The organism is Bacillus cereus group sp. BfR-BA-01524 (assembly GCF_022662595.1).
Classification (GTDB): domain Bacteria; phylum Bacillota; class Bacilli; order Bacillales; family Bacillaceae_G; genus Bacillus_A; species Bacillus_A thuringiensis_S.
Genome location: NZ_JAKUDW010000036.1, coordinates 1 through 56,143 on the forward strand (window position 1 = coordinate 1; position 56,143 = coordinate 56,143).

A 56,143-nucleotide genomic window follows, 5' to 3' on the forward strand; every position below is an offset into this window, starting at 1 on the left:
ACACTGGAAATTCAATAAACGTAAAAAGGGCGAGGAGTTATTCCTCTCCCTTTTTTAACATTTAAATAGAGATTGCATGTTCCATCTATGAAATGGAGATGCTTAATTTATATAGAAACCAGGGGTGACATACTATTTATGACAAAATGGTTTAACGTAGGGAAAATTGTAAATACTCATGGCGTAAGAGGAGAAATCCGTGTTATTTCTCGTACTGATTTTCCAGAAGAGCGATATAAAGTAGGAAACACGCTATACATATCGAATGAGAAAGACACAGACTACCTTCCGGTGAAGGTAACTTCTCATCGCCAACATAAGACATTCGATTTATTAACATTTGAAGGATATAACAATGTAGATGAAGTAGAGAAGTTTAAAGGTTCTTTAATAAAAGTACCAGAAGAGCAGTTAGGCGAACTTGCTGAAGGTGAATACTACTATCACGAAATTATTGGTTGCAGCGTTGTAACGGAAGAAGGAGAAGCGCTAGGGACAATTAAAGAAATTCTCTCTCCTGGTGCAAATGATGTTTGGGTGATTAAACGTCCGAAGGGTCAAGATCTCTTAATTCCTTATATTGATGACGTTGTACTTCAAGTTAATATTGAAAATAAATTAGTAACCATTCATGTAATGGAAGGGTTGCTATAATGAAAATTGATATTTTAACGTTGTTCCCAGACATGTTTACCGGTGTATTTGGATCTTCTATATTAAAGAAGGCACAAGAAAAAGAAGCGGTAAACCTTCGTGTTGTTAACTTTCGTGATTATACAACAAGTAAGCATAATAGCGTAGACGATTATCCTTACGGCGGAGGAGCTGGTATGGTGCTTACTCCTCAGCCTATTTTTGATGCTGTAGAAGATTTGACGAAAGAGACAGAGCGTAAGCCAAGAGTTGTCTTAATGTGTCCGCAGGGCGAAAGATTTACGCAGAAGAAAGCGGAAGAGCTTGCAGAGGAAGAACATTTGATCTTTGTATGTGGGCATTATGAAGGGTATGACGAACGAATTCGTGAGCATCTCGTAACGGATGAGATTTCTATTGGTGACTATGTATTAACGGGCGGAGAATTAGCTTCTATGGTTATTACTGATAGTGTTGTACGTCTCTTGCCAGGCGTGCTAGGAAATCATGCTTCACAAGTAGAGGATTCGTTTAGTACAGGTTTATTAGAGCATCCTCATTATACACGTCCGGCTGATTTTCGTGGTATGAAGGTACCGGATGTATTAATGTCAGGGAATCATAAAAATATTGACGAATGGCGACATAAGGAATCTTTGCGCCGTACGTATACGCGTAGACCTGATTTGTTAGATGAAAGAGATCTATCTAAACAAGAGAAAAAATGGCTTGAGGAAATAAAGCGAGAGCAGTAATAACTTCATATATTTGCTATTGCAACAGGCCTAGTAATATGCTATTATAACATTTGTGCTACTGAAATCAGTAGCCGTATTAACGATGTTCCGCTGTAATTTATTAAGACTTTATAAGAGCATCTGTTTAAAGGAGAGAATTTAATATGCAACAATTAATCGCAGAAATTACAAAAGGCCAATTAAAAACTGACCTTCCTTCATTCCGTCCTGGTGACACTTTACGTGTACACGTAAAAGTTGTTGAGGGAACTCGTGAAAGAATTCAGCTTTTCGAAGGTGTTGTAATTAAACGTCGTGGTGGCGGAATCAGTGAAACATTCACAGTTCGTAAGATTTCTTACGGTGTAGGTGTTGAGCGTACATTCCCAGTTCACACGCCAAGAATCGCGAAAATCGAAGTACTTCGCCGTGGTAAAGTACGTCGTGCTAAGTTATACTACTTACGTAACCTTCGCGGTAAAAAAGCACGTATTAAAGAAATTCGATAAGACATGTATGGGAGCTTGTAAATGCACAAGCTCCCTTTTTCCAATCTATATGAAATTTTGGTATAATACGAACAGCTTACATAACCGTGGAGGGGAAATGCATGAAAAAAGAGAAGAGTTCACTTTGGGAATGGATTAAAGCAATTTTGATTGCTGTTGTATTAGCTGGTGTTATTAGACAGTTTTTCTTTGCGCCAATTCTCGTAGACGGGGTATCGATGGCACCTACTTTACATGATCGTGATCGAATGATTGTGAATAAAATTGGTTATCACATTGGAGATCCAAAACGCTTTGATATTATCGTATTTCGAGCAACAGAAGATAAAGATTACATTAAGCGCATTATAGGCCTGCCAGGCGATGAAATAGAGTATCGTAATGATAAACTGTATGTTAACGGAAAGGCTTATGAGGAGCCGTATTTAGACAAGCAGAAAAAGCAAATTGCTGACGGACCGCTTACATATGATTTTAATCTTGAAGAAATGACAGGCAAGAAAACCGTTCCAAAAGATCAATTATTTGTTTTAGGTGATAATCGTCGTTTTAGTAAAGATAGCCGTTCAATCGGTACGATTTCAATGGATCAAGTAATTGGTAAAGCTAATATGTTATATTGGCCGTTAGAAGACGCACGTATTGTGAAATAAATGAAAAAGAAGGTGGCAACATGGTAATTCAATGGTTTCCAGGGCATATGGCGAAGGCTAGACGCCAAGTAACGGAGAAATTAAAATTAATTGATGTTGTAATTGAACTTGTAGATGCTCGATTACCATTATCATCTCGAAACCCAATGATTGATGAAATCATTACACATAAGCCGAGGCTTGTTGTTTTAAATAAAGCGGATATGGCAGATGACCGTTTAACAAAACAATGGATCGCATATTTTAAAGAAAAAGGCCATATGGCAATTTCGATTAACGCGCAAGCTGGACAAGGTATGAAGGAAATTGCAGCAGCTTGTAAGGTGCTTGTTAAAGAAAAATTTGATAAAATGGTTGCAAAAGGTATTAGACCGAGAGCGATTCGTGCATTAATTGTAGGAATACCAAATGTTGGTAAATCTACATTAATTAATAAATTGGCAAAGAAAAATATTGCTAAAACAGGAGATCGTCCAGGTGTGACAACAGCTCAACAATGGATTAAAGTTGGGAAGGAAATGGAATTGTTAGATACGCCAGGTATTCTGTGGCCTAAATTTGAAGATCAATTAGTGGGTCTTCGCTTAGCGACAACGGGTGCAATTAAAGATTCAATTTTAAATTTACAAGATGTAGCTGTTTACGCATTACGTTTTATGGAGAAACATTATCCAGAACGCTTGAAAGAACGCTATAATTTAAATGAGATTCCAGAAGATATTGTGGAATTATTCGATGCAATTGGAAAAAATAGAGGCTGCTTAATGGGTGGCGGAATGATTGATTATGATAAGACATCTGAGCTTGTACTTCGTGAGCTTCGTGGTGGCAAACTTGGAAAAATGACGTTTGAAACACCGGAAGAGTTTGCAGAGCAAGTAGAAGATGTGGAAAAAATAGAAGAAGTATAAGACGTGCGTTTGTGCGTCTTTTCTTTTTGGATACGTTTAAAAAGGAGCTTGTATATATGCAAAAAATGACGATAAAAGAAGCGGAAAATGTATTGCAAGAAATTATGAATGAAGAAGAAGATCGTTTTCAACTGCTAATGAAAGATGAGCGAAAAGGAGTTCAAAAACTTATTTTGAAGTGGTATAAACAAAAAGAGTTAGAACAGAAAGAAAAAGAGAAGTTTTTTGAAATGTCCAAGTATGAAAATGCTTTGCGTGAAAAAGGGATCACATATATCGCAGGTATTGATGAAGTAGGGCGCGGGCCATTGGCTGGGCCTGTTGTGACGGCGGCTGTCGTACTTCCTGAGGATTTTTATATTCCAGGGTTAAATGACTCGAAAAAGCTGAGTGAAGCGAAACGTGAGCGTTTTTATGATGAAATAAAAGTACAAGCAATTGCAATTGGAGTAGGGATTGTATCACCGCAAGTTATTGATGAAATTAATATTTACCAAGCAACGAAACAAGCGATGTTAGATGCTGTTGCGAATTTATCTTGTACACCCCAACATTTATTAATTGATGCGATGAAGCTTCCTACACCAATTCCGCAAACTTCAATTATTAAAGGTGATGCGAAAAGTGTTTCGATTTCAGCTGCATCCATTATTGCAAAAGTGACGAGAGATCGTATGATGAAAGAACTGGGAGAGAAGCATCCTGAATACGGATTTGAGCAACATATGGGATATGGCACAAAGCAACATTTAGAGGCAATTGAAGTGCATGGAGTATTAGATGAACACCGAAAGTCATTCGCGCCAATTAAAGATATGATTCAAAAATAAGCTGTAAATATACAGCTTATTTTTTATTTTGGCATATAAACATTACTATTTCCGAAAAAGAATAAAGCGATTTCAGTTTTCTGACACTTTATTGTAGACAGCGTGCCAATCATCTTATACAATGGCAATGTAATGTTTTTTAAACATTAAAAAACTTTTCGAGTAAAACAGGAAAACAGGGGAGGATGGGACCATGAATATCCATGAGTACCAAGGTAAGGCAGTCCTTAGAAGCTATGGGGTTAGCGTTCCGAACGGGAAGGTTGCATTTACAGTAGAAGAAGCTGTAGAAGCAGCGAAAGAATTAGGAACAGATGTATGTGTAGTGAAAGCACAAATTCACGCTGGTGGACGCGGCAAAGCTGGCGGAGTAAAAGTTGCAAAAAATTTAGATGAAGTTCGTACATATGCAGAAAGCATTTTAGGAACTACACTTGTGACACATCAAACAGGTCCTGAAGGTAAGGAAGTAAAACGCTTACTTATCGAAGAAGGTTGCGATATTAAAAAAGAATATTATGTAGGTCTAGTTTTAGATCGTGCAACTTCTCAAGTTGTTTTAATGGCTTCTGAAGAAGGCGGAACAGAAATTGAAGAAGTAGCAGAAAAAACACCTGAAAAAATCTTTAAAGAATATATTGATCCGGCAGTAGGTTTACAAGGTTTCCAAGCGCGCCGAATTGCATTTAACATCAATATTCCAAAAGAGCTTGTAGGACAAGCTGTGAAGTTTATGATGGGCTTATACCGTGCGTTTATCGAAAAAGATTGCTCTATCGCTGAGATTAACCCACTTGTTACAACAGGTGAAGGTAAAGTTATGGCATTAGATGCAAAATTAAACTTTGATTCTAATGCGTTATATCGCCATAAAGACATTTTAGAGCTTCGTGATCTTGATGAAGAAGATGCAAAAGAAATTGAAGCTTCAAAATACGACTTAAACTACATTCCTTTAGATGGAAATATCGGTTGTATGGTTAATGGTGCAGGTTTAGCGATGGCTACAATGGATATCATTAAACATTACCACGGTGACCCAGCTAACTTCTTAGATGTTGGTGGCGGTGCAACTGCTGAAAAAGTTACAGAAGCATTCAAAATTATCCTTTCTGACAAAAATGTAAAAGGTATCTTCGTTAACATTTTTGGTGGCATTATGAAGTGTGATGTTATTGCAGAAGGTGTTATTGAAGCAACGAAACAGGTAGGTCTTGAGTTACCTTTAGTTGTACGTCTTGAAGGTACAAACGTAGAACTAGGTAAGAAAATTTTAAATGAGTCTGGCTTAAATATTGTTGCAGCAGAATCTATGGCAGACGGTGCACAAAAAATTGTTTCACTAGTGGGCTAATAGAAAGCGGGGGAGAAAAATGAGCGTATTAGTTAATAAAGATACAAAAGTTATTGTTCAAGGTATTACAGGTTCTCAAGGTTTATTCCATACAAAACAAATGATTGAATACGGTACGAAAATTGTCGGTGGTGTAACGCCAGGTAAAGGTGGCACTGATATTGAAGGTGTACCAGTATTTGATACTGTAGAAGATGCAGTGAAAGCAACAGGCGCAAACGCTTCAGTTGTATACGTTCCACCCGCTTTTGCGGCTGATGCAATTATGGAAGCAGTTGATGCAGAAATTGATTTAGTAGTATGTATTACTGAAGGAATTCCTGTATTAGATATGGTAAACGTAAAGAGGTATATGGCTGGTAAACATACACGTTTACTTGGACCAAACTGCCCAGGTGTTATCACGCCTGATGAATGTAAAATCGGTATTATGCCAGGATACATTCATAAAAAAGGTCATGTAGGTATCGTATCGCGCTCTGGTACATTAACGTATGAAGCTGTACATCAGTTAACACAAGAAGGTATTGGCCAATCTACTGCTGTAGGTATCGGCGGGGACCCTGTTAACGGTACAGACTTTATTGATGCGTTAAAAGCATTTAATGAAGATGAAGAAACACATGCTGTAATTATGATTGGTGAAATCGGTGGTACAGCAGAAGAAGAGGCAGCTGAGTGGGTAAAAGCTAATATGACAAAACCTGTTGTAGGCTTCATTGGTGGTCAAACAGCGCCTGCTGGCAAACGTATGGGCCATGCTGGTGCAATCATTTCTGGCGGTAAAGGAACTGCTGCTGAAAAGATTAAAACAATGGAAGCTTGTGGCATTAAAGTAGCTGAAACTCCAGCAGTTATGGGAGAAACGCTAATCTCTGTTTTAAAAGAAAAAGGTCTATTTGAGACTTGCAAAAACTATTAATCTGTTGAAAGACACCTTCTTGCTTGAGGGTGTCTTTTTACACTTTTTCTGTTTACATAATAAAAATTATGGGTAAGGAGAATTGAGATGAAAAGAGAGCGATTATTACATCTTCATTACTTGCTAGCAGATTATTGGAAAGCGATGGAGAGGCTACTATATGTCGATCCAGAATTAAAGAACATATATACTTTTAACGAAAAACAAATGGAACAATACACTGGAATATCCTCGAAAAAATCTTCAGAATTAGTGAAATTCCTTCAAAGTTCAAATCTTCCGCAATATATATCTTATTTAGAGAAAAATCGTATCTTTTATATAACGATATGGGATGAAATTTATCCGCAATTATTACGTGAAATACAAGACCCTCCCTTCGTTTTATATGGAAAAGGAGAGAAAGATTTTCTGAATAAAGTAAATAAATTGGCAGTTGTTGGAACGAGGCAGCCATCATTATATGGTCATGAGAGTTTGAAATTTATTTTGCACCCTTTATTAGAAAGAAAGTGGGTTATTGTCAGCGGGTTTGTAAAAGGGATAGATACAATGTCCCATGAGGTTACAGTAAGGCAGTATTGCCCGACTATTGCGATATTAGGACATGGATTATCTTTTATGTATCCGAAAGAAAATAGGCATTTATATGAAACGTGGAAGGAATATATATTGTTATTGACAGAGTATCCACCGCACTATGCACCGAAAAAGTGGTATTTTCCAAAAAGGAACCGGATTATTAGTGGCATAAGTAAAGGTGTTTTAGTTGTAGAAGCGAAATCGAGAAGTGGAACCCTTATTACTGCAGACCTTGCGTTAGAGCAAAATAGAGAGGTGTTTGCGCTCCCTGGACCTATATTTATAGAGGGGGCATCGGGAACGAATCATCTTATTCAACAAGGGGCAAAACTAGTAAGAAATGCAGAAGATATCTTTGAAGAGATTTTAAATTAACCTTATATTTTTATGTTTTTATTAAACAATTATTGACAAATGGTAGATTGGCGCTGTATGGTATATTCATTCTTGATTGACAAAAACAAGAGAAATCAATAAGATTAATGAAGACTTGAATCCACCTCTTAAGGAGGCACTAGCATGTCAGATTACCTCGTAATCGTGGAGTCGCCTTCTAAGGCGAAGACCATTGAGAAATATTTAGGGAAAAAATACAAAGTTGTCGCGTCTATGGGACATGTTCGCGATTTGCCAAAAAGTCAAATGGGGATAGAAGTAAAGAACAACTTCACCCCGAAGTATATTACCATTCGTGGTAAAGGTCCCGTCTTAAAAGATTTAAAATCAGCGGCGAAAAAAGCAAAGAAAGTTTATCTCGCGGCCGATCCAGACCGCGAAGGGGAAGCGATTGCTTGGCATTTAGCGAATACGTTAAATGTGGACGTTGAATCAGATTGTCGGGTTGTGTTTAATGAGATTACGAAAGATGCAATCAAAGAATCATTTAAACATCCTCGCGCAATTAATATGGATTTAGTAGATGCACAACAAGCAAGACGCATACTTGATCGTCTTGTTGGTTACAATATTAGTCCTTTATTATGGAAGAAAGTAAAAAAAGGATTAAGTGCAGGGCGTGTACAATCTGTAGCAGTTCGTTTAATCATCGAACGTGAAAAGGAAATTCAAAGCTTTGAACCTGAAGAATTCTGGACAATTAAAACAGAATTTGTAAAAGGAAAAGACACATTTGAAGCAAGTTTTTACGGTGTAGATGGTGAAAAAGTTCAATTAACGAATGAAACGCAAGTGAATGAAATAATTGAACAGATGAAAGACAATGCGTTTTCAGTTGAAAATGTAACGCGCAAAGAGCGAAAACGTAATCCTGCATTACCGTTTACAACATCTTCCTTGCAACAAGAAGCAGCACGTAAGTTAAATATGCGAGCAAAGAAAACGATGATGCTTGCACAGCAATTGTATGAAGGGATAGATCTTGGAAAACAAGGAACTGTAGGTCTTATTACGTATATGAGAACTGATTCAACACGTATCTCAGAAACAGCTCAAACAGAGGCTCGTACTTACATCACTGAAGCGTATGGTACGGAATACATAGGAACAGAAAAGAAGAAAGAAACGAAAAAGTCAAATGCACAAGATGCGCATGAGGCAATTCGTCCTACTTCGGTAATGAGAAAGCCAGAGGAACTAAAAAGTTTCTTAAGTCGTGATCAACTTCGATTATATAAATTGATTTGGGAGCGATTTGTTGCAAGTCAAATGGCGTCTGCTATAATGGATACTGTGACAGCGAGACTCATTAATAATAATGTTCAGTTCCGTGCAAGTGGATCGGTTGTAAAGTTCCCAGGATTTATGAAAGTGTATGTAGAGTCAAAAGATGATGGTGCGGAAGAAAAGGATAAGATGTTGCCACCGTTAGAAGTGGGAGAAACGGTATTTTCAAAAGATATAGAGCCGAAACAACACTATACTCAACCACCGCCGCGTTATACAGAGGCTCGTTTAGTAAGAACGCTTGAAGAACTTGGAATTGGAAGACCGTCGACTTATGTACCTACACTTGAAACGATTCAAAAGCGTGGGTATGTAAGCTTAGATAATAAACGCTTCGTTCCGACTGAACTTGGTGAAATAGTAATTGAACTTATTTTAGAATTTTTCCCGGAAATTATTAACATTGAATTTACTGCCAATATGGAGCAAAGCCTTGATGAAGTGGAAGAAGGAAATGCCAATTGGGTGAAAATTGTTGATGATTTCTACGTAGGATTTGAACCGCGCTTAGAAAAAGCGGAAAAAGAAATGCGTGAAGTGGAAATTAAAGATGAGCCAGCTGGGGAAGACTGTGAATTATGCGGACATCCAATGGTCTTTAAAATGGGTAAATACGGGAAGTTTATGGCTTGTTCGAATTTCCCAGATTGTCGTAATACAAAACCGATTGTGAAAGAAATCGGTGTAACTTGTCCGAAATGTGAAGAAGGGCAAATTATTGAGCGTCGTAGTAACAAAAAGAAACGTCTTTTCTATGGATGTGGTACGTATCCAGAATGTGACTTTGTATCTTGGGATAAGCCGATTGGTCGTAAATGTCCGAAGTGTGAAGGCATGCTTGTAGAGAAGAAGTTGAAAAAAGGCGTGCAAGTACAATGTATTTCGTGCGATTATGAAGAAGAACAACAAATGTGAGCGTAACTGCTCACATTTTTTTCGGGAAGAAAAGGAAAGGTGATATATATGACAACACAAGTAGTAAACGTCATTGGCGCAGGTCTTGCAGGAAGTGAAGCAGCTTACCAAATTGCAAAACGTGGTGTCCAAGTAAAATTATATGAAATGAGACCAGTAAGGCAAACGCCAGCTCATCATACAGATAAATTTGCTGAATTAGTGTGCAGTAACTCATTACGTGCAAACACATTAACAAATGCTGTTGGAGTTATTAAAGAAGAAATGCGTTTGATGGATTCTGTCATTATTCGTGCAGCTGATGAGTGCTCTGTACCAGCTGGAGGAGCTTTAGCGGTTGACCGTCATGAATTCGCAGCTAAAGTGACTGAATACGTAAAGAATCATCCGAATGTAACTGTAGTGAATGAAGAGCTTACTGAAATTCCAGAAGGACCAACAATTATTGCAACAGGTCCACTTACATCTCCTGATCTTGCTGCGCAATTAAAAGAACTAACAGGTGAAGATTATTTCTATTTCTACGATGCAGCAGCGCCAATCGTTGAAAAAGACAGCATTGATATGAACAAAGTATATTTAAAGTCTCGCTATGATAAAGGGGAAGCGGCATATTTAAACTGTCCGATGACAGAAGAAGAATTTGATCGTTTTTATGAGGCTTTAATTGCCGCTGAGACAGTGCCTTTAAAAGAGTTTGAAAAAGAAATTTTCTTTGAGGGTTGTATGCCGGTAGAAGTTATGGCAAGTAGAGGGAGACAGACGCTAGTATTTGGACCTATGAAACCTGTTGGATTAGAAGATCCAAAAACAGGGAAAACGCCATATGCTGTTGTTCAGTTACGTCAAGATGATGCAGCGGGAACTTTATACAATATCGTAGGTTTCCAAACGCATTTAAAGTGGGGACCACAAAAAGAAGTGCTACAGTTAATTCCGGGATTGGAAAATGCAGAGATTGTACGTTATGGTGTAATGCATCGTAATACGTTTATTAATTCACCTAATTTGCTTCGTCCAACATATCAATATAAACAACGTGATGATTTATTCTTCGCTGGTCAAATGACTGGAGTAGAGGGATATGTTGAATCAGCAGCATCAGGATTATTAGCAGGAATTAATGCTGCACGTCTTGTGCAAGGTGAAGAGCCGATTGTGTTACCGCCAGTAACTGCAATGGGTAGCATGGCAAATTACATTACGGCAACGAATGCTAAAAACTTCCAACCGATGAATGCGAACTTCGGTCTATTTGCACCGTTAGAGAAGAAACTCAAAAAGAAAGCAGAACGAAATGAAGCATACGCAGCACGTGCTTTAGAAACGATTCAAAATTTTGTAAATATTTAGTTAAATTTCTTGCAAAGGCTACTAAGTTGTGATACGATTTAGTAGCCTTTATTGAGGTGAATTGTGTGAATGTGAAGAAATTGTTACAATTATTCGTTGGATATTTACAAATTGAAAGAAATTATTCAAAATATACAATTGCAAGTTATCAAAATGATTTAGAACATTTTGTGCAATTTATGGAGCGAGAAAGCATATCCTCTTTTTTAGACGTTACATACGCGGATGTTCGTTTGTACTTAACGACGTTGCACGATGAAAAGTTAGCCCGTAAATCTGTCGCAAGAAAAGTATCAAGCTTACGAAGTTTATATCGTTTTTTGATGCGTGAAGGTTATCGGAAGGATAATCCGTTTGCACTTGCGTCACTCCCCAAAAAAGAATTGTCAATCCCAAAGTTTTTATATGCTGAAGAGTTAGAAGAATTATTCGAAGTTTCTGACACGGGAACGCCACTCGGTCAAAGGAATCAAGCTTTATTAGAGTTGATGTATGCGACTGGGATCCGTGTGAGTGAATGTGTCAATTTACAACTTACCGATATTGACTTTGCGGTGGGAACAATTTTAGTAATGGGAAAAGGAAAAAAACAAAGATATATTCCGTTCGGAAGCTATGCACAAGATTCTTTAATTACCTATATAGAAAATGGGAGAAAACAGTTAGTTAATAAGACTGAAGAAGACTCTCATATGGTATTTTTAAATGCGAAAGGTACGCCGCTAACAAGTCGTGGAGTTCGTTATGTTTTAAACGAACTCATTAAAAAGGCTTCACTGACAATGCGGATAAGTCCCCATATGTTAAGGCATACATTTGCTACACATATGTTAGATGAAGGGGCGGATTTACGTACTGTACAGGAGCTATTAGGCCATGAGAATTTGTCGACGACACAAATTTATACGCATGTCTCTAAAGAAAGATTGCGTTCTGTTTACATGAAGCATCACCCGCGGGCATAAATTGCTTTAAAAGCTATAAAAACAAATAAAGGAGTTTTTTCTATGGGGAATTTCCACGCTACAACGATATTTGCAGTTCATCATAATGGAGAATGTGCAATGGCTGGAGATGGCCAGGTGACAATGGGAAATGCTGTTGTAATGAAACATACAGCTCGTAAAGTTCGCAGGCTTTTCCAAGGTAAAGTTTTAGCTGGTTTTGCAGGTTCAGTTGCTGATGCATTTACTCTTTTTGAAATGTTTGAAGGAAAATTAGAAGAGTATAATGGCAACTTGCAGCGTGCTGCTGTTGAAATGGCAAAACAATGGCGTGGCGATAAAATGTTACGTCAGCTAGAAGCGATGCTCATTGTCATGGATAAAACAACTATGCTCCTTGTTTCAGGTACAGGAGAAGTGATTGAACCGGATGATGGTATTTTAGCAATTGGATCTGGTGGGAATTATGCACTTTCTGCAGGTCGTGCTTTAAAGCAATATGCAAGTGAACACTTAACAGCGAAACAAATTGCGAAAGCGAGTTTAGAGATTGCTGGCGATATTTGTGTTTACACGAATCACAACATAATTGTTGAAGAATTGTAGAATCGTAAGGGAGGCATTTTATATGCATTTACATTTTACTCCGCGCCAAATTGTGGAAAAATTAGATCAATACATCATCGGCCAAAAAGACGCAAAGAAAGCGGTTGCTGTAGCGTTGAGAAATCGATACCGTCGCAGTAAATTGGCTGAAAATTTACGTGATGAAATAGCACCTAAGAACATTTTGATGATTGGACCGACAGGTGTTGGGAAAACAGAGGTAGCACGACGAATGGCGAAACTCGTTGGAGCACCTTTTATTAAGGTTGAGGCTACAAAATTCACAGAAGTTGGATATGTGGGTAGAGATGTAGAGTCGATGGTACGTGACCTCGTAGAAACATCTGTTCGCATCGTAAAAGAAGAAATGGTAGTGAAAGTTCAAGATAAAGCAGAAGAGCAAGCGAATCAACGTCTTGTTGAAATTTTAGTACCGAGTCCGGAGAAGCAATCTGGATTTAAAAATCCATTAGAGATGCTTTTTGGTGGTGCTCAAAATTCGAGTCAAACGTCTGATACACAAGAAGATGGTGAAATCGAAAAGAAACGTCAAGATGTGGAGAGAAAGCTTGCTGCAGGGCTTCTTGAAGACGAAATTGTATCGATTGAAGTGACCGAGCAACAGTCTTCTATGTTTGATATGTTACAAGGAACTGGCATGGAGCAAATGGGAATGAATTTCCAAGATGCATTAGGAAGTTTTATGCCGAAAAAAACGAAAAAACGTAAACTTTCTGTAAAAGAAGCAAGAAAACTCTTGACAAATGAAGAGGCACAGCGCTTAATTGATATGGATGAAGTTACACAAGAGGCTGTTTATCGTGCTGAACAGCTCGGGATTATTTTTATCGATGAAATTGACAAAATTGCTGGTAAGCAGTCGAATAGCGTAGATGTATCACGTGAAGGTGTGCAACGTGACATTTTGCCAATTGTAGAAGGGTCGAATGTTGCGACAAAATACGGATCAGTAAAAACGGATTATATTTTATTCGTTGCAGCTGGAGCGTTCCATATGTCTAAACCGTCGGATTTAATTCCGGAATTGCAAGGGAGATTTCCGATTCGAGTAGAGTTAACAAAATTATCAACAGATGATTTTGTTAAAATATTAATCGAGCCTGACAATGCGTTAATCAAACAATATATGGCATTATTAGCGACTGAAGGTATAGAAATTGAATTTTCAGACGAAGCTATTCGTAAGATTGCTGAGATTGCTTATCAAGTTAATCAGGATACAGATAATATTGGAGCAAGAAGACTTCATACGATTATGGAGAAGCTCCTTGAAGATTTATCGTTTGAAGCATCTGAAATTACGTTAGAAAAAATAACGATAACACCTCAATACGTTGAGGAGAAATTAGCAACAATTGCTAAAAATAAAGATGTGAGCCAGTTTATTTTGTAATAGTGTCATCAGGTGACTCGCCCTAGTTTCCAAGTGATGAAAAAATATGTAAGTAACATGTAGGAGGAACTTTTGAAATGGAATTATTAGCAAAAACGAGAAAATTAAATGCGTTATTACAGAGCGCTGCAGGGAAGCCTGTAAACTTTAGAGAAATGTCTGACACAATGTGTGAAGTAATTGAAGCAAACGTGTTCGTTGTAAGTCGTCGTGGTAAATTACTAGGTTATGCAATTCACCAACAAATCGAAAATGAGCGTATGAAACAAATGCTTGCAGAGCGTCAGTTCCCGGAAGAATATACACAAAGCTTATTCAACATTACAGAAACATCTTCAAATTTAGATGTGAACAGTGCTTATACAGCATTCCCGGTAGAAAACAGAGAATTATTTGGTCAAGGTTTAACTACAATCGTACCAATCGTTGGTGGCGGTGAGCGTCTAGGTACATTAGTATTAGCTCGTCTTGGTCAAGAGTTCTTAGATGATGATTTAATCCTTGCTGAGTACAGCTCAACTGTTGTAGGTATGGAAATCTTACGTGAAAAAGCAGAAGAAATCGAAGAGGAAGCACGTAGTAAAGCTGTTGTTCAAATGGCGATCAGCTCATTATCTTACAGTGAGTTAGAAGCAATTGAGCACATCTTCGAAGAATTAAATGGAACAGAAGGTTTACTTGTTGCAAGTAAAATCGCTGATCGTGTAGGAATTACTCGTTCTGTAATCGTAAATGCACTACGTAAATTAGAAAGTGCTGGTGTTATTGAGTCTCGCTCTTTAGGTATGAAAGGAACATACATTAAAGTGTTAAACGACAAGTTTCTACAGGAACTTGCTAAATTAAAAACAAACTAATTTATAAAAAACTCTCCTCGATCGAGGAGAGTTTTTTTTGTGCAATGGATTGATGGCGCTTGTGAAAAGTGCCATAAGCGTGGTTTCTGGGAAAACTATTAATTGTGTTTTACTTTTTTGCTTAAAAGAAATGAAGGTTGGTAATACTAGAATTCGAGTATGAACAAAGAAAGTTTTACATTGTTCGCATTTTCGACTTGATTGTAATATTTCAGTATGATATAGTAAGCAGTGGTGTCAGTACAAAGTACACACGTTTACTGATTTAAGTGTTGGTGCTACGTTTGTAGTTTCGCTTAGAGATGAAGTAAACGGAGGATATCAAAAACCATTTAGGAGGAACTATATTATGTCAGTAATTTCTATGAAGCAATTGCTTGAAGCTGGTGTTCATTTCGGACATCAAACTCGTCGTTGGAACCCAAAAATGAAGCGTTACATTTTCACAGAGCGTAACGGTATCTACATCATCGACTTACAAAAAACTGTGAAAAAAGTTGAGGAAGCTTACAGAACGATGCGTGACATCGCTGCTGAAGGTGGAGACATCTTATTCGTAGGTACTAAAAAACAAGCACAAGAAGCTATTAAAGAAGAAGCAACTCGTGCTGGTATGTACTTCGTTAACCAACGTTGGTTAGGTGGAACTTTAACAAACTTCCAAACAATCCAAAAGCGTATCAAGCGTCTTAAAGACATCGAAAGAATGCAAGAAGATGGTACTTTCGAAGTACTTCCTAAGAAAGAAGTTGTTCAACTTAAAAAAGAGTTAGAGCGTCTTGAGAAATTCTTAGGCGGTATTAAAGATATGAAAGGTCTTCCAAGTGCATTATTCGTAGTAGACCCTCGTAAAGAGCGTATTGCAGTTGCTGAAGCGCGCAAATTACACATTCCAATCATCGGTATCGTTGATACAAACTGTGATCCAGACGAAATCGATCACGTTATCCCAGCAAACGATGATGCAATTCGTGCTGTAAAACTTCTTACATCTAAAATGGCAGACGCGATCCTTGAAGCAAAACAAGGTGAAGAAACTGTTACTGCGTAACAAAGTTGGAAAGGTGATAAGGGGTTCGGCCTTTTATCACCTTTTTTAAGGTATAAACACCTTTATAAAAGGTATAAATACATATTTTAGGAGGATGAAAAATATGGCAATCACTGCTCAAATGGTAAAAGAATTACGTGAAAAAACTGGCGCAGGTATGATGGACTGCAAAAAAGCTTTAACAGAAACTAACGGCGACATGGAGAAGGCAATTGACTTCTTACGCGAAAAAGGTATTGCGAAAGCTGCTAAAAAAGCAGACCGCATTGCTGCTGAAGGTTTAACTTTCATCGAAACAAACGGTAACGACGCTTTAATCTTAGAATTAAACTCTGAAACTGATTTCGTTGCGAAAAACGAAGGTTTCCAAACACTAATTAAAGAATTAGCTGCTCACTTATTAACTAACAAACCAGCTAACGTTGAAGAAGCTATGGCTCAAACAATGGAAAACGGTAAAAACGTTGAAGAGCACATCAACGAAGCAATCGCTAAAATTGGTGAAAAACTTACACTTCGTCGTTTCGAAATCGTATCAAAAACTGATGCAGATGCATTCGGCGCTTACCTACACATGGGTGGACGCATTGGTGTATTAACAGTTCTTGAAGGTTCTACTGATGAAGCTGCTGCTAAAGATGTTGCAATGCACATCGCTGCAGTTAACCCTAAATACATCGACCGCGATGCTGTAACAGCTGAAGAAGTTGAGCATGAGCGTCAAGTATTAACACAACAAGCATTAAACGAAGGCAAGCCTGAAAAAATCGTTGCAAAAATGGTTGAAGGCCGTCTAGGCAAATTCTTCGAAGAGATTTGCTTACTTGACCAAGCATTCGTTAAAAACCCTGATATGAAAGTTCGTCAGTTCGTTGAGTCTAAAGGCGGAACATTAAAAGGATTCGTTCGCTACGCTGTTGGTGAAGGTATCGAAAAACGCGAAGACAACTTTGCTGAAGAAGTAATGAACCAAGTAAAAGGTAGTAACTAATACAGATTAGGGAACACATTGTGTTCCCTTTTTTAAAATAAAGATGTAAGCAATTGGAGGTTCATTATGAGTAAACCGAAATATAATCGTGTCGTTTTAAAGCTAAGTGGAGAAGCTTTAGCTGGAGAGCAAGGATTTGGAATTAATCCAACTGTTATTAAGTCAGTTGCAGAACAAGTGAAAGAAATTGCAGAACTTGATGTAGAGGTTGCTGTTGTTGTTGGTGGCGGTAACATTTGGCGTGGAAAAATTGGAAGTGAAATGGGCATGGATCGTGCAGGAGCAGATTACATGGGCATGTTAGCTACAGTTATGAATTCATTAGCTCTTCAAGATAGCTTGGAGAATATTGGAATCCAAACTCGTGTACAAACTTCAATTGAGATGCGTCAAGTGGCAGAGCCTTACATTCGCCGTAAAGCAGTTCGTCACTTAGAGAAAAAACGTGTTGTTATCTTTGCAGCAGGTACAGGTAATCCATACTTCTCAACAGATACAACAGCAGCATTACGTGCAGCGGAAATCGAAGCAGACGTTATTTTAATGGCGAAAAATAATGTGGATGGCGTATATAGCGCAGATCCATCTATTGACCCAACAGCTACGAAATACGAAACGCTTACTTACTTAGATGTATTAAAAGAAGGTTTAGGTGTAATGGATTCTACAGCTTCTTCTCTATGTATGGATAATGATATTCCATTAATTGTATTCTCAGTTATGGAAAAAGGTAATATTAAACGTGCCGTTTTAGGCGAAAATATTGGAACAGTTGTAAGGGGGAAATAAATATGGGACAACAAGTATTGAAATCTTCAAATGAAAAAATGGAAAAAGCAGTTGCTGCTTATTCTCGTGAACTAGCAACAGTTCGCGCTGGTCGTGCAAGCTCGTCTGTATTAGATAAGGTACAAGTTGATTACTATGGTGCACCAACACCAGTTGTGCAATTAGCGAACATTACAGTTCCAGAAGCACGTTTACTTGTAATTCAACCTTATGATAAAACTTCTATCGGTGATATCGAAAAAGCAATTTTAAAAGCAGATTTAGGCTTAAACCCTTCTAATGATGGAACTGTAATTCGTATTGCATTCCCTGCATTAACAGAAGAGCGTCGTCGTGATCTTGTTAAAGTTGTGAAAAAATATGCTGAAGAAGCAAAAGTAGCTGTTCGTAACGTACGTCGTGACGGAAATGATGATCTTAAGAAGCTTGAAAAAGCTGGCGAGATTACAGAAGATGATTTAAGAGGATATACTGAAGATATCCAAAAAGAAACAGATAAATATATTGCAAAAGTTGACGAAATCGCAAAAAACAAAGAAAAAGAAATCATGGAAGTGTAATAGCGATAACTTCGCAAATATGACCCTCTTCTTAAGGGGGTCTTTTTACACTTTTAGGCATACGTCTGCTTGTTGGAGGGTATGAATGATGTTTAAAAACTTTCCTTTTTTTAAAGGTAAAAAGGACACATCGTTTGATCATCTCGTTGAAGAAGTGAAAAAAGGATATATCCCAGAACATATTGCCATCATTATGGATGGGAATGGAAGATGGGCAAAGAGGAGAGCAATGCCTCGTATTGCGGGACATCATGAAGGTATGCAAGTTGTAAAGAAAATTACAAAATTTGCAAGTAAACTTAATGTGAAAGTGTTAACTCTTTATGCTTTTTCAACTGAGAACTGGAAAAGACCGAAAAAGGAAGTTGATTATTTAATGAAGCTTCCAGAAGAATTTCTAGGTACATTTTTACCAGAATTGATTGAAGAAAACGTACAAGTCCGAGTAATAGGGCAAAAAGATCGTCTTCCTACGCATACACGCAGAGCGATGGAGAAAGCCATGGAAGATACGAAAGAGAATACGGGATTAATTCTTAATTTCGCGTTAAACTATGGAAGTCGAGATGAAATCGTTTCTGCTGTGCAACATATGATGAAAGATAATGAGGAAGGAAAAATTCGTTCTGAAGAGGTAAGTGAAGAAATGCTTTCCTCCTACTTAATGACGAGTTCTTTACCCGATCCAGAGTTGTTAATCCGAACAAGCGGAGAGCTACGTATTAGTAATTTCATGTTATGGCAAATTGCATATTCGGAGTTTTGGTTTACAGATGTATATTGGCCAGACTTCAAAGAAGAACATTTGCTAAATGCGATTACTGACTTTCAACATAGAGGGCGCAGATTCGGAGGCGTGTAGAAAGAGAGGGTTTGGTAGTGAAACAGAGAATTATTACTGGAGTGGTTGCTGCCGCGCTATTCATTCCCATCGTAATATACGGTGGCGTGCCTTTTACGGTTTTAGTGTATGCACTTGCTTCTATAGGTTTATATGAATTAATTCGTATGAATAAGCTTACGCTTATTTCAGTACCGACAGTTTTAGCTGCAGTATTATTGTGGATTCTTTTAATTCCAAGTAGTGCATCAGAACTGTTTACATGGATTGGATTAGGTAAATTGGAAATCACATTTGTGATTGTTTTATTACTTTTATCATATACAGTCCTTTCTAAGAATACATTTACTTTTGATAATGCTTCATTTTTACTAATGGCAACGACATATGTGGCAATGGGATTCTTATATTTAAATGAAACGAGAATATTAGGAATTAAATATGTGTTTTGTGCATTATTTGTTATATGGGCTACTGATTCAGGCGCATATTTCGTAGGGAAAGCATTGGGCAAGAGAAAATTGTGGCCAGAAATTAGTCCAAATAAAACGATTGAAGGTTCATTAGGCGGCATCGTTTGTGGAATTATTGTGGCACTTGTTTACAACGTGTTCTTCCCAGTCGAATCGAATGTAGTAATTTTAATTGTGCTGACAATTATCATTTCTATTTTTGGACAAATTGGTGATTTAGTACAATCTGCTTTTAAACGTCATTATGGCGTAAAGGATTCAGGTACAATTTTACCTGGGCATGGTGGTATATTAGATCGAACAGATAGTTGGTTATTCGTTTTACCAATTCTCTACTTCTTATTACAATACAATTAATAAATGAACGAGGGGTTGGAGTCATGAAAAACATTAGTTTATTAGGTGCAAGCGGATCAATTGGTACACAAACTTTAGATGTATTACGCTCGCACCCAGACCAATTCCGTCTCGTTGCTTTTTCTGTAGGGAAAAATATTGACTACGCAGTAAAGGTAATTCAAGAATTTTCTCCGCAAATCGTCTCTGTGCAAAGAGAGGAAGATGTTTTAAAATTACAAGCTGTTTCTGGTAATACAAAAATTGTATATGGTAGTGAAGGACTTTTAGAAGTAGCATTACATCCAGATGCGGAGATTGTAGTAAATGCTGTTGTAGGTAGCGTAGGGTTGTTACCGACACTTCGTGCGATTGAGGCGAAAAAAACAATTGGAATTGCAAATAAAGAAACGTTAGTAACTGCAGGACATCTTGTAATGGAAGCAGCACGAAAACATAATGTTTCGTTACTTCCAGTAGATAGTGAACATTCGGCTATTTTTCAATGCTTGAATGGTGAAAATGAAAAAAGAATTTCTCGTCTTATTATAACGGCTTCTGGTGGAAGTTTCCGTGATAAAACGAGAGATGAATTGCATCATGTGACCGTAGAAGATGCGCTTCGACATCCAAACTGGTCAATGGGTTCGAAAATTACAATTGATTCTGCTACAATGATGAATAAGGGACTAGAAGTAATTGAAGCACATTGGCTTTTTGGTATCCCTTATGAGCAAATCGATGTTGTTTTACATAAAGAAAGTATTATCCATTCTATGGTTGAATTTGAAGATCGTAGTGTAATGGCGCAGCTTGGTTCACCTGATATGCGAGTACCAATTCAATACGCACTTACATATCCTGATAGATTGCCTCTTTCAGACACAAAACAGTTAAACTTATGGGAAATAGGGACGTTGCATTTTAAGAAAATGGACCAAGAACGATTCCGTTGTTTACGTTTTGCGTATGAAGCTGGAAAAGCAGGTGGAAGTATGCCAGCTGTAATGAACGCAGCAAATGAAGTAGCTGTTGAAGCTTTTTTACAAAAGAGAATTGGTTTCTTAACAGTGGAAGACCTCATTGAAAAAGCAATGAACCATCACAATGTCATTGCACGTCCGAGCTTAGAGGAAATTCTGGAAATTGATGCAGCCACAAGACGGTTTGTGATGGAACAAATTTAGCAAAGGTGGTTATGGAATTGAATACAGCGATTGCCTTTATATTAATTTTCGGTGCACTCGTATTTTTCCATGAGCTAGGGCATCTATATTTCGCGAAAAGAGCAGGCATTTTATGCCGCGAGTTTGCGATTGGTTTTGGTCCGAAAATATTCTCATTTGAAAAGAATGAAACGGTGTATACGATTCGATTACTGCCTCTTGGTGGCTATGTAAGAATGGCTGGCGAGGATGCAGATACAGTGGAGTTAAAGCCAGGGAAAAAGGTTGGCCTTGTGCTAAATGAAAAAGACGAAGCTGTGAAATTAGTTTTTGATGGATATGAAAAATATCCAAATGTTCGTGTTATTGAAGTCGAACAAGCTGATTTAGAGCATAATCTAACGATTTCAGGCTATGAAGAGTATGAGGAAGAGCTTCAAACATTCCGAGTGAATGAAAAGGCTCGTATCATTACTGCTGGAGAAGAAATCCAAATTGCTCCGTATAACAGGCAATTTGGTTCTAAAAAATTGGGTCAACGCGCTTTAACAATCTTTGCGGGTCCTGCAATGAACTTCATTTTAGCATTTGTTATTTTTGTGATTCTTGGATTTGTACAAGGGGTTCCTATTGACAAACCAATGGTCGGAAAAGTGATGGATAATAGTGCAGCACAGCAAGCTGGCCTGAAAGAGAATGATACAATTCAAGCGATTGATGGGAAAAACACAAGTACATGGAAAGATGTTGTTAATATTGTACGTGAAAACCCGAATAAAGAAATTACGTTACAAGTAAAGCGTGATAATGAACAGTTTAATGTGAAAGTAACGCCAACACTTGATAAAGAAGGAAAAGACGAAGTTGGTAGAATTGGTGTTTATTCTCCTGTAGAGAAAACAGTAATGGGTTCTATTAAATCAGGATTTGAACAAACGTACCAATGGACGAAACTAATTTTTGAATCTCTTGTGAAATTAGTAACTGGTCAATTTTCTATTAATGAGTTGTCAGGTCCAGTAGGAATTTATAATCTAACAGATCAAGTTGTAGATTATGGATTTACGCGTGTACTAAGTTTAGCGGCAGTTCTAAGCATTAATCTTGGTTTATTTAATTTATTACCAGTTCCTGCTTTAGATGGTGGCCGTTTATTCTTCTTCTTAATTGAAGCGTTACGAGGGAAACCAATTGACCGTCAAAAAGAAGGAATGGTTCATTTTATTGGTTTTGCATTATTAATGTTATTAATGTTAGTTGTAACATGGAATGACATTCGTAAGTTTTTCTTGTAAAATAGAATGAAACTAATAATGAAATAGAGCTCGTAGAATAAAATCCCTCACCTAATTCGAGGTGAGGGGTTTTACTGCGTGTAAGAGTAAAATGAAGAGGTGCAAATAAATGAAACAAAGTATGGTATTCAGTCCTACATTACGTGAAGTTCCAGCTGATGCTGAAATTAAGAGTCATCAATTATTACTTCGCGCAGGTTTTATGCGTCAAAATGCTTCTGGTATTTATAGTTTTCTACCATTTGGATTAAAAGTATTACACAAAGTAGAACGTATCGTTCGAGAAGAAATGGAGCGTGCAGGAGCTGTAGAATTATTAATGCCAGCTATGCAAGCTGCAGAATTATGGCAAGAATCAGGTCGTTGGTATTCATACGGATCTGAATTAATGCGTATGAAAGATCGTAACGCTCGTGAATTCGCATTAGGAGCGACACATGAGGAAGTAATTACGGATCTTGTGCGTGATGAAGTGAAATCATATAAAAAATTACCGTTAACATTATATCAAATTCAAACAAAATTCCGTGATGAGCAAAGACCTCGTTTCGGTTTATTACGTGGAAGAGAGTTTCTAATGAAAGATGCATACTCTTTCCATGCTACACAAGAGAGCTTAGATGAAGTATACGATCGCTTATATAAAGCATACTCTAACATTTTTGCTCGTTGTGGCTTGAATTTCCGTGCAGTTATTGCTGATTCTGGAGCAATGGGCGGAAAAGATACACATGAATTTATGGTATTATCTGATGTTGGTGAAGATACAATTGCATACTCTGACACATCTGATTATGCAGCAAACATCGAAATGGCTCCTGTTGTAGATACGTATACGAAGAGTGACGAAGCAGAAAAAGCTCTTGAAAAAGTAGCAACACCAGACCAAAAAGCAATCGAAGAAGTATCTGCATTCTTAAACATTGCAGCTGACAAGTGCATTAAGTCTATGGTATTTAAAGTAGATGAGAAATTAGTAGTTGTACTTGTTCGTGGTGATCACGAAGTAAACGATGTGAAAGTGAAAAATGTATACGGCGCTTCAGTTGTTGAGCTTGCTTCTCATGAAGAAGTAAAAGAATTATTAAATTGTGAAATTGGTTCATTAGGACCGATTGGTGTAACAGGTGATATTGAAATTATTGCTGATCACGCTGTAGCATCAATTGTTAACGGATGTTCAGGAGCGAACGAAGAAGGATTCCATTATGTAAATGTAAATCCAGAACGTGACTTTAAAGTAAGTCAATATACAGATTTACGCTTCATTCAAGAAGGAGACCAATCTCCAGATGGGAACGGAACAATTCTTTTCGCACGCGGAATTGAAGTTGGTCATGTATTCAAATTAGGAACTCGTTATAGTGAAGCAATGAACGCAACATTCCTAGATGAAAACGGAAAAACACAACCACTTATTATGGGTTGTTACGGTATCGGTGTATCTCGTACAGTGGCAGCAATTGCAGAGCAGTTTAACGATGAGAACGGCTTAGTTTGGCCAAAAGCTGTAGCACCGTTCCATGTGCATGTAATTCCAGTAAATATGAAATCTGATGCACAACGTGAAATGGGTAAAAATATCTACAACTCATTACAAGAACAAGGCTATGAAGTGTTATTAGACGATCGTGCAGAACGTGCAGGTGTTAAGTTTGCAGATGCAGATTTATTCGGTCTTCCAGTTCGCGTTACAGTTGGTAAAAAAGCAGACGAAGGTATTGTAGAAGTGAAAGTACGTGCTACAGGTGAGTCTGAAGAAGTAAAAGTAGAAGAACTTCAAACATATATTGCAAATATTTTAAAATAAGAAGAGGTACCTCGTAATGGGGTACCTTCTCTTTCTTTGTAAACGTATTTTGTAAAAGAAGAAGGAAGAAATCTTTCTTTGTAGTACGTTTCAATTTATAATAGCAAATGGAAGGAGAGTGCTTATGTCTTTAACAAATGAACAACAAGAGCGATTTCAAATTTTGCTCCAGCAGTTGCAAATACCAGACGACCTTATAAATCAATATTTACAAGGCGGTGGTATTGAAAGACTCGTTATTGATAAAGCGAATAAAAGTTGGCATTTTGATTTACAAGTGCCACGTATTTTGCCTACAGAATTATATGAATTGCTAGAAACAAAGCTTAAGCAATCATTTTCTCATATTGCAAGAACAACATTTGCATTAGAAACAGAGAATAAACAATTTACAGAAGAAGAAGTAAGGGCGTATTGGCCACTTTGTACGGAACGAATTACATTTTCACCCATGTTCGCGTACTTAAAGAAGCAACTTCCGCAGGTGAATGGAGTGAAGTTGCTAATAAATGTGAATAATGAGCTGGAGTCTACTGCTTTAAAGAAAAACGTTGCGAAACCAGTGGGGGATCAATACGAAGTTTTTGGATTCCCGCGTTTCCAGTTAGACACACATATACAGCAAAATGCAGAAGAAATGCAAAAGTTTCGTGAGCAAACTCAGCAAGAAGACCGCGAGCGTGTTATACAAGCTATGGAAGAAATGGCGAAGAAGCAAGCTGAAGAAAGTAGCGTTGTGTATGAAGGACCGATTACACTCGGGTATCTTATTAAGCCGGATGAAGAGATTACACCGATGCGAGAAATTCAAGATGAAGAACGAAGAAAAACGGTTCAAGGATATGTCTTCCATGTAGAGACAAAAGAGCTTCGTAGTGGCCGTACGTTATTAACTTTAAAAATAACAGATTATACGGATTCTATTATGATTAAAATGTTCTCACGTGACAAAGAAGATATTCCAATGCTGCAATCCTTGAAAAAAGGAATGTGGGTGAAAGCACGTGGTTCTGTTCAAAACGATACATTCGTTCGAGATTTAGTAATGATTGCAAATGATATTAATGAAATAACAGGGCCGTCTCGTAAAGATAAAGCGCCAGAAGGTGAAAAGCGTGTAGAACTTCATCTGCACACTCCGATGAGCCAAATGGATGCTGTTACTCCTGTTTCTAGGCTTGTTGCCCAAGCAGGTAAATGGGGACATGAAGCTATTGCGGTTACAGACCATGCTGTGGCTCAGTCGTTTCCAGAGGCATATTCTGCGGGAAAAAAAGCGGGAGTTAAAGTTATATACGGTGTAGAAGCGAATTTAGTTAATGATGGTGTACCGATAGCATATAACGAAGCGCATCGTTTACTTGCGGAGGAAACGTATGTTGTTTTCGACGTTGAGACGACAGGTTTATCAGCTGTATACGATACAGTCATTGAGTTGGCTGCCGTAAAAGTAAAGGGTGGCGAAATCATTGATCGCTTTGAATCTTTCGCAAATCCACATCAACCATTATCAGCGACGATTATTGAATTAACAGGTATTACAGATGATATGTTAACTGATGCGCCAGAAGTGGACGAAGTGTTTAAAAAGTTTGAAGAATGGATGGGTGACCATACACTTGTTGCCCATAACGCAAGCTTTGATATGGGCTTTATTAATGTAGGTTTTAAAAAGGCTGGGATAGAAAAAACGAATAACCCAGTTATTGATACGTTAGAACTTGCACGATTCTTATTCCCGGAAATGAAGAATCATCGATTAAATACGATGTGTAAAAAACTTGATATTGAATTAACGCAACATCACCGTGCGATTTATGATACAGAAGCGACGGGATATTTGCTTGTGAAAATGTTGAAAGATGTAATTGAAAAGGGATTTGAATATCACGATCAATTAAATGATAGCATGGGACAAGGGGATGCGTATAAGCGTGGCCGTCCAAGTCATATGACGTTACTTGCCACATCAGATGTTGGGTTGAAAAATTTATATAAACTTGTTTCATATTCTCACCTTAATTACTTTTACCGTGTACCACGAGTACCGAGGTCACTATTAAAAAAATACCGTGAAGGAATTTTAGTAGGAACGGCTTGTGATAAAGGTGAAGTATTTGAGGCGATGATGCAAAAAGCTCCTGAAGAGGTAGAAGAAATTGCACAGTTCTATGATTACATTGAAGTAATGCCTCCAGAGGTGTTGCGTCATTTAGTAGAGCGTGAACTCGTTCGAGATGAAGGACAATTAAAAACAATTATCTCTAACTTAGTAAAACTAGGTGAGACGTTAGATAAACCAGTTGTCGCTACAGGGAACGTGCATTACTTAGATCCAGAAGATGCAATGTATCGTAAAATTTTAGTTAGTTCACAGGGCGGGGCAAATCCGTTAAATCGACATTCATTACCGCCAGTACATTTCCGTACAACTGATGAAATGCTAGAGTGTTTTTCATTTTTAGGTGAGGACAAAGCGAAAGAAGTTGTTGTAACGAATACACAAAAGGTTGCGTCATTAATTGGTGATGTTCGTCCGGTAAAAGATGATCTATATACACCTAAAATTGAGGGTGCCGATGATGAAACACGTGATATGAGTTATAAAATGGCACGCAGTATATATGGTGAAGAACTACCAGAAATTGTAGAGGCTCGCTTAGAAAAAGAATTGAAAAGTATTATTGGACATGGATTTGCCGTTATTTATTTAATCTCACATAAGCTTGTGAAAAAATCGTTAGTTGACGGATATCTAGTAGGTTCGCGTGGTTCAGTAGGTTCATCGTTCGTTGCAACGATGATGGAAATTACAGAAGTAAACCCATTACCACCACACTATGTCTGTCCAAAATGCAAGCAATCTGAATTCTTTAATGATGGTTCGGTAGGCTCTGGTTTCGACTTACCAGATAAAGATTGTCCGACATGTAATGTGGCATATGTAAAAGATGGACATGATATCCCATTCGAAACGTTCCTTGGATTCAAAGGAGATAAGGTACCCGATATCGATTTGAACTTCTCCGGGGAATACCAACCACGTGCCCATAACTATACGAAAGTACTGTTCGGTGAAGATTATGTATACCGTGCTGGAACGATTGGTACAGTTGCGGAAAAAACAGCTTATGGATATGTAAAAGGTTATGCAAATGATCACAATTTAACAATTCGAAATGCAGAGATTGATCGCTTAGTAGCGGGATGTACAGGGGTAAAACGTACAACTGGACAGCATCCAGGTGGTATTATCGTTGTGCCAGATTACATGGATATCTTTGATTTCTCACCAATACAGTTTCCTGCTGATTCAATTGGTGCTGAGTGGAGAACAACGCATTTTGACTTCCACTCGATTCATGATAATTTATTGAAACTTGATATACTAGGACACGATGATCCGACCGTTATTCGTATGTTACAAGATTTAAGTGGTATTGATCCGAAAACAATCCCAACGGATGATCCAGAGGTAATGAAAATTTTCTCTGGTCCAGAAACGTTAGGGGTAACGGAAGAACAAATTAACTGTAAAACAGGTACACTTGGTATCCCAGAATTCGGTACGAAATTCGTAAGACAGATGTTAGAAGAGACAAAACCAACGACATTCTCAGAATTGGTCCAAATTTCTGGGCTGTCACATGGTACTGACGTATGGCTGGGTAATGCAAATGAGTTAATTTATAACGGTACATGTACGCTGAGTGAAGTTATCGGTTGTCGTGATGACATCATGGTATATTTAATCTATCAAGGTTTAGATCCATCATTAGCCTTCAAAATCATGGAGTCGGTTCGTAAAGGTAAAGGTGTACCGGAAGAATGGGAAGATGACATGAAAGGTAATAATGTACCAGGTTGGTATATTGATTCATGTAAGAAGATTAAATACATGTTCCCTAAAGCCCATGCGGCTGCTTACGTACTTATGGCTGTGCGTATCGCATACTTTAAAGTACATTTTGCACTTTTATTCTATGCGGCATATTTTACAGTTCGTGCAGATGATTTTGACGTAGAGGCGATGGCGAAAGGTTCAGCATCCATACGTGTGAAAATTGATGAAATTGCTCAAAAAGGATTGGATGCAGCGCCAAAAGAGAAGAGTTTATTAACAGTACTAGAAATGACACTGGAAATGTGTGAGCGTGGATATTCATTCCAAAAGGTCGATTTATACCGCTCGCATGCAACTGAGTTTATTATTGATGGGGATACTTTAATTCCTCCATTTAATGCAGTGCCTGGTCTTGGTACGAACGCAGCCTTAAGTATTGTGGAAGCGCGTAAAAATGGAGACTTCTTATCAAAAGAAGACTTACAGCAGCGGAGTAAGGTTTCGAAAACAATTATTGAGTATTTAGATAGCCAAGGTTGTTTAGGAGATTTGCCGGATCAAAACCAATTATCACTGTTCTAATAGGTAGGAAAAGTCTTTGCAAATCAATATTTGCTATGGTATACTATAAACCGAGATAACCATGTCATGTATATTTTGTGAAAAAGAGAGTGGGGAAACCCACTCTTTCGTGTTACTATCTACATTTTATTCATGTAGATAGTAAAGACATTTCTGTCGTATATACATATTTTGTTACAAGTTTTACTTCTTAAATTTGGTAATACTAAGACAGATATTCCCTGCTTAACGGCAGGGGCTTTTGTTAGCTAACGAGAAAGAATAAGATAGACCGTCTTATGAACGGGATCTTTTCTTGTAAATGGTACATGGCGGCAGGAAGGAGGCTGTTTATGGATAAGAAAGTCACAGAAGTTGTAGAAGCATTTGCGCAGCCAATCGTTGAAGAGTTAAATCTTGAACTTGTAGATGTAGAGTATGTGAAAGAAGGACAAGACTGGTTCTTACGCGTATTCATCGATTCTGAAAAGGGAGTCGACATTGAAGAATGCGGTGCGGTAAGTGAACGTTTAAGCGAAGCTTTAGATAAAGAGGATCCAATTCCTCACCTTTACTTTTTGGATGTATCATCTCCTGGAGCAGAACGCCCATTAAAGAAAGAGAAAGACTTCCAGCAAGCGGTAGGAAAACAAGTGGCAATTAAAACATATGAGCCGATTGATGGCGAAAAGATGTTTGAAGGAAAGTTACTTTCCTACGACGGTACTACAATTACACTACTATTAACAATTAAAACACGTAAAAAAGAAATCCAAATTCCAATGGATAAAGTTGCAAATGCGCGACTTGCTGTTACGTTTTAGTAAGAAGGGGGATCTTCATGAGCACTGAGTTGTTAGATGCTTTGCTCGTATTAGAGTCAGAAAAAGGTATTAGTAAAGATATTATTATTGATGCGATTGAAGCAGCGTTAATCTCTGCTTATAAACGCAATTTTAACCAAGCACAAAACGTTCGTGTGAGCTTTAACCCAGAAGTGGGAACAATTCAAGTTTTAGCACGTAAGGACGTTGTTGATAATGTGTTTGATCCACGTCTTGAAATCTCTGTAGAAGAGGCAAGACAAATTAATCCAAACTACCAAGATGGCGACGTACTAGAAATTGAAGTAACGCCAAAAGATTTTGGTCGTATTGCAGCGCAAACTGCAAAACAAGTTGTAACACAACGAGTTCGTGAAGCAGAACGTGGTGTTATTTACTCAGAATTTAGTGATCGTGAAGAAGACATTATGGTTGGTATTGTACAACGCCAAGATGCTCGTTTCATCTACGTAAGCTTAGGTAAAGTAGAAGCTTTATTACCTGTAAGTGAGCAAATGCCAAATGAGCAATATAAGCCACATGATCGTATTCGCGTATTTATTACAAAAGTAGAAAAGACAACAAAAGGACCACAAATTTACGTATCACGTACACATCCTGGTCTTTTAAAACGTTTATTCGAAATGGAAGTTCCAGAAATTTATGATGGAACTGTAGAAATTCGCTCTGTAGCGCGCGAAGCAGGAGATCGTTCTAAAATCTCTGTGCATGCAGAAAACATTGATGTTGATCCAGTTGGTTCTTGCGTAGGACCGAAAGGACAACGTGTACAACGTGTTGTAGATGAACTAAAAGGTGAAAAGATTGACATCGTTCGCTGGTCAAATGATCCAGTTGAATATGTTGCAAATGCTTTAAGCCCATCACAAGTTGTTAAAGTACTTGTAGATGAAGATGAAAAAGCAACAACTGTTGTGGTTCCAGACCACCAGCTATCATTAGCTATCGGTAAGCGTGGACAAAATGCGCGTCTTGCAGCTAAATTAACAGGCTGGAAAATCGATATTAAAAGCGAGTCTGATGCGAAACAACTTGGAATTGTAACAGAAGAAGATAGCGTAATCGCATTCGGATTCGATTCAGTTGAAGACGAAATCGAATAGAGGTGATGAGTATGAGCAATCGAAAAGTTCCGTTACGAAAATGTATCGCGACGCAAGAGATGAAATCAAAACGAGAGCTCGTTCGCATTGTTCGTTCCAAAGAGGGCGAAGTGTCTATTGATTTATCTGGAAAAAAATCAGGACGAGGTGCATATTTGTCAAAAGATAAAGAATGCATTATGCAAGCCCAAAAGAAAAACATTTTGGAACATCATCTAAAAGCGAAAATCGACAGTTCTCTGTACGAAGAGCTTCTTGAGCTTGTTGAGAAGGAGTCGAAATAAGTGTCCGATTGGAAATCGTTTTTAGGACTAGCAAATCGCGCTCGAAAAATCATTTCGGGTGAAGAACTCGTTTTAAAGGAAGTACGAAGTGGTAAAGCAAAGCTCGTATTGCTTTCTGAAGATGCGTCAGCGAACACTACTAAACGTATCACTGATAAAACGACGTACTACAACGTACCAATGAAAAAAGTCGAAAATCGACAACAATTAGGGCATGCGATTGGGAGAGACGAGCGAGTCGTTGTAGCTGTGTTAGATGAAGGCTTTGCGAAAAAGCTACGTAGCATGCTCGATACAAATTACCGGGGGTGAAGGTATGAGTAAAATTCGAGTACATGAATATGCAAAAAAAAATAATATCTCAAGTAAAGATCTTATGACAAAACTTAAAGAGATGAATATCGAGGTTTCGAATCATATGACAATGTTAGAAGATGAAGTAGTAAACAAATTAGATAATGAATATAACACTGGAGCGGAAAAACCTTCTGTTGCAGATGAGTTTGAAGTAGAAGAGAAAGTTGTTCGCAGTAAAAAGAACAGCAACAAGAAAAAGAAAAAAGGCAAAGGAAATGAAGACAAACGTCAAGATAACTTTGCTGGAAGACAACAAACGCAAATAGTAGAAACACCAGATAAAATTACTTTCTCTGGAAGCCTTACAGTAGGTGAACTTGCTAAAAAGTTAAGCAAAGAGCCATCTGAAATTATTAAAAAGCTCTTCATGCTAGGAATTATGGCGACAATTAACCAAGATTTAGATAAAGATACAATTGAGTTAATTGCTACTGATTACGGTATTGAAGTAGAAGAAGAAATAGTTGTAAGTGAAACTGAGTTTGAAACATTCATTGATGAGCAAGATGATGAAGAAAACTTAAAAGAGCGTCCAGCTGTTGTTACGATTATGGGACACGTTGACCATGGTAAAACAACATTACTTGACTCTATTCGTAATTCAAAAGTAACTGCTGGCGAAGCGGGTGGAATTACTCAACATATCGGTGCATACCAAGTTGAAGTAAATGATAAGAAAATTACATTCTTAGATACGCCTGGTCACGCGGCATTTACAACGATGCGTGCTCGTGGTGCGCAAGTAACTGATATTACAATCCTTGTTGTTGCAGCTGATGATGGTGTTATGCCACAAACAGTTGAAGCGATTAGCCATGCAAAAGCAGCTGGAGTACCAATTATTGTTGCTGTGAATAAAATGGATAAACCAGCGGCGAATCCTGATCGTGTAATGCAAGAATTAACAGAATATGAATTAGTTCCAGAAGCTTGGGGCGGAGATACAATTTTCGTACCAATTTCTGCAATCCAAGGCGAGGGAATTGACAACTTGCTAGAGATGATTCTTCTTGTAAGTGAAGTAGAAGAATATAAAGCAAACCCAAATCGTTATGCAACGGGTACTGTAATTGAAGCACAGCTTGATAAAGGTAAAGGAACTATCGCGACATTATTAGTTCAAAACGGTACACTTCGAGTTGGAGATCCAATCGTTGTTGGAACTTCATTCGGGCGTGTTCGTGCAATGGTAAGTGATATTGGTCGTCGTGTAAAAGTTGCTGGTCCATCAACTCCTGTTGAAATTACAGGTTTAAATGAAGTACCACAGGCTGGAGATCGTTTCATGGCATTCGCTGATGAGAAGAAAGCTCGTCAAATCGGTGAATCACGTGCACAAGAAGCGTTAGTTGCACAACGTGGTGAGAAATCTAAATTAAGCCTTGAAGATTTATTCCAACAAATCCAAGAGAGCGATGTAAAAGAAATCAACTTAATCGTAAAAGCAGACGTACAAGGTTCTGTTGAAGCGATGGCAGCGTCACTTCGTAAAATTGATGTTGAAGGCGTAAAAGTTAAAATCATTCACACTGGTGTAGGTGCGATTACAGAATCTGATATTATTTTAGCTTCTGCATCTAATGCAATTGTAATTGGATTTAACGTACGTCCGGATGTGAACGCGAAGCGTACAGCTGAATTAGAGAACGTTGATGTTCGCTTACACCGTATTATCTACAAAGTAATCGAAGAAATTGAATTAGCAATGCAAGGTATGCTGGATCCAGAATTCGAAGAAAAAGTAATCGGTCAAGCGGAAGTTCGTCAAACATTCAAGGTAACAAAAGTTGGAACAATCGCAGGTTGTTACGTAATTGACGGTAAAATTACACGCGATAGTGGCGTTCGTATTATCCGCGATGGTATCGTAATTTTCGAAGGACAACTTGATACGTTAAAACGTTTCAAAGACGACGTAAAAGAAGTTGCACAAAACTATGAGTGTGGTATTACAATTGAGAGATATAATGACCTTAAAGAAGGGGACATCATTGAAGCATACGTTATGGAAGAAGTGAAGCGATGATTGTCGCTTCACTCTCATTCGAGTGTATGATTTACGATGTGCATTCTTTAAAAGAGAAACGGGCAATTTTGCAACGAGTGCTAACTCGTGTGAAACAGCGCTATAATGTAGCTGTTTCTGAAGTTGGGCATCAAGATGTATGGCAACGTACAGAAATTGCGATTGTCTCCGTATCCTCAAATCGTGTTATCTGTGAAAAAGAAATGAATCGTGTACTGGAGTACATCGATTCATTTCCTGAAATTGAACGTACGATAACACAATTGGAATGGTATTGAATGAGGTGAAGAGTTATGAAATTACGTGCAAACCGTGTAGGCGAGCAAATGAAAAAAGAATTAGGCGACATCATTAGTCGTAAAATTAAAGACCCACGTATCGGATTTGTTACAGTAACAGATGTACAAGTGAGTGGTGATTTGCAAATTGCCAAAGTATATATTTCTGTTTTAGGTGACGAAGAACAGAAAGAAAATACGTTAAAAGGTTTAGCGAAGGCAAAAGGCTTTATTCGTTCAGAAATTGGCCAACGTATTCGTCTTCGTAAAACACCGGAAATTACCTTTGAGTTTGATGAGTCTATCGGATATGGTCATCGAATTGATACACTTTTACATGAAATTAATAAAGACGGTAAACGTGAAGAATAATGGATAGACATTTGTCTATCCATTTTTTCAATGCAAAATAAGTTTTGGATATTTACTACGAAAGAATTATGATGAGGTGAACATATATGGAAGGTGTAGTATTATTACATAAGCCAAAAGGCATGACATCACATGATTGTGTATTTAAATTAAGAAAGATATTGCGAGAAAAGAGAATTGGTCATACGGGAACATTAGACCCAGATGTAACGGGAGTATTACCACTTTGTGTGGGGAGAGCAACGAAGATTGCACAATTTTTAACAAGTGAAACGAAAACATATGAAGGTGAAGTAACATTAGGGTTTTCAACAACAACAGAAGATGCTTCTGGTGAAGTTGTGGAGAAACAAGATGTAAACCGTGTTATTACACGTAAAGAAGTAGAAGAGGTACTAGCTGAATTAACAGGCACGATTGAACAAATGCCACCAATGTTCTCAGCTGTAAAAGTAAACGGGAAAAAATTATATGAATATGCAAGAGCAGGACAAGAGGTGGAACGTCCAGTTCGTACAATTACGATTCATGAATTCGTATTACTTGATGACCGTGAAGTTTTTGAAGGAGAAAATATTTCATTCCGTTTCCGTGTAACGTGTAGTAAAGGAACATATGTAAGAACGTTAGCGGTAATGATCGGGGAGAAACTTGGTTTCCCATCACATATGTCTCACCTTGTAAGAACGGCATCTGGTGAATTTTTATTAGAAGATTGCATATCATTTGAAGAAATTGAAGAAAACGTGCAAAATGGAACAGTAGAGTCTATCTTCATTTCAATTGATGAAGCATTAAGTAAGTTTCCAAAAATGGTTGTAGATGAAAAGCAAGCAGAGAAAATCAAGAATGGTATGTTCTTAAAGAATGAATTAGAAATAACAGCACCATTTATTACAGTGTTTGATGAAAATGATCGTTGCTTAGCAATTTATGAACATCATCCGAAACATCCTGGCATGTTAAAGCCGATGAAAGTACTTGTGAATAATCAAGAACTAAAGCTATAATGAATTATTGGAAGGATTATTACAGAAAAAGGTGAATTCAAGCGTGAAACTTATTCATTTAACTCATCCACATGAACAAAAAAAATTAGAATTACCACCTACTGTAATGGCATTAGGATTTTTTGATGGCATTCATTTAGGACATCAATGTGTAATTCGAACTGCGAAAAAAATAGCGGACGACCGAGGATATAAAAGTGCAGTTATGACATTTCATCCTCACCCATCTGTTGTTTTAGGGAAAAAGGATGCGCATGTGGAGTATATTACACCAATGCGTGATAAAGAAAAAATAGTCGAAAGCTTAGGAATCGATATATTATATGTGATTAAATTTGATGAATCATTTGCAGGGTTATTACCGCAACAATTTGTAGATGATTATATTATTGGTTTAAATGTAAAGCATGTAGTAGCAGGGTTTGATTATTCATATGGACGTTTAGGAAAAGGAAAGATGGAGACTTTACCATTTCATGCAAGAGGGGAGTTTACACAGACTGTGATTGAAAAAGTTGAATTTCAAGAAGAGAAAGTAAGTTCTACAGCATTACGAAAGTTAATTCGAAATGGCGAAATGGAACAAATTCCATCTATTTTAGGTAGAGCCTATACTGTAGCGGGAACAGTTATACACGGCGACAAACGTGGGCGTCAAATTGGTTTTCCAACAGCTAATGTAGGTTTAAGTGATGAGTATTTATTGCCACCTGTAGGTGTTTATGCAGTGAGATTAAAAGTTCACGATGAATGGTACGATGGTGTATGTAATATTGGATATAAACCGACTTTTAAAGAAGATGAGCGTCAATTATCAATTGAAGTGCACTTATTTGAATTTAACAAAGATATATACGATCAAAATGTTACAGTAGAGTGGCATATGCGTATAAGAGAAGAGAAGAAATTCAATGGCATTGATGAGTTAGTTGAACAAATCGCAAAAGATAAGAAAACAGCACAAGAATATTTTGCGAGCGAAAAGAATATACTTGCTTTTTCAAATGAAAAGTAGTATTCTATGTTATGTACTTTATGACAACCATTGCTTGGCATTGCGACTCACCGACGCTTGCTAGGTAATTGGGGGTTTAATTAATAGGAGGTGAAATAGGATGGCTTTAACACAAGAGCGTAAAAATGAAATCATTGCACAATTTAGAACTCATGAGACTGATACTGGTTCTCCAGAGGTTCAAATTGCTGTCCTAACGGAGCAAATTAACACTCTAAACGAGCACTTACGTACTCACAAGAAAGATCATCATTCACGTCGTGGTCTATTAAAGATGGTTGGTAAACGTCGTAACTTACTAACTTACCTTCGTAATAGCGATATCACACGTTACCGTGAATTAATCACAAAGCTTGGCTTACGTCGATAGTCAAAGAAGCGGGAATATTCCCGCTTTTTTGTTAGGTAAAAATATATCTTCTACGCTTTATAGCTTACTTAATTTTAGGCAATACTAGAGGTAGAATATTGTGATATACTATCCATTTACATAGAAGAATTGAATACTTTAAATTGAGAGGGGTACTTAAATGAGTCAAGAAAAGCAAGTCTTCTCGATAGATTTAGCTGGTCGCCAGCTAACAGTTGAAACTGGTCAGCTTGCAAAACAAGCGAACGGAGCAGTATTAGTAAGATATGGCGATACAGCGGTTCTATCTACAGCAACTGCATCAAAAGAAGCTAAAAATGTAGATTTTTTCCCACTTACAGTAAACTATGAAGAGCGTTTATATGCAGTCGGAAAAATTCCTGGCGGTTTTATTAAGCGTGAAGGTCGTCCAAGTGAAAAAGCAATTTTGGCAAGTCGTTTAATCGACCGTCCAATTCGTCCGCTATTCGCAGATGGTTTCCGTAACGAAGTACAAGTTGTCAGCATTGTAATGAGTGTTGATCAAGATTGTTCTTCTGAAATGGCAGCTATGCTTGGTTCTTCATTAGCGTTATCGATTTCAGATATTCCATTTGAAGGTCCAATCGCTGGTGCGACAGTTGGTCGTATTAATGGCGAATTCGTTATTAATCCAACAGTAGAACAGCAAGAACAAAGTGATATCCACTTAGTTGTAGCTGGTACGAAAGATGCGATTAACATGGTTGAAGCAGGAGCAGATCAAGTGCCTGAAGAAACAATGTTAGAAGCAATTATGTTTGGTCATGACGAAATTAAACGTTTAATTGCATTCCAAGAAGAGATTGTACAAGCTGTAGGTAAAGAGAAATCAGAAGTGAAACTTTATGAAGTTGACGCTGATCTTAATCAAGCTGTACGTGAAATGGCTGAGAAGGATATGCATTCTGCAATTCAAGTACATGAGAAACATGCACGTGAAGATGCAATTAACGAAGTGAAAAAGCGTGTAATTGAGCATTACGAAGCTGAGGAAGCTGACGCTGATACATTAGGACAAGTAAATGAGATTTTATATAAAATTGTAAAAGAAGAAGTACGTCGTCTTATTACAGTTGAAAAAATCCGCCCAGATGGCCGTAAAGGTGACGAAATCCGTCCTTTAGCATCAGAGGTTGGTATTTTATCTCGTACACACGGTTCTGGTTTATTCACACGTGGACAAACACAAGCATTAAGTATTTGTACATTAGGTGCATTAGGCGATGTGCAAATTTTAGATGGTCTTGGTGTAGAAGAATCAAAACGCTTTATGCACCATTACAATTTCCCATCATTTAGTGTTGGTGAAACAAGACCGATGCGTGGACCAGGTCGTCGTGAAATTGGTCATGGTGCACTAGGAGAGCGCGCACTTGAGCCTGTAATTCCATCTGAAAAAGATTTCCCATACACAGTACGCCTTGTATCTGAAGTATTAGAATCAAATGGTTCTACTTCACAAGCAAGTATTTGTGGTAGTACTTTAGCAATGATGGATGCGGGTGTTCCACTTAAAGCTCCAGTTGCAGGTATTGCAATGGGTCTAGTTAAATCTGGTGAGCATTACACAATTTTATCTGATATTCAAGGTATGGAAGATCATTTAGGTGATATGGACTTTAAAGTAGCAGGTACAGCACAAGGTGTAACTGCACTGCAAATGGACATTAAAATCGATGGTTTATCACGTGAGATTTTAGAAGAGGCATTACAACAAGCGAAAATTGGTCGTGTGCACATTCTAAATCATATGTTATCTGTTATTGCAGAGCCACGTACTGAATTATCAGCTTACGCTCCAAAGATTATTACAATGACAATTAACCCAGATAAAATCCGTGACGTTATTGGACCAAGCGGTAAACAAATCAATAAAATTATTGAAGAAACTGGCGTTAAAATTGACATCGAGCAAGATGGTACAGTATTCATTTCATCAATAAATCAAGAAATGAACGACAAAGCTAAGAAGATTATCGAAGATATCGTTCGCGAAGTACAAGTAGGTGAGATCTACGAAGGAAAAGTGAAGCGTGTTGAGAAATTTGGTGCTTTCGTTGAATTATTCAGCGGTAAAGATGGATTAGTTCATATTTCTGAACTTGCACTTGAGCGTGTAGGTAAAGTAGAAGACGTTGTGAAAATCGGTGATGTAATTACAGTTAAAGTTATCGAGATTGACAAGCAGGGTCGCGTAAATCTATCTAGAAAAGTATTGCTAAAAGAAGAGCAAGAAAAAGAAGCTGCTAAAGAAGAAAACAAACAAGAGCAGCAATAAGTAAAAGCCAGTTAAACTGGCTTTTTTTGTTATGTAAAAAACATGATGTTCATATATTTTTATGTCGGTATAGGTATAGTTTTCATTATAACGCTCAAATTAACAAAGATAAGAAGAAAATGTTTTTATATAGTTAATTTGGGAGGGTTTATATGAAAGTTCGTATATTGGCATACATATGTATATTTTCTTTATATGTCAGTTTAGGCTCTTATTCTGTTTTTGCACAAGATAACTTGCATAAAGAAATTCAAAAGCATGCAAAACAGTATGAGATTGCACCTCAAAATGCGATGATTGATAAAATATGGAAGGCAATACCTGGATATAATGGAAGACAAGTGGATATTGAAGCATCGTATAATAATATGAAGAAGCTAAAGGAATTTGATCAAAAATATCTTGAATTCAAAGAAGTCTCACCGAGTGTTCATTTGGAAGATTTATCACCAGCTCCAATTTATAGAGGGCATCCAAATAAAAAGATGGTAGGATTAACAATAAATGTGGCATGGGGAAATGAGTATTTGCCTCGCATATTAGAAATCTTGAAAAAGCATGATGTGAAGGCCACTTTCTTTTTAGAAGGACGTTGGGTGAAAGAAAATTTGCGGTTTGCAAAAATGATTGTCGATGCAAAACAAGAAGTTGGAAATCACTCATACACACACCCTAATATGAAAACGTTATCGTCAGATGAAATACGAGATCAGTTACAAAAAACAAATCGAATGATAGAAGTAGCAACGAATCAAAAAGTAAGATGGTTTGCCCCGCCGAGTGGAAGCTTTCGAGATGAAGTCGTAAAGATTGCAGATGATTTTCAAATGGGAACGATTATGTGGACTGTAGATACGATTGATTGGAAGCGACCTGAGCCGGATGTACTATTGCAGAGAGTAATGAGAAAAATACATCCAGGTGCTATCATATTAATGCATCCTACTTCGTCTACAGCAGAGGCTTTAGAAACAATGATTACAAAATTGAAGGAACAAGGATATAAAGTGGGGAATATAACTGAATTACTGGATGAAAAACGTGTGGATTAAATACATTTGCATGACATTCATCCTTAAACTTGTTATCATTAAATAATAGCGTTTTATTTAGAGAAACTGGCAGTAGGAGGAAAGTTTTTGATTAAAAAATATACTTGTAAAAATGGTGTAAGAATAGTTATGGAGAATATACCAACTGTAAGATCGGTTGCAATTGGTATTTGGATCCATGCGGGATCAAGAAATGAAAATGAAAAAAATAATGGGATTTCTCACTTTTTAGAGCATATGTTCTTTAAAGGGACAGAAACACGTAGTGCACGAGAGATTGCAGAATCATTTGATAGCATTGGTGGTCAAGTGAATGCATTTACTTCAAAAGAATATACTTGTTACTATGCAAAAGTATTAGATGAGCATGCTAAATATGCTTTAGATGTTTTAGCAGATATGTTCTTTAATTCAACATTTGATGAGGAAGAACTGAAAAAAGAGAAGAATGTCGTATGTGAAGAAATTAAAATGTACGAAGATGCGCCAGATGATATTGTGCATGATATGTTAACGAAAGCAACATATGAAACGCATCCACTTGGATATCCTATTTTAGGAACAGAAGAAACGCTTAATACGTTTACAGGTGATACGTTACGTCAATATATAAAAGATCATTACACACCTGAAAATGTAGTTGTATCAGTTGCAGGAAATATTGATGAAGCATTTTTACAAACAGTGGAGCAATATTTCGGTAGTTATGAAGGAACAACAAACCGTGAACAAGTACATAGCCCAATTTTCCATTTCAATAAGGTAGCCCGTAAAAAGGAAACGGAACAAGCTCATTTATGTCTAGGATATAAAGGCTTACAAATGGGACACGAAGATATTTATAACTTAATTGTATTAAATAATGTTTTAGGCGGTAGCATGAGTAGCCGTTTATTCCAAGAAGTACGTGAGCAACGTGGATTAGCTTACTCGGTATTTTCTTACCACTCTTCTTATGAAGATACAGGCATGTTAACACTTTACGGTGGAACAGGTAGCCAACAATTAGATACACTGTATGAAACAATGCAAGAAACATTAGAGACATTGAAAAATACAGGTATTACAGAAAAAGAGCTTATGAATAGTAAAGAGCAATTAAAAGGAAACTTAATGTTAAGTTTAGAAAGTACAAATAGCCGTATGAGCCGTAACGGTAAAAATGAATTGCTTCTTCGTAAACATCGTTCACTTGATGAGATTATTGAAAGTGTAAACACTGTAACAAAAGAAAATGTGGACGGATTAATTCGCAACATGTTTACTGATGAATTCTCTGCGGCACTTATTAGTCCAGATGGAAAACTTCCAAAAGGAATAAAACTATAATCGATTTTTATGATGTATCTGATAATAACCTTCTCTCATTTAAATGAGAGAGGGTTATTTTTTTTATACATATAGAATAGGTACTAATTATAGACAATGCAAATGAAAAATTCAGTAGGGGGAGTATGTATGCGATTAAGTGAATTAAGTGGTAAAGAGGTTGTAGATATAGAAAAAGCGGAAAAAATGGGAGTCTTAGGTTATATGGATTTAGAGATTAACGAGAAAGACGGACAAATACAAACACTTATAATACCTGTAGGGAAGTGGGGAGGTTTTAAAAAGGAACCACAAGAAATAAGGGTGGCATGGAGTCAAATAAAGAAAGTCGGACATGATATGCTTCTTTGTGATAGTATAGATCGTTCAAATTCGGAGTGAAGGATGGCCATTTTGGTCATCTTTTTTTGTATCTACATAGAAACCTGATAAATCATATGTGCATTTGGATTTTCAATCACCATAAACTCGTACATTACATATGATGTGGAGGAAAAAGAAAAAGTAGGCACTTTTCTTATAAATGACAGAAAAAGAAGGTGAATTAGGGAATGTTGACTGAGATGCATATTGCTGTCATAGGAGGAGATGCAAGGCAGCTAGAAGTAATTCGTAAGCTAGTTGAATTGGATGCGAAACTTTCTTTGATAGGGTTTGATCAGTTAGATCATGGTTTCACAGGGGCAGCAAAAGAAAGTATACAAAATTTAGATTTCACTTCTGTAGACGCAATTATTTTGCCGGTTGCAGGTACAAATGCTAAAGGAGAAGTAGATACTATTTTTTCAAATGAAAAAGTTTCAATAACGAAAGAACAAATTGAAAATACACCAGAACACTTTACTATATATTCGGGTATTGGTACACCTTACTTGGAAAATCTCGTATCTACTACGAACCGAAAACTTGTTAAATTATTTGATCGTGATGATGTGGCAATATACAATTCTATTCCAACTGTAGAAGGTACATTAATGATGGTAATTCAACATACCGACTATACAATTCATGGGTCCAATGTAATGGTTCTAGGATTTGGTAGAACAGGAATGAGTGTTGCGAGAGCATTTCAATCATTAGGAGCCCATGTCAAAGTTGGAGCAAGACGATCTGAACATATTGCACGTATTACAGAAATGATGTTTTCTCCTTTTCATATGCAAGACATAGAGAAAGAAGTAGGAAATATCGATATTGTAATCAATACAATTCCGCACCTCGTTGTAACAGCGAATGTTATTGCAAAAATGCCAGCTCATACGTTAGTGATTGATTTAGCTTCTAAACCAGGCGGTACTGACTTTAGATATGCGGAAAAAAGAGGAGTCAAAGCGTTGCTAGCACCTGGATTACCAGGTATTGTTGCTCCCAAAACGGCTGGGCAAATTTTAGCAAATGTTCTTTCTCAGTTATTAGCAGCAGATGCAATTGCAAAGGAGGAGGAAAAGAAATGAGTTTGAAGGGGAAACGAATTGGTTTCGGATTTACGGGTTCACATTGTACGTATGAGGAAGTTATGCCGCACTTAGAAAAATTAATTGCTGAAGGGGCAGAAGTACGTCCCGTTGTTTCATACACTGTTCAATCAACAAATACTAGATTTGGAGAAGGAGCAGAGTGGATTAAGAAAATTGAAGAAATAACAGGTTTTAAAGCAATTAATTCAATTGTTGGAGCAGAGCCACTTGGACCTAAAATTCCATTAGACTGCATGGTAATCGCTCCTTTAACAGGAAATTCTATGAGTAAATTTGCAAATGCAATGACAGATTCTCCAGTACTAATGGCAGCAAAAGCGACGCTAAGAAATGGCAAGCCTGTCGTATTGGCAGTTTCGACGAATGATGCTTTAGGATTAAATGGGGTAAATCTAATTACACCAACAAGGTGACGACAAAGCATAAACGCTTATATGTCGCCATCTTGAGGGAGCTTAGGGTAAAGCACAAGTTCGAAATCATCGAGCCTTTGCCACTTTTCCTTTTTATAAACAGCCTTTTCTAAAACTGACTTTAGGAGGCTGTTTTTCTTTTTGGGATCATCTGTTTTAAAGTACAGATCAAGAACATGCTCCACTTGAGGTATTGTGTCTTTCTTGACTTTTTCCTTCTTAATTTCGGTTTTAATTTCTTTCTTTAAGTTTTCCATAGTGGAAGTAATTTCAGTTATATGGTCAGCAACTACATTCGAGCGTTCTAAAAACATATCGACTGTGTAAACGCCACGTTCTAATAAATCATGTAAATTATTTTTTTGTTTTTGGACATCCACTAATTCTTTTTCAAGCTTGCGTAATGCAGCTTCATTCATTTGAATAACTTGTGTTTCTTTTAATTTGTCATCTTGCTTATGTTTTTCAAAATCAGCTTTATAATTGATGTACCATTCTTTTAATGCCTCGAGTAAACGCTTCTCAATTAATTCAGTATAACTTGATTTGTTTTCACAGCCACGGTGTTTACAATCCATCGTTTCTTTTCGGTTCTTCGGATAACGTTGGACCATACTATAACCACATTTACTACATTTAATAATGCCAGCTAGAGGGTTTTTAATTCCGTTCGTATTGTAAGGAACGTGATATCTTGAGTTTAATTTTTCTTGTACTTGTTCAAACAAACTTTCAGGTATGATTGGCTCGTGCTTACCATCGGCAATAATCCAATCTGATTTATCTTGTCTTGCACAACTACGTTTCACAGCATCAGGACGTTTTACTTCTTTTCGTTTTTGCCACGTTACTTTTCCAATGTACACATTGTTCTTTAATATATCTAAGATGCTGTAGGGGTTCCATTCATTACCTAGCTTACTTTTGTAGCCAAGATCATTTAATTTGCTTCGGATTGCGTTAGCGCCCATATCCTCGTTTGCATACCAATCGAATATCATTCTTACAACAGAAGCTTCTTCTGAATTAATTGTTAAAGTACGTTCTCGCTTATTTAAACGGTGGATATCATAACCATAAGGCGCATGGGTACCGAGGTAATTACCAGCCTCCACGCTTGCTATACGGCCGCGTTGCATACGACGCGTAATAATCTTTAACTCCTTACGAGCCATAAATGCTTCAAATTCGCTATATTCTTCGTCCCACTCATCATTAAGATCATAAGTCTTCCTAGGTGTCATAATCTTCGTATTCGAGCGTTTAAACGTCTCTAAAATGATTCCTTGCTCTTTCATACCACCACGACCTAAACGGTCCATATCCATACAAAGAACAACATCATATTTGTTATCTTCAATTTCTTCAAGCAGTGCTAACATTTCAGGGCGCTTCACTAAACTTTCACCAGAAACAATTTCCTCACGGACAGCTAAAACATTTAAGTTCATTTCCTTGGCAATTTTCAGCAGGGTAGTGCGGTGTTTTGCTAATGTTTCGCCTTCGCCGCGTGCTTCGGATTCGAGATCGGCGCGGGATTTTCTTAGGTAAATTGCGGTTTTCATAGGTAGACCTCCTTGTTAGTATCCATTATATAAAAAATAAAGTTGTAAAGAAGTAAATAGTTAATAAAAAAGCCCTTTAATTGGGCTATTTCAATTTCGATGTTACTTTTATTTTGTGTTTTAGAGTTGCATTGTTTTAATTTTAAGGAATTAAAGTATATTTTTGATAAACTTTAGCTGAAAAATCACATACATAAAAGACCTCTTCTTGTGATTGTTTTTCTAAAAAGCAAACTGTTCTTTTTTCATCCAGCATGTAACCGTGAATTATTTTTTCGCTTCGGAATATATCTTCACTTACTAGATTAATTAAATATGAAGTGGGAAATTCTTTAGTGATTTTTGTTAGAGTAACGGTATAAAAATACATTAGAATTACAGGGAAAGTATTAATAATTAATATTGAACTTAAATTGATAGATTTGAGTACAAATTCGTAATAGAAAAAAAAGTAAAAAATTACACTTGTAATTAAGTTTAATAATATTAAAATACAAACTATTCTTATAAAAGAATTGTGGTGCTTAAATTTTTTAATAAGAAAGCGGGAAACAATAAGTGAAATGAGTGAAATTATAAATAGCCATGCACTCCAAAAGTAAGTTTTATGTAGAGAATTTGAATTGTCATAATCAAAAGAATTCGGAAAGTTACTACCGAAAGTGTGGGCTAATAGATTATAAACAAATAAGGCATAGACAACAGCAATTATAAATTGCCACACTTGTAAACTTTTATTAGTGCTTTTGTCTAAGAATAATTTATCGATATGAGTAAGACTTTTAATTTTAATAAACTTATTTCCTAAGAAGTATAATAAGGATGCAATACAAGTTACTAAAGTAACAAGTGCGGGTCCTGAATTTAAAATAGTATTTTTTATAAATTCCATCTGTTAATTCCTACCTTTTAAATAATATTTATATTTTGTAATTCCTAACTTATAAAGTTGTATTTTAAATTCACATTAATAGGTCTTTAAACGAGCCAAATCCCCTGTAATTCCATAATTTTCAGCTATCTCTTGAATTGATAGATTAGTATTTTGATGTTCAGAAATCATTTCATCAGATAGTAGGAGTTCGAATGCAAATGTATTGGCTTTGGGGTGTAATAGAGCATGCCCTAATTAAAAACTTTAGATTATGATAAAAATTCTTCTATAATTGCTTTACCGTTTTTTATTTGTTTAATTCCCTAATTTGTTGCACCTTGCTACTTTATCTTGAAAATCACCTGCCTGTTTTTTTGCAATCGGGTTGTCATCCATTTTTTCTAATTGAGATAACGCAGAACGTGCTGTATCGCAATCCATTTTTCCAATTTCTTGTCTCTCGAATCGTTCGCGGCGAGAGGCTGCCGCCCTATCGAAAGCTTCCTCTTTCTCCTTTGGATCAACGGCTTGAATTTTTCTTATTTGCTCCTCTTTGAATCGCTCCGATTCGGGTCCTTCTATTTTTGGTGCTGATTGATTACTGGAATCATTTTCGTAGAGTTGTTTTTGTTTTTCTTGATTCTGATGTTGCTCTGCTGTGGCTGCTTGTTCTTGCTTCGCTTTTTCTTCCGCTTGGCGTTGCACTTCAGCTTCCTGACGTTGTTCTTCTACATTCTTTGTTTCTTCTTGTGCGTGTTGTTCGTCTTCTTTAACTGGATTGTTAGTATCACAACCAACTAGTCCAATAGATAAAAAGAGCGCTGTAAATGGTACTAGGTATTTTTTCATTATTAATCCTCCATAAGTTAATAGAATTACGCCTGGTTACTTAATAAACGTAAGTTTTTAAACGAGCAAATCCTCCAGGAATCCCATGGACCTCCGCAATTTCTTGAATAGATAAACGAGTATCTTTATAAGCAGAAATCATTTCATCGGTAAGTAACAATTCTACAGCAAATGTATTTGCTTCGATTTCTAAGCGATCCACTGAAAAGAAGGTTTGGTTACGTAAGAAGGGGGTATTTGCTTTAGGATGAAGTACAGCATGACCTAATTCATGTGCACAAACAAATTGTTGAGTAGTTTCGTTAATTTGATTATTAATATGAATGAATTTAAAGCGTTTATAAGTGTTGTAAAAACCAAGAGTATTCCCAAGGTCTTCAAACAACACTATAATATCTTTTCGTTTAGCAATTTCAAAGGGGTTTGTTGTGCCGTGTTTTTTTACGATTTTCATTACGTAGTCTTTAATTTTCATTTCTCGCTCCGTTCAATCTTTTTTATACTTGTTTGGAGTGAATTTTTGTTTTGCTAATTGTTTTGCCATGCGCATAGAGTTTTCTAGAGAAATACGAATCATTTCTTTTGTGTGTTCGTCTATTGGTTCTCCATCAAACATTAACGCTTCATCGCTGTTTTCTAGCTCTTCTAAGGTTTTTTCTAAATCACGTGCGATATCACGTTCTTCCTTAATTGATAATTTAGATGGATTATTAGATACCATTTCTTTTGTTTGTGTTCTATCTAACAGATAATCTGTTGATACCTCAAAAAAGTCTGCAATTTTCGTTAAAGTATCATAATCTGGTTCACGCTGACCTTGCTCATAATTGGCTAATTTTCCTCTTGAAAAACCCAAACGATCAGCAAGTTCATATTGACTTAGTTTTTGTTTCTTTCTAAGTTCTGAAATCTTTTTTCCAAGCATAAATTCTTCCTTCTTTCTAAATAAGAATAGGCGCTTTTTATTAATTATAGAAACGTTTAGTTTCTAAATCCACAAAGGAAACAAAAAGTTTCTAATAAACGTTGACAGAAACGATTTGTTTCTTTATATTAGAGTTACAAGGAAACAAAATGTTTCTTTTGGAGGTGGAATATTGAATAAAAAAAGAAATAAAATGATTGAATTTAGAAGTAATCAATCAAGAATAGTCGTAGCAAGGCATTTGAAAATTACGCCTCAAATGTTAGGGGCAATTGAACGTGGTGATAGAACGCCTTCATTAGAATTAGCTAAAAGAATAGCTGATTTTTATAAAACAACAATTGATGATCTTTTTTTTAGTTAAAAAGGAAACGAAATGTTTCTGGAGGTGAGAAAATGCCAACAACTAACATGGCAGTACCAACAGACCCGTCGCATAAACATATAAAAAGCACTTCAAGAGGTGACACCATGAGCCAACAAGAAGAATATGCGGCGACTTATGAATTTGGAAAAACGAAAGTCCATGTTGTGGCTCCTGAGCCAAAATCACAAAAGGATATCGATAAAATCCGTCAAGCATATTACAAGGCTGGTTGGGCCATCATCAAAGAAATACAAGTAAAAGAAAACGTTGAGGATTAGTTCCTCTCTTTTTATACGAAAAGTAGACAAGTTACATATGTACTAAGTTCATTGTAACCATTTGAAAACTAAATATGGAGGCGAACAGATATGGGAACAAGCATATACTGCAATTCAGCAATAGGAGAATTATTACAGAATGCCAGAGAATGTTGTGACAATGTTCAGCTGAAAACGAAGAAAGGGTTATCTAAGTACCTTGGTATTACACATGAAAGACTAACCCGTATTGAATCTGGACTTTCTAAACCAGAATTTGAACTTGCGATGGATTGGTGCCATGCAACAGGAGCAAAGTTAAATCAACAAGCGATTAAACATATTTATGGTGTTGGGTTACCACCTACAGATCCACGTTTAACTCAAGATGTAAATCTACAATTGATGAACTACATTAAACAAGCTGAAGAGGGAATTGCGGCAGCAAAGGAAATCATGAACTTACAAGTTACAACAAGATCATGGAAGCATGATGAAAAAAAGAAACATGAATACGCAGTTCATGCAAAAGAAATCTTCGATACAATCCAAGCTACTCAATGTGTAGTGCAAGCTCTTGAGCAAGTTCATTTTGGCATTATGGAACAAATACAAAGAAGTTGGTTGCAAAAGGCTATGGCAGAAAACGTGATTATTCAATCGGTGGATAGCTTAATGACTTTAACGAAGATGCTGTAAAGGAGGAAGAAAAATGACAGTAGATTATAAGAAACCTAGTTTAAAAGAATATAAGGAATTAATTCGTTATGATGCAAAACTAACTGGTGAAATTAAAATAGCAGAATTACTTAATGAGGATTTAAAAACAGTTGAGTTAAAGCAAGAGAAGAAATTGTTGGGGATTCGAATCAAAATTATAGAAGCATCATTTATTTTGAAGCATAAATGGGCAAAAGAAAAAGCTACCGCCTAGACAACAGTAGCTCTGAAAAATATTGTAAAGCAATTATAACATTATATAAATCATTTGGACAAGCCACTGTGCTTGTCGTTATGACCAGAAAGGGATTGTTCCTCCCATACCTCTACAATGTTCCTTTCTGGTTGTAACGATGCGTACAGCATTAATTTAAATAGAAAGGAGATGTAGTTCATGAACGATAAAAGCAATCATCTTCATGATCTAGTTCTTCCTGGGGATTTTTCATTTGCGAATAAACTTCGTAACTGTATGAGTGAATGTATTTATAACATGTTTAATGCAGAATCAACTGGAGAATCAAATCACTGGGAAGAAGAGCTGGAGCGATGTATGAGGGAATTTAAAATGCTTCGTGATACAAAAGAGGAACATGAGGCATCGATGAGTTATCGTGTAGTGATTAAAGATTTAAGAGCAAGAGGAGTTAACGCTTCGTTAGTAACACGTAGAAAATAAAAAGATCTATCACTTGGCAGAGTGATAGACAAACGGTCTTGCAAAAGATCTTAGGATTAATTATATCAAATTAGCATTCGTATAACAACGGAGTGTGCTACATGCTTTTAGACAAATCATTACATAGAGTGTTGCTGAATCCTAAAGTGTTTCAACAAGCAACATCAGAGCAACACCTAATTTACTTAGTAAAACAATATCTCAAAATAGGATACAAGAATTATCGCTTATTACGTGTAGAGGACGGATTCGCGATATGTAAACGGGAGGATGAATAATATGGCAGTTTATAGACCAGTACATGTTTCATTTTGGCAGGATTCATTTGTTTTAGATCTTACACCGGAGGAGAAGTATTTCTACTTATATTTGATGACAAACAGTAAGACGTCTCAATCAGGAATCTATGAGCTTCCACTTCGTATCATTGAAACTGATACAGGATATAACCGTGAAACTGTTATGAAGTTATTAGAACGTTTTGCTGAATACGGAAAAATTAATTACAACCATAAAACAAAAGAGTTGTTCTTAATCAACTGGTTGAAATTCAATCCAATTAAAAATGTAAACATTGAAAAATGCGTTTTAAAAGAGATTCAATCTGTGAAAGACCAGGATTTTTTAGTTGATTTCTATGAAACTTGTTTGCAATTAGAACGAGAACAAGATTTTAAAATCCCTCGTATTAAGGAGTATTTATCAGTCCGTTTGGAGGGGCTTATAAGGGGCTTCCAAGACCCTAGCAAGGAAGAAGAAAAAGAAGAAGAAAAAGAACAACAACAAGAAGAACGCGCAGGCGCGGAAGAAGTTGTTGAGGTTAATCCAATTTCTTTTTACGAACAAAACTTCGGACTGATTACACCTTTTATTGCAGATGGTATTCATGCATGGATAGATGATTTAAATGCAGAGCTAGTTATTAAGGCTATGGAGATTGCTTTAGAGAAGAATACGAGAAACATGTCTTACGTAAATACGATTTTAAGAGATTGGCATCTTAAAGGATTTAAAACAGTAACTGATGTTGAGGCAGCTGATAAAGCATTTCGTGCTCAGCGATTAACAAAAGCTCAGCAACAGACACAAGCGCCTTATCAACAAAAAGGTTTATCGGAATCTACTAAAAACGTAATACAGCAGCAACAAGCATGGGAGCAGAACATTCCAACAGAAGAAGAACTTGCAGTACTTAACCAACAGAATGTGTGGTTGGCCAAATGAGTAACGATATGATTCGTAATGTAGAAGCTGAACAAAGTGTTTTAGGTAGCATTATCCAAGAAGGCGATTTAATTAAAGATTGTCAGCTAAAGGTAAAACAGTTTTCTTTACCAACGCACCAAGTGATTTTCAAGGCAATGAGAGAATTAGAGGATGTTGAGGTTCCGATAGATCTTGTTGCTCTCATTGGAAAATTCGATGAAAGCTTTATGCATCAAATTGGCGGAATTGAATTCTTTGTAAACTTAACAGAAGTTGTTACGACTACTAAAAATTTCTCGTATCACGAAGGCTTAGTTATTGAAGCTTGGAAAATGCGACATGCTCAGGAGGTTGCTGGTAATTTATATAACCGCCTTCAGCAAGATAGGGATATGAGTGCTATTAGTACATCAATTGATGAATTAAGCGCCATTGAAGAAACGGGTTACTCAGATGAATTTAACTTGAAAGATACGCTTGTTGATTTGTATAAGAACATGCAAATTGATGTAGGAGATTTAACCGGTATACCAACTGGTTATGACGACCTGAACAGAATGACAGCTGGGTTACAAGAGGGTGATTTAATCATTGTCGGCGCTCGTCCTTCAATGGGAAAAACAGCATTTGTATTAAACGTTGCTTTTCATGCAGCAAGTGCTCATACAGCAACAGGAATCTTCTCGCTTGAGATGGGGGAGGAGCAATTACTTAAACGTATGATTTCAAGTACTGGAAATATAGATGCTACAAAATTAAAGAATCCTAAGAAGCTATGTAATTTAAAGGATTGGGAAAAAATTAGTCAAGCGATGGGATTAATTAATGATTTGCCATTAGAAATTTACGATAAAGCAAATGTAACGATGCAAGAGATTTATGCAAAGGCTAGGAAATTAAAGCGTAAGTATCCTGATAAAAAGGTTTTAATTGCAATTGATTATTTGCAGCTTATTGTAGGGGATCCGAAGCATAGAGGGAACCGCATGCAAGAAATAGGTGAGATTAGTCGTAAGTTAAAACTGATGGCAAGAGAATTAAATGTATGTGTAGTTGCATTATCACAGTTAAGCCGTGCTGTAGAAAGCAGACAAGATAAGAGGCCATTGCTATCAGATTTACGTGAAAATGGCCAAATTGAGCAAGATGCGGATTTAATCGCATTCTTATACCGTGAAGATTACTATGACCGTGAGACAGAAAATAAAAACATAACGGAAATTATTTTAGCGAAACAAAGGAACGGTCCAGTTGGTGTTGTTGAACTAGCATTCATTAAAGAATTTAGTAAGTTTGTAAATTTAGAGAGAAAGTTCAATCATCAACAGGAGGCTTAATCATGTTGTTACGTCAGGAAGTAGAACGTAGAAAACTAATAATCATTCGTAAATTATTGGGTTTAGGATTAGCTGAAATTAATGGACAAACATTAGACCAATTAACGTTAACGCAGCTTGAAGGGATTCTAATAGCAAGTTTGCAGGTATTGGAGGGGAAAAACAATGCCAAAGCAATTAACAATTTTTGACGTGGAGCCAGTTGTATCATTTGATCCTAAGAAAGCTCATATTCACCGTTTAAATTCAAAATTACGGTATGCAGATGTGGTTGTGCAAATACCACGTCAAGCTAAAGCGATTGATGAATTAAAACCGACAACAGCGCCTGATGAGCGTTATGAGTTATTTGAAGATTATACAATGGGAATTTGGCGTTATAAGCGAGTGGAGGATAAACAATTTGTATGGGAAGAAGCTGAAGAAATGTGTAAGCAAGCAAGGGATGAAAAAAAGCCGATTCCAATACGGCTCCATTTGTCACTTGAACGAGCATTTGTTCCAGAAAATGTTGTGCAATATCTATAGACAAATAAAAAAAGCTGAGATCACTCTCAACTTAATTCGACAAAGTAATTATAACACATTGGGGAGTGGTTTTGGTGCCGATTATCAAAGAAAATATTGTAGGAATGAAGGCTGAAATTTCTTTAGTGGAAAACATGATTTACGTTGTGAAGGACGGAAAGATTCATCCGATTGAACCACCAACAACTGGACATGGTGAACAGTCATTTGTATATAAAGCTGGTAAAGTAGCGCGTATTGAGGAGCGGAAAACGAAGTTGCTTTAATCAAATTTGAATTTTATTTAAAGATAAAGAGCGCTTTTCAAGGTGCTCTCTGACCAAAACTGAAATTGAAAAAGAATACGCATGATATTGTATGTGTGCTATTTAGGTAGGTGCAGTTTTAAAACAAAATCTTTATTTAAATAAAAAAAGAGCACCGTATTTAAGTGCTCTTTGTAAAAAAGAATTGTATGAGAGGGAAACTATTATAGCACCGAAATTCATATTTTTCGTTTTGAGATGGGTTGTTTTTAAATTGATAGTGATGAAGTCCTATCCCTTATGGTAGTTTCACTTTATCATGTGCAAGGTGAAACTACAGTTAGTTGGTCAGAGAAAGTAACTCCATTTACTGTTGCTGAAGCTGTAAGTGTTATATTTCCAGGTCCAAAGGCAGTAACATTAGCGCTAAAAGATCCATCTGCTTGTGTAAATACTATAGTTGGAGAAACAGTTGCTGCACCTGTTATGGAGAGAGAAACTGGTATTCCTGCAAATCCCATATCATTGATTAATAAACGACCTGATGCAACAACAGGAACATTACAGTCTTCGCTTGTAAAGACTAGTTCAAGAGCTAACGAAACACCAGTTATTGGTATTCTTCTAATACAAACTTTTATGATTTCTTTTTCGCTGAATTTAAACGCAACTCGTAATCCGTCTATAAATCCAAAATTCTGTTCTTGGGCAGAAACTTGTCCAAGAATTGCTACTCCTGTGACCTCGAAAAGGTCTCCTTCATTGGCATCTTCACGGTCAATGACACATTGAAAAGGGATATCATCAAAAACTTGAAAACCCGGCACTAGGGTGCCATTTTCTAAAACAGCAGTGTAAGTTATCGTTTTATGAACTACCCCGCAAATTACAACTTTTTCTGGTACTACGTTTTCAATATCTGCTTCAACAGTTTGTGTAAAGGTAACGGTACCTGCAAGTGCTGGGGGGACAAGCTGCGTAGTTCTCTCAACAACAACTTGGCAACAAGTTGTTGGATTAATAAGTGGGCAAACCATTTTGCATTCCTCCTTAGTTCTATAAATATATTCTCTCAGTGGATTTCGAAGTCAAATAGAAAGCTACCATTGCTTCTACTATAGATTATGAAGTAGATAGAGAGCTTGTATAGGAGGATATCTTGGACAAGCTTCCTAATTTTCAACAAATAATTAAGTTGTTTCATGTTAGAAAGATTCGTAACTGTAAATCTAGTCTCTAAAATAACCCAATTTCATATTTATGATGAACAGATATAGATTTAATTAGTAATCAATTTTATAGAAACTTTTATTACATCTTTCTCTATAAAATTGAAAGCAAAGCTTTGCCTATACGATCGAAAATCATTTGAACTTCCAAAGTTAGCTTCACGTGCAAAAACTTCACCGAGTATTTTTTTCTCGACGATGCTAAATTGATGATTTTCTTTAATATCCGTTGATTCTATAAGACACTGGAAGGGAACATCATCTTGAATGCTATGATTTGGAATCTCTCTATTATGAGTTACTGCTGTATAAGTAACAGTTTTTCGGATATATCCAATAATGATGACTACTTCTGAACACACCTTTTCAATCGTAGTGAATACCTGTTTATCAACTTTGACAGTTCCTTTTTTTGCGGGAGGAACTAAATGGATTTTATGCTCAACAATTTGTCTGCAACACATCGTTTGGGATTTTTGAGCTTTTAATGATTGTTTTGTTTTTTGAGTTTTTGGGGTGCACGCTGATTTTATTGGTTTTTGAACTTTCAGAAATACCGATAAATCAATATGCGGGAAATAAGGTGCGCTTATATTAATGACATCTTTCTTATGATGTGAATTCATATACGTGTCCTCACTTTTTGATAACATATAGTGTAGAATATGTTTTCTACACTATATATGCTTGTTTTTGACAAATAATTTTTAAAAATGAGCTGTTGTCATATATCGACATGATTCTTTGGCAATAAAAAAATATGCTTTTGATTTACATCCATAAAAAGCATATGACTCCTGCTCATTCATATAAGAGATAACGTGCTTTCAACTTGAAAAAAGGTCTATGAAATGCAGGGCGAACATTTAGACAAAATAATCGTTTGAATAGAAAAATAGATAAATTGTGTAAAAATGGTATAATAAATAAAAATTAAATATTTAGTCCTACTGGAAGAACCAGCGGACATCGAACTATAAGAGCATTAGTGATATTGCTCTGTAGTTTGGTGTCCGCTTTTTTGTTTTTATTAACAAAATATATAAGGGGTGTTTTTATATATGACGCAATTAACTTTCTTACCTAAAATTGATCGCAAAGCAACGCAGGCTCGTTTAGAAAAGATTCTTGAAAATGTTCGTATTTATAGACAATTTGGGATGATTAGACATGAGATGAAGGTTACAGCATCTAGCGAGGTAAGATATCACGGTCAAACAAATATAGTAGGAAAACCGGCTGAAGATATTGCTCTAGCAAATGTTGCTATGAGTGAAAGAGAAGTGAAACTACAACGTTTATCTTTTCAAATTGATAAGGCATTAAGTCGTTTTAGTAAAAACCAAAGGGATATTATTGTAAAACGATATTTAGAAGATGAAGAGGTCTTTGATTACATGGTTTATAACGAAATTGGTATGAGTGAGCGTACGTATAGACGAAATAAATCTAATGCTTTTTATAAATTAGCTTTTGCTCTTAGATTAGAAGTATATGAGACAGAAGAGCAGAATGGGAGGGAGGATCTATGAACTTTGTCCAACCTATTCGTGATCCAGAGCAAATACAACATATTAAAGAATATCTGAAGGAAAACAATGAACGTAATTATATTTTATTTGTGATGGGAATTAATACAGGGTTACGTATAAGTGATATCTTAAGACTTAAAATAGGTGATTTAAAGGGTAGTCATATTTCAATGAGAGAAAAGAAAACGGGTAAACAGAAACGGATTCAATTGACACCAGCATTAAAAAGAGAATTACGTTGGTACATTGAAGAAAGAGAAGATAGTGAGTATTTAATTAAGAGTCGAGAAGGAAAGAATAAACCGATTGGTCGCAGTATGGCATATAAAATACTAAGGACTACAGCAGCAGAGTTTGGATTAGACGAGATTGGAACGCATACACTACGTAAGACATTTGGATATCATATGTATATGCAGACAAAGAATATAGCCTTGCTAATGGAGATATTCAATCATTCAAGCGAGCGGATAACATTACGATATATAGGAGTAAACCAGGATGCAATGGATAAAGCAATGACTAGATTTAAAATCTAATTATTGCTTTATCCTTTTTTATTTGATGTTTATTGAGTTAAGCATTTGGAATATTATTAAGCATAAAAAAAGCATTCCATAGTTATTTTTTAAAATACAGCTTTTTTGAAGTGGATAGAATCACCTATAATTCTTAATATAGTTATTTGTTGGGAAAAATATAAAATTAACATTGAAAAAACTATATATATAGTTGTATAATAAACCGTTGTAAAAAATTGAAGGGAATTACAAAAAATGAAAAAACAAATTGCAGCAATTACTCTAGCAACTACTCTTGGATTGAGTCTTCAACCAATTATAGGGGCAGCAGAAACAAATCAAAATGTACAAGCAACACAACAAAATGGTTGGATTGAAGAAGGAAACGGCACATGGTTTTTCTATGATCATGGTGTGAAGAAAACAGGCTGGGTATTAAGTAATGATAAATGGTATTA

The 56,143-nt window shown here is 36.6% G+C and carries 59 protein-coding genes and 3 pseudogenes; 54 read left to right on the top strand and 8 right to left on the bottom strand.

Going from position 1 to position 56,143, the window contains the following annotated elements:
• The first annotated feature begins 138 nt into the window (after positions 1–138).
• The 41 genes and pseudogenes from rimM to dpaB form a co-directional block, all read left to right on the top strand.
• Positions 139–654, top strand: coding sequence for a ribosome maturation factor RimM (gene rimM, locus MR170_RS14840; protein ID WP_000170272.1), 516 nt, complete (start codon positions 139–141; stop codon positions 652–654).
• Positions 654–1,388 carry a tRNA (guanosine(37)-N1)-methyltransferase TrmD gene (trmD, locus tag MR170_RS14845; protein WP_016080524.1) on the top strand — a complete coding sequence of 245 codons (735 nt, stop codon included), beginning with the start codon at positions 654–656 and terminating at the stop codon, positions 1,386–1,388. The genes rimM and trmD overlap by 1 nt, the downstream gene beginning before the upstream one ends.
• 146 nt (positions 1,389–1,534) lie before the next feature.
• A complete protein-coding gene (gene rplS / locus MR170_RS14850) occupies positions 1,535–1,879 on the top strand; it encodes a 50S ribosomal protein L19 (RefSeq protein WP_001186516.1) in 345 nt (114 codons plus the stop codon).
• 101 nt (positions 1,880–1,980) lie between these two features.
• The gene (gene lepB, locus MR170_RS14855; RefSeq protein WP_000711853.1) at positions 1,981–2,532 is read left to right on the top strand and encodes a signal peptidase I; all 552 of its coding nucleotides are present in this window, start codon (positions 1,981–1,983) and stop codon (positions 2,530–2,532) included.
• Between the two features lie 20 nt (positions 2,533–2,552).
• Positions 2,553–3,443: a ribosome biogenesis GTPase YlqF gene (gene ylqF, locus MR170_RS14860; protein WP_000236702.1), complete on the top strand. Its 891-nt coding sequence runs from the start codon at positions 2,553–2,555 to the stop codon at positions 3,441–3,443.
• A gap of 56 nt (positions 3,444–3,499) precedes the next feature.
• Positions 3,500–4,273 (top strand): ribonuclease HII, encoded by a 774-nt coding sequence (locus tag MR170_RS14865; protein ID WP_029443116.1) that lies wholly within the window; start codon positions 3,500–3,502, stop codon positions 4,271–4,273.
• A 193-nt stretch (positions 4,274–4,466) separates the two neighbouring features.
• Positions 4,467–5,627, top strand: coding sequence for an ADP-forming succinate--CoA ligase subunit beta (sucC, locus tag MR170_RS14870; protein WP_001020790.1), 1,161 nt, complete (start codon positions 4,467–4,469; stop codon positions 5,625–5,627).
• Positions 5,628–5,646: 19 nt separating this feature from the next.
• Positions 5,647–6,549 (top strand): succinate--CoA ligase subunit alpha, encoded by a 903-nt coding sequence (sucD, locus tag MR170_RS14875; RefSeq protein WP_000115178.1) that lies wholly within the window; start codon positions 5,647–5,649, stop codon positions 6,547–6,549.
• Positions 6,550–6,636: 87 nt separating this feature from the next.
• Complete coding sequence (gene dprA, locus MR170_RS14880) at positions 6,637–7,506, top strand: DNA-processing protein DprA (protein ID WP_242308555.1); 870 nt, start codon at positions 6,637–6,639, stop codon at positions 7,504–7,506.
• Positions 7,507–7,650: 144 nt separating this feature from the next.
• Positions 7,651–9,729, top strand: coding sequence for a type I DNA topoisomerase (gene topA, locus MR170_RS14885; RefSeq protein ID WP_016080527.1), 2,079 nt, complete (start codon positions 7,651–7,653; stop codon positions 9,727–9,729).
• A gap of 48 nt (positions 9,730–9,777) precedes the next feature.
• Positions 9,778–11,082: an FADH(2)-oxidizing methylenetetrahydrofolate--tRNA-(uracil(54)-C(5))-methyltransferase TrmFO gene (trmFO, locus tag MR170_RS14890; RefSeq protein WP_016080528.1), complete on the top strand. Its 1,305-nt coding sequence runs from the start codon at positions 9,778–9,780 to the stop codon at positions 11,080–11,082.
• Between the two features lie 65 nt (positions 11,083–11,147).
• Positions 11,148–12,047 carry a tyrosine recombinase XerC gene (gene xerC / locus MR170_RS14895; protein ID WP_016080529.1) on the top strand — a complete coding sequence of 300 codons (900 nt, stop codon included), beginning with the start codon at positions 11,148–11,150 and terminating at the stop codon, positions 12,045–12,047.
• A gap of 42 nt (positions 12,048–12,089) precedes the next feature.
• The gene (gene hslV / locus MR170_RS14900) at positions 12,090–12,632 is read left to right on the top strand and encodes an ATP-dependent protease proteolytic subunit HslV (RefSeq protein WP_000526274.1); all 543 of its coding nucleotides are present in this window, start codon (positions 12,090–12,092) and stop codon (positions 12,630–12,632) included.
• Between the two features lie 22 nt (positions 12,633–12,654).
• On the top strand, positions 12,655–14,046 hold the full coding sequence (gene hslU / locus MR170_RS14905) for an ATP-dependent protease ATPase subunit HslU (RefSeq protein ID WP_000550084.1): 1,392 nt from the start codon (positions 12,655–12,657) through the stop codon (positions 14,044–14,046).
• A gap of 77 nt (positions 14,047–14,123) precedes the next feature.
• Positions 14,124–14,903 carry a GTP-sensing pleiotropic transcriptional regulator CodY gene (codY, locus tag MR170_RS14910; RefSeq protein ID WP_000421290.1) on the top strand — a complete coding sequence of 260 codons (780 nt, stop codon included), beginning with the start codon at positions 14,124–14,126 and terminating at the stop codon, positions 14,901–14,903.
• A 349-nt stretch (positions 14,904–15,252) separates the two neighbouring features.
• Positions 15,253–15,954, top strand: a complete 702-nt coding sequence (rpsB, locus tag MR170_RS14915) for a 30S ribosomal protein S2 (protein WP_000111485.1) — start codon at positions 15,253–15,255, stop codon at positions 15,952–15,954.
• Positions 15,955–16,057: 103 nt separating this feature from the next.
• Positions 16,058–16,945: a translation elongation factor Ts gene (gene tsf / locus MR170_RS14920; RefSeq protein ID WP_016080531.1), complete on the top strand. Its 888-nt coding sequence runs from the start codon at positions 16,058–16,060 to the stop codon at positions 16,943–16,945.
• 66 nt (positions 16,946–17,011) lie between these two features.
• Entirely contained in the window at positions 17,012–17,734 is a 723-nt protein-coding gene (pyrH, locus tag MR170_RS14925) for a UMP kinase (RefSeq protein WP_000042669.1), read from the top strand.
• A 2-nt stretch (positions 17,735–17,736) separates the two neighbouring features.
• The gene (gene frr, locus MR170_RS14930) at positions 17,737–18,294 is read left to right on the top strand and encodes a ribosome recycling factor (protein ID WP_000531505.1); all 558 of its coding nucleotides are present in this window, start codon (positions 17,737–17,739) and stop codon (positions 18,292–18,294) included.
• Positions 18,295–18,379: 85 nt separating this feature from the next.
• Positions 18,380–19,156, top strand: coding sequence for an isoprenyl transferase (gene uppS / locus MR170_RS14935; protein ID WP_000971296.1), 777 nt, complete (start codon positions 18,380–18,382; stop codon positions 19,154–19,156).
• A gap of 17 nt (positions 19,157–19,173) precedes the next feature.
• Positions 19,174–19,965, top strand: a complete 792-nt coding sequence (cdsA, locus tag MR170_RS14940) for a phosphatidate cytidylyltransferase (RefSeq protein ID WP_000813592.1) — start codon at positions 19,174–19,176, stop codon at positions 19,963–19,965.
• Positions 19,966–19,988: 23 nt separating this feature from the next.
• Positions 19,989–21,131 (top strand): 1-deoxy-D-xylulose-5-phosphate reductoisomerase, encoded by a 1,143-nt coding sequence (gene dxr, locus MR170_RS14945; RefSeq protein ID WP_242308556.1) that lies wholly within the window; start codon positions 19,989–19,991, stop codon positions 21,129–21,131.
• A gap of 17 nt (positions 21,132–21,148) precedes the next feature.
• Positions 21,149–22,405, top strand: coding sequence for an RIP metalloprotease RseP (gene rseP, locus MR170_RS14950; protein WP_016080533.1), 1,257 nt, complete (start codon positions 21,149–21,151; stop codon positions 22,403–22,405).
• A gap of 109 nt (positions 22,406–22,514) precedes the next feature.
• On the top strand, positions 22,515–24,215 hold the full coding sequence (locus MR170_RS14955) for a proline--tRNA ligase (RefSeq protein ID WP_242308557.1): 1,701 nt from the start codon (positions 22,515–22,517) through the stop codon (positions 24,213–24,215).
• Positions 24,216–24,339: 124 nt separating this feature from the next.
• Entirely contained in the window at positions 24,340–28,641 is a 4,302-nt protein-coding gene (locus tag MR170_RS14960; RefSeq protein WP_029443115.1) for a PolC-type DNA polymerase III, read from the top strand.
• Between the two features lie 332 nt (positions 28,642–28,973).
• A complete protein-coding gene (rimP, locus tag MR170_RS14965) occupies positions 28,974–29,444 on the top strand; it encodes a ribosome maturation factor RimP (RefSeq protein ID WP_000359095.1) in 471 nt (156 codons plus the stop codon).
• Positions 29,445–29,461: 17 nt separating this feature from the next.
• The gene (gene nusA / locus MR170_RS14970; RefSeq protein ID WP_000102598.1) at positions 29,462–30,568 is read left to right on the top strand and encodes a transcription termination factor NusA; all 1,107 of its coding nucleotides are present in this window, start codon (positions 29,462–29,464) and stop codon (positions 30,566–30,568) included.
• 11 nt (positions 30,569–30,579) lie between these two features.
• Complete coding sequence (gene rnpM, locus MR170_RS14975; RefSeq protein ID WP_000071125.1) at positions 30,580–30,852, top strand: RNase P modulator RnpM; 273 nt, start codon at positions 30,580–30,582, stop codon at positions 30,850–30,852.
• Positions 30,853–31,164, top strand: coding sequence for a YlxQ family RNA-binding protein (locus MR170_RS14980; RefSeq protein WP_001286522.1), 312 nt, complete (start codon positions 30,853–30,855; stop codon positions 31,162–31,164). It abuts the gene before it with no gap.
• Between the two features lie 4 nt (positions 31,165–31,168).
• Positions 31,169–33,235, top strand: a complete 2,067-nt coding sequence (infB, locus tag MR170_RS14985) for a translation initiation factor IF-2 (protein ID WP_016080536.1) — start codon at positions 31,169–31,171, stop codon at positions 33,233–33,235.
• Positions 33,232–33,513: a DUF503 domain-containing protein gene (locus MR170_RS14990; protein ID WP_000634349.1), complete on the top strand. Its 282-nt coding sequence runs from the start codon at positions 33,232–33,234 to the stop codon at positions 33,511–33,513. Before infB ends, MR170_RS14990 begins: the two co-directional genes overlap by 4 nt.
• A 15-nt stretch (positions 33,514–33,528) precedes the next feature.
• Positions 33,529–33,885 carry a 30S ribosome-binding factor RbfA gene (rbfA, locus tag MR170_RS14995; protein WP_000776437.1) on the top strand — a complete coding sequence of 119 codons (357 nt, stop codon included), beginning with the start codon at positions 33,529–33,531 and terminating at the stop codon, positions 33,883–33,885.
• Positions 33,886–33,971: 86 nt separating this feature from the next.
• On the top strand, positions 33,972–34,895 hold the full coding sequence (gene truB / locus MR170_RS15000) for a tRNA pseudouridine(55) synthase TruB (RefSeq protein ID WP_016080538.1): 924 nt from the start codon (positions 33,972–33,974) through the stop codon (positions 34,893–34,895).
• A gap of 43 nt (positions 34,896–34,938) precedes the next feature.
• Positions 34,939–35,910, top strand: coding sequence for a bifunctional riboflavin kinase/FAD synthetase (gene ribF, locus MR170_RS15005; protein ID WP_016080539.1), 972 nt, complete (start codon positions 34,939–34,941; stop codon positions 35,908–35,910).
• Positions 35,911–36,010: 100 nt separating this feature from the next.
• On the top strand, positions 36,011–36,280 hold the full coding sequence (gene rpsO, locus MR170_RS15010; RefSeq protein WP_001229392.1) for a 30S ribosomal protein S15: 270 nt from the start codon (positions 36,011–36,013) through the stop codon (positions 36,278–36,280).
• A gap of 160 nt (positions 36,281–36,440) precedes the next feature.
• Positions 36,441–38,579: a polyribonucleotide nucleotidyltransferase gene (gene pnp, locus MR170_RS15015; RefSeq protein WP_000076745.1), complete on the top strand. Its 2,139-nt coding sequence runs from the start codon at positions 36,441–36,443 to the stop codon at positions 38,577–38,579.
• Positions 38,580–38,731: 152 nt separating this feature from the next.
• Positions 38,732–39,631: a polysaccharide deacetylase family protein gene (locus tag MR170_RS15020; RefSeq protein WP_242308558.1), complete on the top strand. Its 900-nt coding sequence runs from the start codon at positions 38,732–38,734 to the stop codon at positions 39,629–39,631.
• Positions 39,632–39,718: 87 nt separating this feature from the next.
• Positions 39,719–40,960, top strand: coding sequence for a M16 family metallopeptidase (locus MR170_RS15025; protein WP_000593001.1), 1,242 nt, complete (start codon positions 39,719–39,721; stop codon positions 40,958–40,960).
• Positions 40,961–41,089: 129 nt separating this feature from the next.
• Complete coding sequence (locus tag MR170_RS15030; protein WP_016080542.1) at positions 41,090–41,341, top strand: YlmC/YmxH family sporulation protein; 252 nt, start codon at positions 41,090–41,092, stop codon at positions 41,339–41,341.
• Positions 41,342–41,511: 170 nt separating this feature from the next.
• Positions 41,512–42,414, top strand: a complete 903-nt coding sequence (dpaA, locus tag MR170_RS15035; protein WP_000954735.1) for a dipicolinic acid synthetase subunit A — start codon at positions 41,512–41,514, stop codon at positions 42,412–42,414.
• Positions 42,411–42,836: pseudogene (gene dpaB / locus MR170_RS15040) on the top strand (dipicolinate synthase subunit B); the annotation flags it as partial. The gene dpaA and the pseudogene dpaB, both read left to right, overlap by 4 nt.
• Before the next feature lie 32 nt (positions 42,837–42,868).
• On the opposite strand, the gene MR170_RS15045 reads toward dpaB, so the two are convergent.
• From MR170_RS15045 to MR170_RS15065, 6 genes and pseudogenes are all read right to left on the bottom strand, one after another.
• Entirely contained in the window at positions 42,869–44,416 is a 1,548-nt protein-coding gene (locus tag MR170_RS15045; RefSeq protein WP_242308559.1) for a recombinase family protein, read from the bottom strand.
• A gap of 142 nt (positions 44,417–44,558) precedes the next feature.
• Positions 44,559–45,308 carry a hypothetical protein gene (locus MR170_RS15050; RefSeq protein ID WP_098276621.1) on the bottom strand — a complete coding sequence of 250 codons (750 nt, stop codon included), beginning with the start codon at positions 45,306–45,308 and terminating at the stop codon, positions 44,559–44,561.
• A gap of 75 nt (positions 45,309–45,383) precedes the next feature.
• Positions 45,384–45,545: pseudogene (locus tag MR170_RS32715) on the bottom strand (ImmA/IrrE family metallo-endopeptidase); the annotation flags it as partial.
• A 60-nt stretch (positions 45,546–45,605) separates the two neighbouring features.
• Positions 45,606–46,139 carry a hypothetical protein gene (locus MR170_RS15055; RefSeq protein ID WP_242308560.1) on the bottom strand — a complete coding sequence of 178 codons (534 nt, stop codon included), beginning with the start codon at positions 46,137–46,139 and terminating at the stop codon, positions 45,606–45,608.
• A 40-nt stretch (positions 46,140–46,179) separates the two neighbouring features.
• Positions 46,180–46,614, bottom strand: a complete 435-nt coding sequence (locus MR170_RS15060) for an ImmA/IrrE family metallo-endopeptidase (protein ID WP_048558726.1) — start codon at positions 46,612–46,614, stop codon at positions 46,180–46,182.
• 12 nt (positions 46,615–46,626) lie between these two features.
• Positions 46,627–47,064, bottom strand: coding sequence for a helix-turn-helix domain-containing protein (locus MR170_RS15065; RefSeq protein ID WP_065703292.1), 438 nt, complete (start codon positions 47,062–47,064; stop codon positions 46,627–46,629).
• 172 nt (positions 47,065–47,236) lie between these two features.
• On the opposite strand from MR170_RS15065, the gene MR170_RS15070 reads away from it, so the two are divergent.
• The 10 genes from MR170_RS15070 to MR170_RS15115 all read left to right on the top strand — a co-directional run bounded on the left by MR170_RS15070 (position 47,237) and on the right by MR170_RS15115 (position 52,424).
• Positions 47,237–47,428, top strand: coding sequence for a helix-turn-helix transcriptional regulator (locus MR170_RS15070; RefSeq protein WP_065703294.1), 192 nt, complete (start codon positions 47,237–47,239; stop codon positions 47,426–47,428).
• Between the two features lie 32 nt (positions 47,429–47,460).
• A complete protein-coding gene (locus MR170_RS15075) occupies positions 47,461–47,709 on the top strand; it encodes a hypothetical protein (RefSeq protein WP_071758798.1) in 249 nt (82 codons plus the stop codon).
• Positions 47,710–47,799: 90 nt separating this feature from the next.
• Positions 47,800–48,387, top strand: coding sequence for a hypothetical protein (locus MR170_RS15080; RefSeq protein WP_000537278.1), 588 nt, complete (start codon positions 47,800–47,802; stop codon positions 48,385–48,387).
• 13 nt (positions 48,388–48,400) lie between these two features.
• Positions 48,401–48,622, top strand: a complete 222-nt coding sequence (locus MR170_RS15085; protein ID WP_088608051.1) for an RNA polymerase subunit sigma — start codon at positions 48,401–48,403, stop codon at positions 48,620–48,622.
• Positions 48,623–48,802: 180 nt separating this feature from the next.
• Positions 48,803–49,087: a hypothetical protein gene (locus MR170_RS15090; RefSeq protein WP_242308562.1), complete on the top strand. Its 285-nt coding sequence runs from the start codon at positions 48,803–48,805 to the stop codon at positions 49,085–49,087.
• A gap of 279 nt (positions 49,088–49,366) precedes the next feature.
• Positions 49,367–50,311: a DnaD domain-containing protein gene (locus MR170_RS15095; RefSeq protein WP_242308563.1), complete on the top strand. Its 945-nt coding sequence runs from the start codon at positions 49,367–49,369 to the stop codon at positions 50,309–50,311.
• Positions 50,308–51,630: a replicative DNA helicase gene (gene dnaB / locus MR170_RS15100; protein ID WP_242308565.1), complete on the top strand. Its 1,323-nt coding sequence runs from the start codon at positions 50,308–50,310 to the stop codon at positions 51,628–51,630. Before MR170_RS15095 ends, dnaB begins: the two co-directional genes overlap by 4 nt.
• A gap of 2 nt (positions 51,631–51,632) precedes the next feature.
• Positions 51,633–51,821, top strand: coding sequence for a hypothetical protein (locus tag MR170_RS15105; protein ID WP_000926798.1), 189 nt, complete (start codon positions 51,633–51,635; stop codon positions 51,819–51,821).
• A complete protein-coding gene (locus tag MR170_RS15110) occupies positions 51,796–52,158 on the top strand; it encodes a cell division protein SepF (RefSeq protein ID WP_242308567.1) in 363 nt (120 codons plus the stop codon). Before MR170_RS15105 ends, MR170_RS15110 begins: the two co-directional genes overlap by 26 nt.
• A 74-nt stretch (positions 52,159–52,232) precedes the next feature.
• Positions 52,233–52,424, top strand: coding sequence for a DUF3954 domain-containing protein (locus MR170_RS15115; protein WP_242308568.1), 192 nt, complete (start codon positions 52,233–52,235; stop codon positions 52,422–52,424).
• Between the two features lie 296 nt (positions 52,425–52,720).
• Here MR170_RS15115 and MR170_RS15120 read toward each other — a convergent pair whose 3' ends face one another.
• Positions 52,721–53,440, bottom strand: a complete 720-nt coding sequence (locus MR170_RS15120) for a hypothetical protein (protein WP_242308570.1) — start codon at positions 53,438–53,440, stop codon at positions 52,721–52,723.
• Positions 53,441–53,682: 242 nt separating this feature from the next.
• Entirely contained in the window at positions 53,683–54,258 is a 576-nt protein-coding gene (locus MR170_RS15125; RefSeq protein WP_242308571.1) for a hypothetical protein, read from the bottom strand.
• 435 nt (positions 54,259–54,693) lie between these two features.
• On the opposite strand from MR170_RS15125, the gene MR170_RS15130 reads away from it, so the two are divergent.
• From MR170_RS15130 to MR170_RS15140, 3 genes and pseudogenes are all read left to right on the top strand, one after another.
• Positions 54,694–55,164, top strand: a complete 471-nt coding sequence (locus tag MR170_RS15130) for an ArpU family phage packaging/lysis transcriptional regulator (RefSeq protein WP_242308572.1) — start codon at positions 54,694–54,696, stop codon at positions 55,162–55,164.
• Positions 55,161–55,703: a site-specific integrase gene (locus MR170_RS15135; RefSeq protein WP_242308573.1), complete on the top strand. Its 543-nt coding sequence runs from the start codon at positions 55,161–55,163 to the stop codon at positions 55,701–55,703. The genes MR170_RS15130 and MR170_RS15135 overlap by 4 nt, the downstream gene beginning before the upstream one ends.
• Positions 55,704–55,940: 237 nt before the next feature.
• Positions 55,941–56,143 (top strand): annotated as a pseudogene (locus MR170_RS15140) (NlpC/P60 family protein); the annotation flags it as partial.

What these genes read in the sequence shown, in the direction of transcription:
- trmFO (WP_016080528.1), top strand. Translation starts at nt 9,778, where the DNA reads ATGACAACACAAGTAGTAAACGTCATTGGCGCAGGTCTTGCAGGAAGT.
- MR170_RS15135 (WP_242308573.1), top strand. Translation starts at nt 55,161, where the DNA reads ATGAACTTTGTCCAACCTATTCGTGATCCAGAGCAAATACAACATATT.
- hslU (WP_000550084.1), top strand. Translation starts at nt 12,655, where the DNA reads ATGCATTTACATTTTACTCCGCGCCAAATTGTGGAAAAATTAGATCAA.
- dxr (WP_242308556.1), top strand. Translation starts at nt 19,989, where the DNA reads ATGAAAAACATTAGTTTATTAGGTGCAAGCGGATCAATTGGTACACAA.
- frr (WP_000531505.1), top strand. Translation starts at nt 17,737, where the DNA reads ATGGGACAACAAGTATTGAAATCTTCAAATGAAAAAATGGAAAAAGCA.
- MR170_RS14960 (WP_029443115.1), top strand. Translation starts at nt 24,340, where the DNA reads ATGTCTTTAACAAATGAACAACAAGAGCGATTTCAAATTTTGCTCCAG.
- topA (WP_016080527.1), top strand. Translation starts at nt 7,651, where the DNA reads ATGTCAGATTACCTCGTAATCGTGGAGTCGCCTTCTAAGGCGAAGACC.
- rpsB (WP_000111485.1), top strand. Translation starts at nt 15,253, where the DNA reads ATGTCAGTAATTTCTATGAAGCAATTGCTTGAAGCTGGTGTTCATTTC.
- MR170_RS15090 (WP_242308562.1), top strand. Translation starts at nt 48,803, where the DNA reads ATGAACGATAAAAGCAATCATCTTCATGATCTAGTTCTTCCTGGGGAT.
- MR170_RS15080 (WP_000537278.1), top strand. Translation starts at nt 47,800, where the DNA reads ATGGGAACAAGCATATACTGCAATTCAGCAATAGGAGAATTATTACAG.
- rpsO (WP_001229392.1), top strand. Translation starts at nt 36,011, where the DNA reads ATGGCTTTAACACAAGAGCGTAAAAATGAAATCATTGCACAATTTAGA.
- MR170_RS15065 (WP_065703292.1), bottom strand. Translation starts at nt 47,064, where the DNA reads ATGCTTGGAAAAAAGATTTCAGAACTTAGAAAGAAACAAAAACTAAGT.
- dprA (WP_242308555.1), top strand. Translation starts at nt 6,637, where the DNA reads ATGAAAAGAGAGCGATTATTACATCTTCATTACTTGCTAGCAGATTAT.
- sucC (WP_001020790.1), top strand. Translation starts at nt 4,467, where the DNA reads ATGAATATCCATGAGTACCAAGGTAAGGCAGTCCTTAGAAGCTATGGG.
- MR170_RS15095 (WP_242308563.1), top strand. Translation starts at nt 49,367, where the DNA reads ATGGCAGTTTATAGACCAGTACATGTTTCATTTTGGCAGGATTCATTT.
- MR170_RS14990 (WP_000634349.1), top strand. Translation starts at nt 33,232, where the DNA reads ATGATTGTCGCTTCACTCTCATTCGAGTGTATGATTTACGATGTGCAT.
- truB (WP_016080538.1), top strand. Translation starts at nt 33,972, where the DNA reads ATGGAAGGTGTAGTATTATTACATAAGCCAAAAGGCATGACATCACAT.
- MR170_RS15050 (WP_098276621.1), bottom strand. Translation starts at nt 45,308, where the DNA reads ATGGAATTTATAAAAAATACTATTTTAAATTCAGGACCCGCACTTGTT.
- rimP (WP_000359095.1), top strand. Translation starts at nt 28,974, where the DNA reads ATGGATAAGAAAGTCACAGAAGTTGTAGAAGCATTTGCGCAGCCAATC.
- MR170_RS15030 (WP_016080542.1), top strand. Translation starts at nt 41,090, where the DNA reads ATGCGATTAAGTGAATTAAGTGGTAAAGAGGTTGTAGATATAGAAAAA.
- tsf (WP_016080531.1), top strand. Translation starts at nt 16,058, where the DNA reads ATGGCAATCACTGCTCAAATGGTAAAAGAATTACGTGAAAAAACTGGC.
- uppS (WP_000971296.1), top strand. Translation starts at nt 18,380, where the DNA reads ATGATGTTTAAAAACTTTCCTTTTTTTAAAGGTAAAAAGGACACATCG.
- MR170_RS14865 (WP_029443116.1), top strand. Translation starts at nt 3,500, where the DNA reads ATGCAAAAAATGACGATAAAAGAAGCGGAAAATGTATTGCAAGAAATT.
- sucD (WP_000115178.1), top strand. Translation starts at nt 5,647, where the DNA reads ATGAGCGTATTAGTTAATAAAGATACAAAAGTTATTGTTCAAGGTATT.
- MR170_RS15110 (WP_242308567.1), top strand. Translation starts at nt 51,796, where the DNA reads ATGCCAAAGCAATTAACAATTTTTGACGTGGAGCCAGTTGTATCATTT.
- pnp (WP_000076745.1), top strand. Translation starts at nt 36,441, where the DNA reads ATGAGTCAAGAAAAGCAAGTCTTCTCGATAGATTTAGCTGGTCGCCAG.
- infB (WP_016080536.1), top strand. Translation starts at nt 31,169, where the DNA reads ATGAGTAAAATTCGAGTACATGAATATGCAAAAAAAAATAATATCTCA.
- MR170_RS15060 (WP_048558726.1), bottom strand. Translation starts at nt 46,614, where the DNA reads ATGAAAATTAAAGACTACGTAATGAAAATCGTAAAAAAACACGGCACA.
- rnpM (WP_000071125.1), top strand. Translation starts at nt 30,580, where the DNA reads ATGAGCAATCGAAAAGTTCCGTTACGAAAATGTATCGCGACGCAAGAG.
- MR170_RS15075 (WP_071758798.1), top strand. Translation starts at nt 47,461, where the DNA reads ATGCCAACAACTAACATGGCAGTACCAACAGACCCGTCGCATAAACAT.
- dpaA (WP_000954735.1), top strand. Translation starts at nt 41,512, where the DNA reads ATGTTGACTGAGATGCATATTGCTGTCATAGGAGGAGATGCAAGGCAG.
- rbfA (WP_000776437.1), top strand. Translation starts at nt 33,529, where the DNA reads ATGAAATTACGTGCAAACCGTGTAGGCGAGCAAATGAAAAAAGAATTA.
- MR170_RS15105 (WP_000926798.1), top strand. Translation starts at nt 51,633, where the DNA reads ATGTTGTTACGTCAGGAAGTAGAACGTAGAAAACTAATAATCATTCGT.
- hslV (WP_000526274.1), top strand. Translation starts at nt 12,090, where the DNA reads ATGGGGAATTTCCACGCTACAACGATATTTGCAGTTCATCATAATGGA.
- MR170_RS15120 (WP_242308570.1), bottom strand. Translation starts at nt 53,440, where the DNA reads ATGGTTTGCCCACTTATTAATCCAACAACTTGTTGCCAAGTTGTTGTT.
- MR170_RS15085 (WP_088608051.1), top strand. Translation starts at nt 48,401, where the DNA reads ATGACAGTAGATTATAAGAAACCTAGTTTAAAAGAATATAAGGAATTA.
- trmD (WP_016080524.1), top strand. Translation starts at nt 654, where the DNA reads ATGAAAATTGATATTTTAACGTTGTTCCCAGACATGTTTACCGGTGTA.
- nusA (WP_000102598.1), top strand. Translation starts at nt 29,462, where the DNA reads ATGAGCACTGAGTTGTTAGATGCTTTGCTCGTATTAGAGTCAGAAAAA.
- ylqF (WP_000236702.1), top strand. Translation starts at nt 2,553, where the DNA reads ATGGTAATTCAATGGTTTCCAGGGCATATGGCGAAGGCTAGACGCCAA.
- rplS (WP_001186516.1), top strand. Translation starts at nt 1,535, where the DNA reads ATGCAACAATTAATCGCAGAAATTACAAAAGGCCAATTAAAAACTGAC.
- MR170_RS15055 (WP_242308560.1), bottom strand. Translation starts at nt 46,139, where the DNA reads ATGAAAAAATACCTAGTACCATTTACAGCGCTCTTTTTATCTATTGGA.
- codY (WP_000421290.1), top strand. Translation starts at nt 14,124, where the DNA reads ATGGAATTATTAGCAAAAACGAGAAAATTAAATGCGTTATTACAGAGC.
- rimM (WP_000170272.1), top strand. Translation starts at nt 139, where the DNA reads ATGACAAAATGGTTTAACGTAGGGAAAATTGTAAATACTCATGGCGTA.
- MR170_RS15130 (WP_242308572.1), top strand. Translation starts at nt 54,694, where the DNA reads ATGACGCAATTAACTTTCTTACCTAAAATTGATCGCAAAGCAACGCAG.
- lepB (WP_000711853.1), top strand. Translation starts at nt 1,981, where the DNA reads ATGAAAAAAGAGAAGAGTTCACTTTGGGAATGGATTAAAGCAATTTTG.
- dnaB (WP_242308565.1), top strand. Translation starts at nt 50,308, where the DNA reads ATGAGTAACGATATGATTCGTAATGTAGAAGCTGAACAAAGTGTTTTA.
- MR170_RS15125 (WP_242308571.1), bottom strand. Translation starts at nt 54,258, where the DNA reads ATGAATTCACATCATAAGAAAGATGTCATTAATATAAGCGCACCTTAT.
- MR170_RS15045 (WP_242308559.1), bottom strand. Translation starts at nt 44,416, where the DNA reads ATGAAAACCGCAATTTACCTAAGAAAATCCCGCGCCGATCTCGAATCC.
- pyrH (WP_000042669.1), top strand. Translation starts at nt 17,012, where the DNA reads ATGAGTAAACCGAAATATAATCGTGTCGTTTTAAAGCTAAGTGGAGAA.
- MR170_RS15020 (WP_242308558.1), top strand. Translation starts at nt 38,732, where the DNA reads ATGAAAGTTCGTATATTGGCATACATATGTATATTTTCTTTATATGTC.
- MR170_RS14955 (WP_242308557.1), top strand. Translation starts at nt 22,515, where the DNA reads ATGAAACAAAGTATGGTATTCAGTCCTACATTACGTGAAGTTCCAGCT.